Consider the following 51,893-nt stretch of genomic DNA (forward strand, 5'->3'; position numbering starts at 1 on the left):
GATTCAGCCTATAGTCATTTAAGACTAGTGTCAAAGTTAGTTCACTGCAACTCTACTTTTCAAATATACACTTATATTTTGTTGTGATATTTAATACTGCAAATGTAAATGTGTCAAAAGTCAATAGTAACGAAACTGGGGCTGACAAAAAAGTCGGCAGTATCTTAAATCTCCTCCTTCGGGAAGGAGGAGTACCCGCAGGGGGAGGTGGTAGGTGAATACACAAGCTATTGCTACTGACTTTTGCCCCCCCATTAATGAGTAATATTATTACCGAAGTGTTACACTCAATTTATTCCCCGAAGGTATATCCGAACTATTGCCATACATGATTTCATATTTTCCGGGCATAATACGCATAGTATTTGTAGTCGGATCAAAGAACTCAAATGTAGTTGGCAAAAGATCAATAGATACAACACAAGTCTCTCCCGCCTTCAGCGGTACCCGACGGAAAGCGCGCAAACTCTTTATCGGCCCTTCCGCATCATCTACTTTGCGGACATACACCTGAATAACTTCAGCTCCATCATACTTCCCTGTATTCTTCACATTGACTTTAAAATTCAAATCCTGTCCGGCAGATATAGTTTTCTTATTCAAACGTCCTTTGGAAATATTGAAAGTAGTATAACTCAATCCGTATCCAAAAGGAAACAAAGGAACTTCCGTCATATATCTATAGGTACGGTTCTTCATACTGTAATCTTCAAAATCCGGCAACTGGTCCGTATTTTTATAAAAAGTAACGGGCAGCTTTCCACTCGGATTAAAATCTCCGAACAGAACGTCCGCCACAGCCAGTCCGCCAGCCTGCCCGGGATACCATGCCTGCAAGATAGCATCACAAGACTCCATCTCAGGAACCAATGCGACCGCCGAACCAGAGCAGTTTACAAAAACCACCTTCTTACCCGCTTTCTTCAATGCTTTCAGGATATCACGCTGCACTTGCGGTAGTTCAATTGAAGTACGGTCGCCGCCAGCAAAACCGGGACTGTTAACGGAGTACATTTCTTCGCCTTCCAAACTCGGCGAAATGCCACCTGCGAAAATAACAATATCCGCTTCTTTGACTCTATCGACAACCATCTCAGGTGAAATATGACGATAAACACCCAAATCAAACCTAAGCAACGCTTCCGCACCTGCCTGCATATATTCTATTCTGATCTTATAATCTGTCCCCGCAATTGCTTTCAACGTATATTCCCTTTTAGCACTGGCATGTTCTCCCCAATAATCAATCACCTTTTCCCCGTTCACATATACCCGATAGCCATCATCTCCTTCAATCAGCAACTCATAAGCTCCACTCTCTTTCGGACGAAAACTTCCTTCATAAACAGCAGTAAAATTATATAAGCCCACACCTGTGGCAAAGGCCGTATTCCCACCATTACTCAGATTAATCGGAGAAGTAATCTGACTTGTAGCCGCTACATCACCACTCAAATTCATATTATTCCAGTAGGTAGCCGTCAGACCGGGACGCCCATTGTTGGAGATCTCATTAAAATAAGATTCAAAAATCCGATTATCCAGCAACTCACATCCTTTCTCAAAAGGCACATCGCCTATCTTGCAGCGAATCCCTTCCAAAATAGTATATGTATGCGAGGGTACACCTTCGTAGTTTCCCCATTGCATCACCGAATCAACCGCATTCGGTCCCATCACTGCGATACGTGCCCCTGTTTTTGCCAACGGAAGCACACCATTATTGTGAAGCAATACCATAGATTTACGTGCCAGATCCAACGCCATCTGTTTGTGCAAATCACAATCCACAGTATCTATACTAATTTTGCTCCAGGGGACGATAGAGTCCGGATCCATCTCGCCCAAAGCAAAACGGGCTTTCAACAAACGGCGCAAACTTGTGTCTATACGTTCTTCTGTAATTAATCCCTGCTTCACAGCTTCCTCCAAATGCGAATATATCGAACCACATTCAAGGTCAGTTCCATTGATCACAGCAGAAGCACTGGCATCCGCAGCATCTTTATGTGTCTCATGGCGCCCTTTCACAAAAAAATCATCAATAGCACCGCAATCACTTACGACCAAATGTTTATAGCCCCATTCATCCCTCAATATTTGCGTTAACAACCGGTTGCTACCACAACAGGGCTCTCCTTCCAGGCGTTGATAAGCGCACATCACTTCCTTCACGTCTGCCTCCTGCACCAAAGCCTTGAAGGCCGGAAGGTACGTCTCCCATAAATCACGGGGAGAGAGATCTTCTACATCAAAAGAGTGACGTTTCGCCTCAGGACCACTATGCACTGCATAATGCTTGACACATGCATGAGCCTTGTCATATTCGGCATCTGCCGGTCCCTGCATTCCCTTTACTACAGCTACTCCCATACGGGTGGTCAGATAAGGGTCTTCACCGAAAGTCTCCTGTCCCCTTCCCCAACGCGGATCACGGAAAATATTCACATTCGGATTCCAAAAAGTAAGCCCTTCGTTTCCATATCCATAGCGGTTACGGCGATGTGCATCGTGGAATTTAGCACGTCCTTCATCACTGACGGCAACATACACTCTTTCAATTGCTTCATCATCAAAGGTAGATGCCATACCCATAGTTATCGGAAACACTGTAGCCAGTCCATTGCGGGCAACACCATGCAAAGACTCGCTCCACCAATTATAGGGAGCAACCCCTAGCCGTTCTACCGCAAAAGAAGAGTTTTTCATCAATCCTACTTTTTCTTTCAAGGTTAATCTCCCTATTAAGTCTTCCGCACGCTCTTCCGGAGCAAGTTTCGGATTCTTATAGGGTTCATTCTGCGCGAAACTGCCCATCGACGCAACGATACTCAAACTTAAAGTTAACAGTACTTTTTTCATTTTGTCCAAATTAATTAAAGCTTTATTTATTATGTTACCTTGCAATTCCACATCGAAAAACTACATTCTAATCATTGTTTTCAAATACAATAACTATGATCGGGGAATGCTGTCGGATTTATCTGTTCAAATGGAAACGCCTAACTTGAAACAGCGATGAATGATAAATGTAGTGCAAAAAAAGCTGCCATACCAAACTTTTTTCCAACTATTTTTATTACTAAATAATTTTTGCGAATCAAAGCTTATTACTATCAGCCTCAAAACTTGATTATAGCCAAAAGTACATGAGTTTCTATTACATCATTAATAATCTGACTACTTCAGAAAGTCTATCTGAAAAGAAAAGAGGCTATTGAAAATACAGATAAAGTAACAGCCTGCTAAGAACAGCAAGAAAAAAGATAAGTCTATTCCGACACTATTAAATAATGAGAAAGAAGGAATGTCTTATTTTTATAACTAAAATGAAAGAAGCGACAATAGAATCTCCCAGCCTCGTTTCACCTTATCTTTCAAGAATTTCAAGGCCTTACCCATATGTATTTCTACAGTCTTCTGACTAATACCAAGTCTCTCGGCTATCTCCTTGTAACTCAGATTTTCTTCACGACTCAACAGGAAACATTTTCTTTGTTGCTCAGGAAGTGAATTGATTAACCGATCAATGAAATTTTTTAGTTGGGAAGCACAATAATCCTCCTCCACAGTAGTGGAGTTATAATAACCTTCGTTTCCATAGGCTACCAAAACAGAGGTTTTGAAAAGATTCTCATTTACTCTCTTCTTATTTTTATTAAATACGATGTTTCGGGTAACAATAAAGAGAAAACCTTTGATATTTTCATCTTCCTTCAGTAAATGCCTTGATTCCCACAACTTCACAAACACATCCTGAACAATTTCCTCTGCATCAGCAATTGTAGCGATGTACAATCGGCTAAAGTCATAAACCTGACTCCAATACTCGTTATACAAATCAATAAACGCCTGATGATCACCGCCCTTAATAGCCAATACTCTTTCTCTTTCGTTCATATTTGTGCAAATATTAGTGACAACAAAGCTATACATTATTTAAAAGATACAAAAATAAAACACATTTTTTTTTATATCCGATAGGGGTAAATGTAATATGGGGAGTATTTAGTATGTAACCGAAGTCAATAACAATCATTATCACTAATATATAAGGGCGTGAATTCAATAGAACTCATTAATATTATAAAAAAGATGTTAGCCGACAGACTGACAACTTCCGAAAGGGAACAGCTTCTCAATGAGAAGCCTATGGTTAACTTTCAGTCTCAACAATGGGATAAAGCTCCTAAAGCTCATATACAAGATCATGTTCCCCCGCACACCATACTCAATAAGATTATGGTCAGATGCCGGAACGAAAAACAGCCTTTAGAGAGAAACAAGAAATACTATCGTATCGGATATTCCATCGCTGCCACTGTTGCCATCTTCATTATCGGCTTTTGGATTGCCAACAATATTTCATCATCCGACATTAATATCAGTGCTCCAATGAATGATAAGCTGGCAGTCATGCTGCCGGACAGTTCGGAAGTATGGCTCAACGCAGCTTCTCAAATTCGCTATCACAAGTCATTTCTGAACAACAGAGAAATCTTCCTGGAAAAAGGAGAAGCTTTCTTTAAAGTGAAAAAAGCTCAGGGAGCACCCTTCAGGGTTTATTTCCGGGAATCGCGTATTGAAGTGACCGGAACGGAATTCAACATCAAAGCCGGGCACATGGAATCGGAAATTACCTTATTCACCGGCTCCATCAAATTCCAGGCAGAGGAAGGACAGCGAGAACTGCCGATGCAACCGTCTGAACGAATCGTATACAATACCCAGGCCAAATCAGTTGTACGTACGAATATAGATATCAACGAGTATGACTGGCGCTCAAGTAAATATCGCTTTACCAACAAGCCATTACAGGAATTCATCGATTTTATCAACCGTTCATACCATGTAAACATCATAATTAAAGAAGAAAAGCTCAAAGAGCTGAAGTTTAACGGAACTATACGTAAAGACGAGCCGCTTACCAATATCATCGAAAAGATATGTATCAGCCTCGATTTAAAAGAAAAACAAGAAAATAACAACATCATATTATATTAATACATAAAAAAACAATTTATCTATATATTCACTATTAACCTTTTAGAAACATGAAAAACATGCATTTTAGTAACAGCATACTCAGATATGCCGTTCTATTGATTTGCTTCCTTCCAATGGCTCTCTACGCTCATGGCGCACAAGGAAAGAGAATCATTCTCAAGGGTCAGTCTATCACCATGCAACAGGCTATTCAGCTGATTGAAGAAAATAGCCAGTACACTTTCTTCTTCAAGTCCGGTGTTATCGCCAATGACGAGAAAAAGGATTACGATTGCGAAGGAGACATTAATGAAGTTTTAAGAAAAGTATTCAGTAACAGCGGAATTGACTATGTCATCAAGAATAATGAAATTATCTTGAAAAGCGCGAAAGCAGAGACTGTTCAGCAAAAAAGTCAGGGACCGAAAAAGTCGGAAATCGTAGGTGTGGTAGTCGACGCCAATACAGGTGAATCCATTATCGGTGCTTCCGTACAAATCAAAGGGGCTGCTACAGGAGTAATCACCAACATTGACGGAAAGTTCACGATCATGGCTGCTCCTTCGGATGTTATTCTCATTTCTTATGTAGGATACACACCCAAAGAAATCAAGATCGGTTCACGCAAAGTGTTATCCATCGATTTGAATGAAGATGCCAAGCAGTTGGAAGAAGTAGTCATCACAGCTTATGGTACAGGACAAAAGAAAGCCAGTATGGTAGGCTCTGTTGAATCTATTAAACCAACTGAATTAAAGGTACCTTCTACCAATCTGTCTACTGCATTTGCCGGACGTCTGGCTGGTGTTATTGCCGTCCAGAAAAGTGGTCAGCCGGGAGCTGATGGCGCCAACTTTTGGATTCGCGGTGTTTCGACCATGAACGGAGTCACCGATCCACTAATCATTCTGGATGGTGTGCAGGTAAGTTCAAGTGACCTGAATAATCTTGATCCCGAGATTATCGATAGTTTCTCTATCCTGAAAGATGCTACCGCAACAGCGATGTACGGTACCCGTGGTGCCAACGGTGTGATGATTGTAACCACCAAATCGGGTATGAATCTGGATAAGCCGATTATCAACTTCCGTATGGAAGCACAAATGTCTCAACCGACCAGTACCCCTAAATTCGTAGACGGTGCCACTTACATGGAACTTTTCAACGAGGCCGTAAACAATGACAATAGCGGTGACGTGCTTTACAGCCAAGATAGAATTGACGGAACACGTGCTGGATTGAATCCTTATATCTATCCGAACGTAAATTGGTATGACGAATTGTTCAAAGACGCTTCTTATAGCGAAAAGTTCAACTTTAACATCCGTGGCGGTGGTAAACGTGTAGACTACTTCTCCAGCATCTCTGTCAACCACGAATCCGGTATGTTGAAGAATCGTTCAAAGGATTTCTTCTCCTATAATAACAATATTGAAATCATGCGCTATAACTTCCAGAATAACATCAACGCCAAATTGAGCAATTCTTCTAAGTTGTCCTTGCGCCTGAACGTACAGTTGTGTGACATGACTACTCCTAACCAAGGAGTAGGAGCCATCTTTACCAATGCCATGAATACATCACCTGTTGAATTCCCGGTATATTTTCCGGATGACGGTGAAACACCTTATATTAAATGGGGAGCTACAGAACGTGTCAACGCCGACTATCAGACCAACCCGGTGGCTCAGGCTGCTACAGGCTACAACAAAGGATTCCAAAGCACAGTCATTGCAGCACTGGAATTTAACCAGAAGTTGGATTTCATCACCGAAGGTCTGAGTTTCAAAGCACTGGCTTCATTCAAGAACTGGTCGAGTTCCGAAAACAAACGTGAAGGGAAGTGGAACAAATTCGCACTGACCGGATACGAAGACGATGGCAATGGTGGCTACACCTACACAACAAGCCGTATTGGAGACGAATATACGACAAACCTGACCGCAAAGAATACAAATTCCGGTGACCGCCGTTTCTATTTGGAAGGAATGGTCAATTACAGCCGTACATTCGGTGAACATGACGTCAATGCGATGCTAATCTATAGCCAGGACGAACTTGTTAACAACACACCGGGCGATGGGAACTTTATCGGTTCATTGCCTCAACGCAAACAAGGTCTTGCAGCACGTGTCTCCTACGCTTATGCCGGGAAGTATATGGCTGAAGTGAACGTAGGATACAATGGATCGGAGAACTTTGCCAAAGGACACCGTTTCGGTCTGTTCCCCTCCATTGCCGCAGGTTATAACATCAGTGAAGAATCTTTCTTCAAACCTTTGAAAAACGTTGTTTCTAAATTGAAGCTACGCGGTTCGTGGGGTCTGGTAGGTAACGACCAGATTAATGGCAGCCGTTTTATCTACATGTCTCAAATTGACCTGGGCGGCAAAGGATTTACAACAGGTGTCAATCAGAATGTAACCTACAATGGTCCCGTTTATCAACGCTATGCCAATGAAGATATTACATGGGAGGTAGGAGAAAAGATTAATTTTGGAGTCGATTTACAATTGTTCCACTCTTTAGACCTTACTTTTGATATCTTTCGCGAAAATCGTCGCGACATCTTCCAGGAGAAAGGGACCACTCCGACATATATGGGTACAGCTACCACTAAAGTATACGGCAACCTGGCAGCTATGCGCAATCAGGGATTTGAATTAGCAGCCAGCTATAACAAGCAGTTCAACAAAAACTGGTTCGTCAGCTTCAAAGGAACTTTCACATATGCGCATAATGAAATCACCCAATATGATGAATCACCGAAATATCCATGGCAGTCAAAAATCGGAGTCAGTGCCAATAAGAATGCCATTTATATTTCTGACGGACTCTTCATTGATGCAGCAGATATTGCCAACCACCAACAACAATTGGGAGCGGCAGTGATTCCGGGAGATATCAAATATATCAATATTTCAAGAGACTGGTACGGATATGATGATAACCTGACAGATACAGACGACTGGGTATGGGCAAAGCACCCTGGAGTCCCGGAGATTGTATATGGCTTCGGTCCCTCTATTAAATGGAAGAATCTGGATTTCTCCTTCTTCTTCCAGGGAGTAGCCAAAACCTCCTTCATGGTAAAAGATTTCCATCCCTTCGGTGACAGTATGCTACGCAACGTACTTTCATGGGTGGCAGACGAACGCTGGAGTCCCGACAATCAAAACACCAATGCGACTTACCCGCGCTTGTCACGCAAAACCAATAACAATAACAACAAGTTGTCCAGCTATTGGGAGCGTAACGGTGCCTTCCTGAAATTAAAGAATGCTGAGATCGGATATACCTATAAGAATATGCGTTTATACATCAGCGGTTCTAATCTGATGACCTTTGCTCCGTTCGATCTGTGGGATCCTGAACAGGGTGGTGGCAGTGGTCTTTCATATCCGACCCAGCGCGTATTCAACATTGGATTCCAAATGACTATTAACAACAAATAATACCTTAAAGATATGAAAAAGAATACACTATATCTATTTATCCTCTTATTGATTACAGGGCTGAATACTTCCTGTAACTATCTGGATATCGTTCCCGACGAAACAGCCACGGAAAAGGATGCCTTTGCCAATCCCCGTGCTGCACTGCGATATTTATATTCCTGCTACGGATATCTGCCTCAGTCAAACATGGTTCAGTCATGTATGGACTTTACCGGTGACGAAACGATCAGCCCGTTTGCCGAAAGTTACGTAAAATTCGCTGAAGGTTCTTATGACTCAAGCAATACAATTATCAGTTATTGGAATACACTGTTTCAGGGAATACGTCAATGCTATTTGTTGAAAGAAAATATCCACTCCGTTCCTAAGATCAGCCAGGAGGAAGTCGATCTTTACACGGCAGAAGCCGACTTCCTGATCGCCTATTTCCACCTCCTTCTGATCAAATGTTACGGGCCGACCATTTTGGTAAAAGAACTTCCGGCACTCGACACTCCCGCAGAGAATATGCTTGGACGTCGTCCGTACGATGAATGTATCGACTGGGTTGCCGACTTACTTGACGATGCAGCCACCAGACTTCCTGCCACACGCAATAGTTCGGATTATGGGCGTGCCACGAGCGTCATTGCCAAAAGCTTAAAAGCACGTATGTTGCTTTATGCCGCTTCACCATTATTCAATGGGAACCCTGATTACACAGACTTTAAGAACCCGGACGGCGAACAGCTCATGTCGACCACTTATTCGGAAGAAAAATACAAACGTGCAGCAGATGCAACATGGGAAGCTATTCAGGCGGCATCAGGAGCCGGTCACGAGCTCTATATAGCCAGTACAACAAGTAATGCTTATCCGGAACCGACCAACCTGACAGAACGCACACTTCGTATGACTTTCATGGATAGCGAAAACTACAAAGAAGTCATCTTCCCCGAAACCCGTAAAGCAGGTGCTTATGGTATTCAACGTAAATCCATACCTTTCTTCCCACGTGGCTCGTGGAATGGTATAGCCCCCACTATTACCATGCTCGACCGCTTCTACACAGTCAATGGATTACCGATTGACGAAGACCCCGAATTCAATACAAACAACAAACTGGATATCGTAACCATCCCTGAAGGCACTACCTATGCCGAACCGGGAAAAAGAACATTATACATGAACATGAACCGCGAACCCCGATTCTATGCGTGGGTTGCATTTGAGAACGGTTATTATGAATGTCGTACAGACGATAAAAGATATGCTTATCACAAATTCTGGGGTGCTGAGCGTTCTGAAGGAGACAAGTGGTTGACCGGATTTCTGGCAACAGAAAACTGCGGTGTCAGAGCCGATGACGGAAAGATAGTCACTGCGGCACGCTCTCAGAACTACTCCAAAACAGGATACCTGAACAAAAAAGGTGTACACCCAGGGATACAAGCTACCGTTGGTACCCCCGGACCAACGGTAGAATATCCATGGCCTGTGATACGTCTCGCTGAACTTTACCTGAACTATGCCGAAGCCTGCGTAGGATATGGTAAAGAAGGATATCCCGAAAAAGGAATGGCTTATCTGGACAAAGTACGCGAACGCGCCGGACTAAAACCGGTACTGGAAAGCTGGGCAAATGCCAAAGTTCCTTTGACAAGCTATGACGGCCAATGCGGTCCCGACGGCAGAGTGATGAAAATCGTCAGACAGGAACGTATGATCGAGCTTTATCAGGAGAATCATAATTTCTGGGACATCCGCCGCTGGAAAATGGGAGAAACTTATTTCAATGTCAAGGCACGTGGTCTGAACATTCTTGCCGAGACAATGGAAGACTTCGCCAAGATTGTGGAGATACAGGACAAGCGTACATTCGATGCACCCCGTCAGTATCTGATGCCTATTCCGGCAGGTGAAGTAAGCAAGAACCCGAACATGGTGCAGAATCCGGGCTACTAATCAATGATGAATAACAATTATTAAAAATAATCTGATCATGAAAAAGATACTTATAACGATATGTCTTATCGGAGGATTAGCCATGCTCTGGTCTTGCAGCGATGACAAAGATTCCTATCCGGTACCCAGCGACATCGAAAATCTAAAAGCGACTCCCGCTCCGGGACAGATTACCCTGAGCTGGACCAACCCTGCCGATGAAAACTTATATTATGTACAGATAGAATATACAATCGGAGCCACAGGAAAGTCATACAGAAAACAAGTCAGCCAATACGCCAGCGAATTGGTAATAGACAATCTGCTCCAAAAGTACGGTGAAATAGACTTTACTGTACAAGCCTTCAATCGTGGCAATACGGCAGGGCCCAGCCACCAAATAACGGCTCAGGCAGAAAAAGCCAACCCTACTTTCGGCACTCCCGTAAAGATAGATCTGGACTATAAGAAAATATGGACGAATGCTCCATTTCCTACCCGTCCGATAAAAGACCTGGTAGACGGAAATATAGCAACCTTCTTCCACTCGTGGTGGAGCTCACTAGTGGAAATGCCACATTATCTGGTAGTAGATTTAGGCGAAGAAGTCAGCGCTATTAAATTCCGTTCGACTAATACCAACCGTGCGAACGATAGTTCATGGAAAACGATCAACTTATATACAAGTGATAGTTATAATCCAGCAGAATGGTTTGATGGCGTCGAGAAAATTGATGGCAATACAGTGGATATCTCACAGGCAGGCACCCACAAGGAAACTACCTTAACAGGGCTTCCTAACGGAGTGAGCGAAGTGTATAACTCGGAGATAATTCCGCTGTCAAAACCTTCCCGCTATCTTTGGTTCGAAGTGACAGAGACCACGAAGGGAACCCCTTATTTTGCTTTAGGAGAACTAGAAATCTATCAATGTTCAATGGTCGTACTCGAATAAAAAAAGAATGAAGAAATATATACTGCTTTTCTTTCTATTATCGCTTCTGCCATGCCTGTCTACGGCATGCTCTGACGATGACGGCTCTTCAACCCCCAATTTAACCGTTGGAAAAGAGACAGTTGATTTCAATAGTGAGTCCGGTAGCCAGAATGTAGCTGTTACTACCAATGTGGATATCTGGACCGTCAAATCAGATAAAAATTGGTGCCACCCGTCTGCAGACGGGAAGGCACTGAAAATATCTGTAGACGAAAGTGACGAACGATACGTGCGCAAAGCAACCGTTACCGTTATAGCTGCCGACCAGACAAAGACAATCACAGTACGCCAGTTGGGATACGAAGCAGCCATTCTGGTTGACCAGTCCAGCTTTGAGGTAGGTGTTATCGGTGGAGAAATCCAGTTTGACGTGACGACAAATGTAGAAGTAGCCATCACTTTGCCGGAATGGATTACCGCAAAACCTGCCAGCCGTGCACCGGCCACAGTCACCACCCCCCATACATATATGGTGAAAGCAACCGGACTTGACAGTCAGCGTCATGGCAACATTGAAATAACAGAAGTATTACCGACTATCGATCCCGATACGGAACAGGCAGAACCTGTAAGCGCATCCGTATTTGTTACCCAGAAAGGACTCAACGAATTTGCCGAAGGCAACGGAGAAGACGTAAAAGGTGACATCAAGATCAAAATAGTAAGCGGAACGGCTTCTTCTTTTCAATCCGGCAGCAACATCGAAAAATCTTTTGACGGAGATTATTCGACACTTTATCATTCCAATTGGAGTAATGGTGCAGGCAACTATTTCCCCATCACATTAACCTATAATTTTGAAACAGTCACAGATGTCGATTATTTGATATATCATCCGCGCAACAACGGAAATAATGGTAGATTCATAGAAACAGAAATACAATATTCAGCAGACGGTCACACATTCACAAAACTTATTGATAAGGATTTTCAAGGTTCAGCTACGGCAGGCAAAGTAACATTTGACCAAACGATACAGGCAAAGTCTTTCCGTTTCATCGTAAAAAGCGGTTCCGGTGACGGACAAGGATTTGCTTCATGCGCCGAGATGGAATTCTTTGCAAAGAATCCCGTGAACTTTGATTATTCGACTCTCTTCACAGATGCAAGTTGCAGTGAACTGAAAACCGGTATTACGGAAGATGACATAGCGCAGTGCGAATACCCGTTCTTTAAGAATATAGCCTACTATATGATTAAAGGCAAGTATCCCGCAGAATTCCGTATCAGCGAGTTCAAGGCATATCCCAATCCGGATATCCAGTCGGAAACCCACAAGACCAACCCTTACAGCCAGTTGGACAATCCGACCGGAATATCGGTCAAGGCAGGTGAAAACCTAATTGTGTTGGTGGGAGACACACACGGATATGACATCGGACTGCGGGTACAGAATCTGGATGCACCTGAGAATGACGGTTTTGGCGGAGTGACCTACTTACTGAATCAGGGAATCAACAAGCTTACTATCAGCGAACAAGGACTGGTGTACGTGATGTATGTCACAAAAACGCTGGATGATCCGGCAGCGGCCCCTGTCAAAATCCATTTTGCATCGGGAAAAGTGAACGGCTACTTCGACTCACAAAACCCGGAGCATAACGGACGCTGGTCGGAACTGCTCAACAAAGCAACCAACCGGTATTTTGACGTACTGGGGAAATATGCCCACCTCACTTTCGAGACGAGTGACCTCCGGACGTACACAGGTTCCAAGGGAGATGAACTGATAGACCTTTATGACAAGATCGTGTACAGCGAGCAGCAGCTGCTGGGCTTGGAGAAATATGACAAGATGTTCAGAAACCGGATGTATCTGAATGTCATGTATAAGTCCTATATGTACGCCACAGCCTATCACACAGCCTACAACCGAACAACAATGAATGAAATCTGTAGTCCGGAAAAGCTGAAGACAAGTGCTTGCTGGGGACCGGCACACGAGATAGGACATTGCAATCAGACCCGTCCGGGAGTATTGTGGGGCGGTAACACGGAAGTGACGAACAACATCATGTCCGAGTACATACAGACCACCATTTTCGGCCAGCCCTCCCGCATACAGGTCGAAGACATGGGAATCACCTACCGAAACAGATACTCCAAAGCATGGAGTGGGATTATTGCCACCGGAAACCCGCACGCCGACTTCCAGAATCTGGGAAAGAATAATGCCAACGATGTATTCTGCAAGCTCGTTCCCTTCTGGCAACTGGAACTCTATTTCGGAAAGGTGCTGGGCAGGACTCCGTTGCAACAGGCGGACAAAGGAGGTTTTTATCCGGAAGTATATGAATACGCCCGCAATAAAGACTACACCGGAATGACTCACGGAGAGATTCAGCTTGACTTTGTATATGCCTGCTCCAAGATTTCCGGTATGAACTTACTCGACTTCTTCACTAAATGGGGATTCCTGACTCCGGTTGACAAGGAACTGGACGACTACGGGAAAAAGCAGCTGACCGTGACACAAGACATGATAGACGCTCTCAAACAGAAAGTGAACGCACTGGGAGGCACCCGTCTGGATGTCGCTTTAGAATACATTTCGGATAACACGTACGAACTGTATAAAACGAAACCCGCCATCATCAAAGGAGAGAATGCCACTCATGCTCCCAAGACATTTACGGTAGGTTCCGGCGACAATGCGGTGACTTACAACGGTGAGACCATCACGATCAAGAACTGGACCAATGTAGTGACGTACGAAGTGAAAGATGAAACCGGCAAATTCATCCTCATCTGCAGCGGCGAAAATGCCCCTTCGTCTGTAGATACATTCACCATTCCGGTTCGCTGGAAAGATGGTTTCCGGTTAAGCGCCGTTTCCGTTACGGGCGAACGTATCGACATTCCAATGAATTGATCGTATCTCAGATACATTCAAGATAACTTTTTATCGGGTTAGGTATCGAAGGGTGTCCGCAGGCGGGCGCCCTTCTTGCGTAACACAATCGTAGCATATTTGTTACGCGTTCTTCAATCAACTGTAAAAAGCAAGAAACGTCAAACCTCTACTTTTGCAGCAAATAATTAACGCACGCTAACATTTATGAAACGATTTCTCAGATTAGTCTCTTTGACTCTTTTAATCATGAGTACAAGCGGAAATACTTTTGCAGAGGAAAAAGTAAACGTAGCCCGACAGGGTACGATCCGTGGACGCATAGTAGACACTTCCAAGCAAATTCTTCCGGGAGCCTCCATCTACATCGAAAAACTACATACCGGAGTGACAAGCGACGTCAACGGTTATTATACATTCGCCAATCTCACACCGGGCACATACACCGTGAAAGTCAGCTACGTAGGCTACTCTCCCGTCGAAATGAAAATCACTATTCCGGCAGGAAAGACACTCGAAAAGGACGTCGTACTCAATGAAGGGCTCGAACTGCAGGAAGTAGTGGTAGGCAGCGCCTTCCAGGGACAACGCCGCGCCATCAACTCACAAAAGAACAACCTCGGAATCACCAATGTCGTTTCAGCCGATCAGGTCGGAAAGTTCCCCGATTCCAATATCGGCGACGCCCTCAAACGTATCAACGGTATTAATGTACAATACGACCAGGGGGAAGCCCGCTTCGGACAAGTCCGCGGTACTTCCGCCGACCTCAGTTCCGTGACCATCAACGGCAACCGCCTCCCTTCTGCCGAAGGCGATACCCGTAATGTCCAGCTCGACCTCATCCCCGCCGACATGGTGCAGACAATCGAAGTGAACAAAGTCGTTACCTCGGATATGGACGGAGATGCCATCGGCGGCTCCATCAATCTGGTGACGAAAAGCACTCCTTACAAACGGATGTTCAGCGCCACAGCAGGAACCGGCTACAACTGGATCAGCCAGAAAGCACAGCTGAACTTAGGATTTACCTACGGCGACCGTTTCTTCAATGACAAACTGGGAATGATGGCCGCCATCTCTTATCAGAACGCTCCGTCAGGATCGGACGATGTGGAGTTTGAATATGACGTCAACAAAAAAGGCGAGGTAGTCATGGTGGAAGCACAGAAACGCCAGTACTACGTGACCCGCGAACGCCAAAGCTACTCCCTGGCTTTCGACTACGACATCAACCCGAACCACCGGCTGACGCTGCAAGGTATCTACAACCGTCGCCACGACTGGGAAAACCGCTACCGCGTCACCTATAAGGATTTGGATAAGACAGGACTAGACGACGAAGGAGATATGCAGCAATCCGCCCAGATCGAGACAAAAGGAGGAACACCCGACAACAGAAATGCCCGTCTGGAATTACAACAGACAATGGACCTCAGTCTGAGCGGTGAACATCAGTTCGGCAAACTATCCGTCAACTGGGGAGCTTCCTACGCCCGTGCCAGCGAAGACCGTCCGAACGAAAGATACTTCAGCCTGAAACAGGACTTCCTCGGCTTTACCGTCGTAGATGCCGGCGACCGTTTCCCTTACGTGACTACGGACGTCAGCCTGCACAACGGAGAAGCGGACGGCGAAAGAGGCAAATGGAAAGTGAAGGAACTGACCGAAAGCAACCAGGAAATCTACGAAAAAGACCTGAAGTTCAAAGTCGACTTCGAACTTCCGCTGACAAACGGCATCTATGGCAACAGCCTGCGGTTCGGAGCAAAGTACGCCTCCAAGACCAAAGACCGCAACACCCTCTGCTATGATTACGCAGATACGTACAAAGACACCTTCGACAAGGATTACATGAACAACCTCACCAGCCAGATTCGTGACGGATATATGCCGGGAGACCAATATAAGCCGACCGATTTCGTATCCAAAGAATACCTGGGCTCACTCGACCTCAGCAGTATGGAAGGCGAACAGGTGCTCGAAGAATCATCCGGCAACTACCACGCCCGTGAGAACGTAACTTCCGCCTTCTTCCGCTTCGACCAGAACTTGGGAAAGAAGATAAAAATGATGGCAGGCTTACGCATGGAAGCCACCCACATCAAATACAACGGCTGGAACTGGAACGTAGCCGACGACAAAGACGAGACAGAAACCCTCGAACCTACCGGAAACCATAAGAACAGCTATGTCAACTGGCTCCCCAGCCTCTTGTTCAAATACGATGTGAACGACGACTTAAAGCTCCGCGCTTCGTTCACCGAGACACTGAGCCGCCCGAAATACTCCGCATTGATCCCCTGTGTCAACATCAACCGCAGCGACAACGAACTGGTGATGGGTAACTCCGACCTGACCCCGACCATCTCCTACAATCTCGACCTCAGCGCAGACTACTACTTCAAAAGTGTCGGTCTGATCAGCGCAGGTATCTTCTACAAGAAGATCAATGACTTTATCGTCGATCAGGTCATCGGTGACTACACCTATCAGAACAACGAATACAAGAAGTTCACCCAGCCCAAAAACGCCGGCGACGCCGACCTGCTGGGCGTAGAACTGGCCTATCAACGCGACTTCGGCTTCATTGCTCCCGCACTGAAATGTATCGGTTTCTATGGTACGTACACCTACACCCACACCCAAGTGAACAACTTCAACTTCGAAGGTCGTGAGAACGAGAAAGACCTGTCCCTGCCGGGATCACCCGAACATACAGCCAATGCTTCCCTTTACTTCGAAAAGAAAGGTTTCAACGTACGTTTCTCCTACAACTACGCTTCGAGCTTCATCGACGAAATGGGAGAAGTGGCAGCTCTCGACCGTTACTATGACGCAGTGAGCTACATGGACCTGAACGCCAGCTACACCTTCGGCAAGAAGATAAAGACCACGTTCTATGCAGACGCCACCAACCTGCTGAACCAGCCTCTTCGTTACTATCAGGGAACCAAAGACCGCACCATGCAGGCGGAGTACTACGGTGTAAAGATTAATGCCGGCGTAAAAGTTAACTTCTGACAGCACGCAAAGCGAAAACCTCCGTTCCTAAGAATGGAACGCCCCGTTGGTTTTAAAGGAACGGGGTCTTGGTTTTAAACCAACGCCTCGTTCCTTTAAAACCAAAAGAACAGAGAATTTCAGTCTTTCATTAACGACAATTATAAACAACTAATAATCAATATAATATGAAGATAAAAAGCTTATTCATTCTTCTTTTCCTTTCCGTCTTTACATTCGCCCACGCACAGCTCACGGATTATTCCATCTTTGACAAGAAGTTTAACTTCTATGTAGCCAATGATTTAGGTCGCAACGGCTACTATGACCAAAAGCCAATCGCCGAACTGATGGGCACAATGGGCGAAGAGATAGGTCCCGAATTTGTATTAGCCACCGGAGACGTTCACCACTTCGACGGAGTGCGTAGCGTGAACGACCCTTTGTGGATGACCAACTACGAGCTTATCTACTCCCACCCCGAACTGATGATCGACTGGTTCTCCATCTTAGGCAACCACGAATACCGTGGAAGCACTCAGGCAGTACTGGACTATACGAACATCAGCCGCCGCTGGTCGATGCCCGACCGTTACTACACCAAGGTATTCGAAGAAAAAGGAGCTACTATCCGCATCGTCTGGATAGACACCACTCCGCTGATTGATAAATACCGCAATGAAAGCGATAAATATCCGGATGCCTGCAAGCAGGACATCAGCAAACAGCTGTCATGGCTGGAATCTGTACTGGCAAGTGCCAAGGAGGACTGGATCATCGTAGCCGGCCATCACCCCATCTATGCCTACACCCCGAAAGAGGAAAGCGAGCGGCTTGATATGCAGAAACGCGTAGACAGCATCCTGCGCAAGCACAACGTAGATATGTACATCTGCGGTCATATCCACAACTTCCAGCATATCCGTGTACCGGGAAGCGACATTGACTATGTAGTCAACTCCGCCGCCTCTCTCGCACGCAAGGTAGAACCCATCGAAGGTACAAAATTCTGTAGCCCCGAACCGGGTTTCTCCGTTTGCTCTATCGACAAGAAGGAGCTTAACCTGCGTATGATAGATAAAAAAGGAAATGTACTTTATACAGTAACCCGAAAAAAATAAGTTCTCTATTAAAGAAAGAAATTCTACTCTCAGAAAAAACACACACGACAAAGGGCGTCTCCTTCGCGATGAAGGGGGCGCCCTGATTTATTATAGTACTCCTTTGCCCCGACAGATGCAAAGAAAATCACAAGTTCATTAAGTAACGAGCTTATATTATTCTGATTTGTTACTCTGACTAGCAGTATCCGCAGTGTTACTCTTGCTTAGATCATCCTTGGGAGTCGTCGTTGCGTTCCCATCACGGACAGCCATGTAATGCGGAGACATAATCTCAATTCCCGCTTCATTAAACTTATCCTGAATAGTCTGATGCAAATCAGAATAAATCTGAGACATCTTATGCGCCTCCTCGATATAAGCATTGATCTGATACACCGGATACCAGTCGCTCAACGAAGTTTCCAGCACGAACGGGCGCGGGTCATCCACTACTCCGGGCGTATTCAACGCAGCATCAATCAGTATCTGATTGACCTGGCGCCAGGGGACATCATAACCGATGGATACCTCCGAATGGATAATCAAGCCATACTCCCGTGCCGATGTACTATAATTCACGGTATGTGAAGACATGATAAAAGAGTTGGGCACCGTCACCACCTCATTTTTCGGAGTGCGGATACGGGTGACAAGCGGCGTCTTCTCTATGATATCGCCGGTAGTATCGTTCAGTTTAATCCGGTCGCCCATTTTGAACGGGCGCATATAGGTAATCACCAGTCCGGCAATAATATTTCCGATAACGGTACTTGATCCGAGCGAGACAATCAATCCGACAAAGACCGAAATTCCCTGGAACACACCGGAATCAGAACCCGGCAGATAAGGGTAAATCATCGCAATCATAAATGCGTAGAGCAGGAACCGGACGATGTGGAAGGTCGGCATGGCCCAATCCGGGTAAAAACCGTTGAATTTAAGACGCCCCGCTTCTATCTCACGAGCCAGATAAAGCACCATACGTACCAGATACTTCACCGCATACCAGATAACAACAATTGTAAACAGATTGGGGACATAGTCTATTATATCCACAAAGATTTTCCGAATCGGATTCCAGATATAACCCAGCAAGCGGTATGCCAGTCCTTCGGTCTGCGGGAAGATGATAAAAATCAAAGGGACAGTAATCAACAGTTGTATCCCCATAAGGATATAACGTCCGATGCCTGCCAAAAAGACTAACAGATTGGCTTGTTTTTGAGCATCCAGCAACTCATATCCCTGGATAGACACAGGCTTTATCTTCGTATCTTTCAGACGCAGGATACGTACTTTCAGTTTGCGAAATGCCCAGTTGGTCAGACGGAAAAGGAGATACTGACCGACAATCACCAACAGAAAATAAAGGATACGCTTCGCCATTCGCCAAATGCTGTGCTCCGCTTTCATCTCATGCAGTTTGGTGATTACATTCTGCCGCCTCTCTTTGGCAAGGGAGTCACGGGAGACTCCTTCCCACAAAGCATCCTGATCTGTAAGAGACAACAATACTTTATTGCCATACATCAGGTCGGAAACAATATCCGAATGGTCGATGGAAACGGAATCGGGACGGATATTAAAACGCTTTCCTATCTCTTCGATAGCAGCACCGGTCATCTGTGCCCGTTGCTGGGGAGTGTATCCGCCGCGTTTTGTAAAAAGATAAAACAGGGTATCCCCTTCGGCAACTACCGGTATTCCTTTCGTGAATTGACGCAGTGAGTCGATACGCTGCCGTTGCTGGGAGAATTTCACCGAATCGGCGGACAGCATCTGAAGCCTCATCTGCTCCATCTCCATACGCATATTGGCTTCATTGAGCCGCGCTTCTTCCAATGATTTCTGCAGATTTGCCACACGGGCAGAATCAGAATCCCTATGCAAAGAGACTGGATGCGTTGCTACTGTATCTCCGGCGAAAATCTTCTTGACTGCCTGCTCCAGTTGCGCCTGTACATTCACTGCAAGGGAAACCATCATCAGCAGCAATGCAAACCGTTTTATTTTTTTCATATCCATATAGAATGATTCCAAGTTAGGTGAATTAACTTTAATTTCACTTTTTAATAAACATGGCAAACATACGGATTGTTTTTGACATAACAATTCCCTAAATGATTATCTTTGCCCCAAAAGAGAAAAATTATGAATATACTATTACTTATCGGAGGATTAATTCTCATTTTACTAGGAGCTAACAGACTGACAGACGGTGCCGCTTCCGTAGCCAAACGTTTCCGCATACCTTCCATCGTTATCGGACTGACCATTGTCGCTTTCGGCACGTCCGCTCCGGAACTGACGGTGAGTGTCGCTTCAGCCCTGAAAGGAAGCGCGGACATTGCCATAGGTAATGTAGTAGGAAGTAACATATTCAATACGCTGATGATCGTGGGATGTACGGCACTGTTCGCTCCGATTATCATCACCCGGAACACTTTACGAAAAGAGATACCGCTCTGTATCCTTTCGTCTGTGGTATTGCTGATATGCGCCAATGACATATTCCTCGATAATGCCACAGAAAATATACTGAACAGAGTAGACGGTCTGCTTTTACTCTGCTTCTTCGCCATCTTCATGGGGTATACGTTTGCCATCGCTTTCCCAAAATCTTCCGCTGCACCGGAACCGGCAGCACCGGAACACACGGCACCGGAAGAAGAGATCAAGCTGCTTTCGTGGTGGAAATCCATTCTCTATATCATTGGCGGACTGGCGGCACTCATCTATGGAGGTCAGCTGTTCGTCAACGGAGCTACAGGGATTGCCCGCAGCATGGGAGTCAGCGAATCCATTATCGGATTAACGCTGGTAGCCGGAGGAACTTCCCTGCCTGAGCTTGCCACTTCCATCGTAGCTGCGCTAAAAAAGAATCCGGAAATGGCTATCGGAAATGTAATCGGCAGTAATCTCTTCAATATCTTCTTTGTATTGGGATGCAGCGCCAGTATCACGCCCCTCCATCTTAGCGGAATTACAAACTTCGACCTGTTCACACTAGTAGGTTCCAGCATTCTGCTTTGGCTGTTCGGGCTGTTCTTTGCCAAGCGGACCATTACACGGATAGAAGGAAGCATTATGATACTTTGCTATGTGGCATATACGGTGGTGCTGATTTATAATTCTTGATAAGGTAATCCATACCCAACAATAAAAGGCTTCCGGTAATCATACCCGAAGCCTTTCACTTTTATCATAGAAACAAATCATTTATTCCACTTCAACCGCAGTCAATACATTCACGCCATACTTTCCATCCTTAGAAATCCACCAGTCCGTATCTCCATTGGCACAATGGATGGCATAACGAGGATTATATCTGAGTCTCTCCGATCCGTCCGGTATCCACAGACCTAACTTATAAGTTCCGGCAGTCAGCGAGGCAGGAAGTTCAAGGGATACATCCACTGTATGCGTCAGCGAAGTATAGGTAGAATCCTTTGGTTCGAATGGTTGCCAGTTCTTTGGATTGGCATCGGCCGGAAATTCCGTAACCTCTCCTGCATCATCAATCAATACGAAATAAACAGGATGTTCACCAAATACGGTGGCAAAACCTCTGTTCTTCAAGCTCAGTTTCAAGACGTTCTCCTTTCCACTCACGAATTTGGAAGGAAGCTGAAGTGATTGCAGCTCAATCCGGTAACCCAGATGATCGCGTATATAATCGAACACATTGCGTTTTACCTTCGTTCCGTCTTTCTTCTGGAAGTAGCTGTCGGACACCGGCATATGATGTTGGAGGAGGGAGTCTTCCGTTATCATCGTTTTCTTCCAAACCACCATAGAGTATTCGGGCGGATTATTCTCGTCGAACCGCTTGTTGGGATGTTGCTCCTTATAGTTATGTATGATGCTTAACGAAGTATAATGCTGGAGGAATAAACGTCTTGCCACTTGCAGACCGTCAATAATCCATCCGGCAGAAGGACTGTCCGGATCAGCGCCCACACTCCAGAATCCCCAGGGCAGTTCACCGTCTACTACGAGGTAAGGAGATTCCGCCACTATCTGATCGAACTTCGGTGTCCCTTCGTGCATATCGGCATCCCATCTGTCGGGGCGTATGACAATGAAGTCATCATGGAAAGAAAGTCTCTTGTACAGTTCCGGTTTATCTTTCAGCAGATTCTTAAATTCCGGGAGTCTGACTTGTACATTTCTCTCGGCAGGAACCACAGAAAGCAGTTTTTCCAATACGGCAGCTTTTGTTTCTTTCGAGTTTTCCAGTCCCTGAACCGAACTGTGCCATTCGCCCCATGCGCCAATCATTCCGGCTTGTACGACCAGAATCAGATCTTTATTTTTCTCCAGGAAAGGTTTCAACTGATCCAAGTGCGCCAGTATCTGTTCGCCGGTAGGACCGACAGGCGACCGTCCCATAAAGTCGCGTTCGTAGGCAAAACGCAATACGGCCTTTTTTCCTTGCTTTTGCAGTTCATCAAAATATGCCTGCATGGTCCGGAAGTTTTCTTCAGACAGCTCTTTACCTATTAAATAAGTCAGATAAAAGTAGCTCTGTGAGAGTGAAACACTATCTGCTACATATTTAGCAGACAATTCATTCAGTTCTTTGGTAGGAGTGTCTTTTTCATGCAGCACATCCACCGCAGTTTCCAGCCGGAATCCCCTGCCCGGGTTATATAATCCATTTTCTCCCTGCGGATCATCTACACAGATTCCGCGAAACTCCAGCGTCCGTTGACTATGACCGCATCCGCTTGCCAATAAAGCAAAGAGTGCAACTATCATGCTACTACCTATCCAATTCCTTTTCATAGTAATAATTTTGTTTACCGGACAAATGTATAACAAATCCGGTGACAAGCATTATTTACCGGTCATTTTGTATAAGAAAGTATCAGTATCGGATAAATAACGCAAAAGTATTAGTTAATGCTAAGATTGTATTTGCCCTGCTGTCGGAATAATTCTACCTTTGCCATATACTTCAGCTATGTCTCCATAGCCGTAGATTTAATCTTAAAAATAAGGCAATACATGAAAAGACTTCATTGGATCTTACTATTAATGATTCTGCTGATCCCGACAGAAAGTATCAGTGCCAAAAAGAAAACAGAGAAAAGTGACAGAGAAATCTGGTGCGACGTAATGTACCGGATGGCTGCTCCTGTATTAAGCAACATGAGCGAAGGTCTGCTGAAACAGAATATGCTCGTAGAATTAAGTCCTACATGGGACGGGCGCAATCAGAACGTCACTTATATGGAATGCTTCGGTCGCCTAATGGCGGGACTGGCACCGTGGCTGTCATTGCCCGACGATGAAACTCCGGAAGGACTCCAACGCAAACAACTGCGGGAATGGGCATTGAAAAGCTATGCTAACGCGGTAGATCCCGCTTCCCCCGATTATCTGTTATGGCGTCAGGAGAATCAGACCTTGGTGGATGCCGCCTTCCTGGCAGAAAGTTTCCTGAGAAGTTATGATGCCTTATGGATGCCATTGGACAGTATCACCAAGCAGCGGTATATCGCCGAATTTACTGATCTCAGACGAGTTGATCCTTCTTATAGCAACTGGCTGTTGTTCAGCGCCACCGTAGAGTCCTTCCTTCGGAAAGCAGGTGCGCCCAGTGACACTTACCGCATCAGTTCCTCTCTGCGCAAGATAGAAGAATGGTACGTAGGTGACGGCTGGTATTCGGACGGACCTCGTTTCGCATTCGACTATTACAATAGCTTCGTCATACATCCTATGTATATAGAAGCACTGGAGGTAATCACCGAAGCCGGTAAACGTGAGAAAATAGGAAATATGCCCGGCTGCAACTTCCATGAAGCGATCAGACGTGCCCAACGATTCGGAGTAATCCTCGAACGCCTCATCTCTCCGGAAGGTACGCTACCTGTTTTCGGACGTTCTATCACTTACCGTACCGGCTCTTTGCAGACATTAGCGCTGCTTGCGTGGCGCAACTGGCTTCCCGAAGAATTATCAAACGGACAGGTACGCGCAGCCATGACGGCTGTCATCCAACGTATGTTCGGAGACGGTCGCAACTTCAATGCGGCAGGTTTTCTGACACTAGGATTCAACGGTTCCCAGCCCGGTATTTCGGATTATTACACTAATAACGGCAGCTTGTATATGGCATCGCTTGCTTTTCTCCCGCTAGGTCTGTCTGCCGATGATCCCTTCTGGACGGATGCTTCACAATCCTGGACTTCGAAAAAAGCATGGGAAGGAGAAGAGTTTCCGAAAGATCATTCTTATCATAAAGAATAAGTGAGAATCAGCGTCTTATAATAGTTTCCAGTCGTACTGGAAACTATTGTCCATTCACATCGGAAACTGTTTTATCACAGCCAGCTCTTGACTTTTCCTTTTTTATTTTGTATCTTTGAAGGTAGTAAAAAGAAGAAAAACAATATGAAACGTATAAAATATAAGACATAATAGCATCCAATAAGGCATCTGTTTCCATCTATAAAGGAATTGGAAGGGAGAAAATCAGCACTGATTTTCTCCCTTTTTGTTTATATAATTCCAAGGTTACTCAGAAATTTCCCAAAAATAGTTTTTAATAAACTTGGATACCGTTTATAATAAACCTCTCAACTATTTATTAAAAACGCTCAAACGGTTTATTATAAAACTGTAAGGATATTATTGCAGCCAAGCTGAAAGGATATTCATAGTTGAACAGAACAGTTATTAAAACGATCAATATTATATACAAAAAGACAAACGACATAATTTGACAATGAAGAAAACAATGCCAAGCAAAAGACAGAAATTCAAAAGAAATACCATAAAAGTATTAGTATCTGCTAATATTATATTTGTCTTCCCCTTAAAATAATCCTACCTTTGCTCATCATTAGTTATGGCCTTTGATTAGATAACGAATAAAACATTAACCCTATAAATAACAATATCATGAATAAACAAACCTTTTTAACACTACTTGCTACATTCGCACTCCTCTTCAGTTTCACTTTCTCCTGCCATGCCAAAGGAAAAGATAAAGCTAAACATGTTGTTTTCATCGGTTTGGACGGTTGGGGAGCCTACAGCCTTCCCAAAGCAGATATGCCGAACGTAAAGAAACTGATGGAGGACGGAGCTTACACACTGAAAAAGCGTTCTGCCCTCCCCTCTTCCAGCGCCATCAACTGGGCATCCATGTTTATGGGAGCCGGACCGGAACTTCACGGATACACCGAATGGGGATCTAAAACACCGGAACTTCCCTCACGTGTATTAAATAAGAATGGTATCTTCCCTACTGTTTTCCAATTACTGCGCGATGCCCGCCCGGAAGCGGAAATCGGCTGCCTGTATGAATGGGAAGGAATTAAATATTTAGTAGATACGCTGTCTTTAAGTTATCATTATCATGTTGCCGACTGCAACAAGACTCCGAAAGAACTGGGCAATATGGCTTCTTCTTATATAAAGGAGAAACACCCCGCTCTTGTTGCCATCTGCTATGACGGCCCCGACCACACCGGACACACTGCCGGACACGACACACCGGAATATTACGAGAAACTTAAAGAACTGGATGTGTATGTCGGCCAAATCGTTCAGGCGGTAAAAGACGCAGGAATGCTGGATGATACCATTTTCATATTAACTTCCGATCACGGAGGTATCGATAAAGGTCATGGCGGAAAAACCATGCAAGAAATGGAAACTGCTTTCATCATATCCGGCAAGAATATTAAGAAAGGACTCCGGTTTGACGATGTAAGCATGATGCAATACGATGTGGCGTCCACCATCGCCCGCATCTTTCATTTAGAACAACCACAAGTTTGGATAGGTAGACCCATGGAGATTGTTTTCAAATAATCATTTAGGATGATTAACAGGAAGGGAAAAGGAGAAGCTAAAATAACTGGCTTCTCCTTTTTTATTTATCTATCCACGCTCATAAGATAGGAGATTATAAATACTATTTCTTATAAGTAACAAAATGAGCAGTCATAATAGTTTTATTTCCTATAAGTAATAGAAATCACACCTCCACAGCTGTTAATTACCGAATAACACTTGCATCAACATACATATCCTTATACCTTTGTCCCCCGGCAACACAACATAATATAACTTCAATCATAAAATGTACTCTTTTGACATTCTTAATAAGCAATCCAACTGATTAAAGCAGCATTCAAACACTCTGATAGGACATCTTATCTTTTGTTTATTCAAATTAAAATACAATACGATAGAATTGTATTAGTAAATGATAAAATACTACTTGTCTGACGGAGCATTATCGCCTACTTTTGCATCATCAGTTATTGGTTGAAGTTTCCATGGATCAATCAACAATTGAATAGAGTTTATAATCTAATACAACAAATTATGAGAAGAAAAATTTATTTTCTACTATTCTTTTTTCTTTGCCTGACTAGCATTCCACTGGCAGCCCAGGATATTGAAATAAAAGGAATGGTAACAGAAGCTACAACAAATGAACCCTTACCAGGAGTCACAGTCAGAGTGAAAGGTAAAGACACCGGCACAGTAACAGACATGGATGGTAAATACTCCATCAAAGCGAATAAAGGGAATATACTGATATTCTCAACAATAGGTATGAAACAAATAGAAAAAGCTGTCACGTCCGGAACTCCAATCAATGTATCTATGGAAGAAGATAATATCGCTCTGGAACAAGTAGTAGTGATTGGTTATGGTACAGTGAAGAAGAGTCATCTTTCGGGGGCTGTAGGTTCGGTTAGTGCAAAAGAACTTAACGGTCAGGTTGCTTCTAACGCAGCCACAGCCCTACAAGGGAAAATACCCGGAGTATCAGTAGCCAGTTCCAGTGGTGATCCCAATGGAAGTATGACGATCAATGTTCGTGGTATCAGCTCTTTATCCAACAACAATCCACTTTATGTAGTAGACGGAGCATTTGGAGATATCAGTATGGTCGATCCTAACGATATTTCCTCTATCGAAGTTTTAAAAGATGCTGCTGCGGCAGCAATCTACGGTTCACGTGCAGCAGGTGGTGTTGTACTGATTACCACTAAAAGCGGTCGTAAAGACATGCCGACTAAATTAGATGTCAATTTCTTCACAGGAATCAGCCAGACTCCCAAAACACTGAAAGTTTTTAATGGAGAAGAATACAGCCGCTTCGCACGCTACTACAAATTAGCAGGCGACGGTTATGGTGCAGAAAACGGAGCTACCCCTTTCATTGGTGAAGGAACAGACTGGCAAGACGTGATGTTGCGCACAGCCATGACTTATAAAGCCAATGCTACCATCAGCGGCGGTTCCAAAAGCGGTTCTTACAGTTCATCTGTCAGCTACCTTAATAAAGAAGGTATACTGCGCAACACTGATCATGAATCTTACAATATCCGTTTGAAAAGCGATTATTCTTTCTTCGACAATCGCTTGACAACAGGTGAATCTATGATTGTAAATCTGACAAAAGGTAGTGGATACATTCATCAGGATACCATGTTCGATATCTTTCAGTTCCCGTCAGTAGTACCGGTATACGATCCTACAAACGCAGGGAGCTGGGGTACTTCCAATGACATCAATTTACCGAATCCATTGGCTGAAATGACAGTCAACGACGAACGGACAGAAACAACCAAGATTTTCCTCAATGCCTATTTACAGGCTGAAATCATCAAAGGACTAAAGTACAAACTCAATGTAGGTATCAGAAAAGAGCATACTAAGTGGCGTTATTACAAGGATGTATACGATTTAGGAACATTCGGTAAAAACGACAAGCCCGACCTTGAAGAAAAATCGTCAACATGGGAATCATGGGTATTAGAAAACACCCTGAATTATGACCGTACATTCGGCAAACACAATTTGTCACTCCTTGCCGGATACTCTGCCCAGAAAGACAAAAGTTACAGCCTTTATGGTAAAAATGGAGATATGCCCCAGTTCATTGAAACAATGCCGGGCAATGTAGATCCTTCCAACCTGAAAGCATCCAGTTCGCTGAATGAACTTGCATTGGTATCTCTGTTCGGACGTGTCATGTATTCCTTTGACGACCGTTATTTATTCTCGGCATCTATTCGCCGTGACGGTTCTTCACGTTTCAGAAGTGGACATCAATATGGTGCATTCCCTTCTGCTTCTATTGGATGGAACATCAACCGCGAAAAATTCTTTAAACCTTTAGAGAATGTATTCGATCAGTTGAAGCTGCGTTTTAGTTATGGTAAACTCGGTAATCAGGAGATGACCAGCTACTATCCGACACAAAGTGTAGTATCGGACGGCATGAACTATGTGATGAATAATTCGCCTTGGTTTGGTTCTATGCCATATGTGCAGGCAATCTCACCCGCCAATTTAACATGGGAAAATACGGAGACCTATAACATCGGTTTAGATGTCAGTCTGCTAAACGGACGATTGACGCTTACTGCTGATGCTTACGTTAAGAATACAAATGATGTGCTATTACCTATTCCTTCTACCGCATCTACCGGTATCAGCGGAAACTCTATTCAGAATGCGGGACAAGTACGGAACAAAGGATTCGAACTTGCGGTCAACTATCGCGGTGCCATCAAGGAAAAGTTCAACTATTACATCGGTGCCAATATCGCAGCCGACAAGAATGAAGTGACCAAAATAACATTAGGCGGACAAAACCTGATGATCTCCGGATACAGCGCACACGGTGCCGGTGGTCGCGGTATCAATATGTTTGCAGAAGGGCATCCGATGTCATATTTCAACCTGATCGAAACAGACGGATTATTCCGCTCGGCAGAAGAGATCGCTAATTATAAAAACAAAGACGGTGAACTCATCCAGCCCGCTGCACAAGTTGGTGATGTCCGCTACAAAGACTGGAACGGTGACGGCAAAATAAACACAGATGACCAGCATGACGTAGGAAGTCCGTTCCCCGATTTCACTTTTGGCATAAGACTCGGCGGCGAATGGAACAACTTCGACTTTAACCTTTTCTTTGACGGAATGGTAGGCAACAAGATATATAATTATCCCCGTTATCGCCTGGAATCAGGAAACTTCAACGGAAATATGAGTACCGTATTGGCCAATTCATGGAGACCGGACAATCAGAACACTGATATTCCTCGTTTCTCTAAGACTGACGGTGCAGACAACAAATGGGCATACACCGACAGATGGCTGGAAGACGGCTCGTACATACGTTTGAAAACATTGGACATTGGCTATACATTACCCAAAGTCCTGACAAAGAAAATCAAACTTGAAAACGTAAGAATATACACTTCAATGGAGAACCTGTTCACATTGACCAAATATTCCGGCTATACCCCCGACCTGGGTGAAAGTTCTGTCGCAGGTGTTGCTTACAATGTATTCTCAAGAGGTATCGACCAGGGACGCTATCCATTGCCCCGTACTATTTCTTTCGGAATACAAGTCAACCTGTAATACCTTAAATTAATATTAAACATTAAACAGTTTATGAACATGAAAAGAAATTGGTTATCATATATGTGCATGGCAGCTCTTTTTTCCGGAGCGCTGACATCGTGCAACGAATCCAGCTTTTTGAATCTGTCGGACCCCAATTACTTCACGGAAAGCAACTTCTGGAAAGATAAAGCAGATGCAGAAAGTGCTTTAGCAGCCGCCTATTCTCCGATAAAAGGAGCCATGTACGGATACTTCGGCGCATTTGACGGCTGGCTAAACTTAAACGGTCGTGGTGACGATATCTACACAATCAAAGGAGAAGAAGTTCCGATGTGGAATATTGCAAACTTCCTGAACTCGCCCTCTACCGGAAATGATCCTTACGGAGCGCTTTATTCAGGCATCCAGCGTGCCAACATCGTACTGCGGTATATTGATCAGATACCTGCATCAGGTATTACTGAAGAAGACCGCTCGATGATCAAAGGCGAAGCACTCTTTCTGCGTGGCTATCAATACTTCCTGTTAGTCAACAATTACAAAGAAGTGCCTTTGAGACTGATTCCATCCAACGAAGATGAAACCAATAAAGCCGCTGCTACAGAAGCTGCATTATGGGCACAAGTAGAAGAAGATCTGGATAACGCCATCAAATGCAACCTGCCAGTAGAACGCTCTACTGCCAAAGAACGCATAACTAAAGGTGCAGCTATTGCAATGCTGGGCAAAGTATATGCCACCCAACACAAATATCCGGAAGCCAAACAGCTATTAGGTACATTACTGAAAGCTCCTTATTCTTACGAATTGATGGACAACTTCGAAAAGAATTTCACAAATGAAGAAGAGTTCAATAAAGAATCCGTATTTGAACTGGCATACAGTCCGGACGGAGACTACTCCTGGAGCAATGAAAGCGGTATCTGTTTAGGTTGCTATATTCCTCAGTTTATCGGTCCGGTAAAATCCGGCGGATGGGCTAAATTAATGCCGAACTCCCTGATCGTAGGAGAGTTTACAAAAGAAACACGTCCGAGTGATGCAGATACCAAGTTTGACAAACGTATGTATGCCAGCCTCTTTTTTGATGCTGCCAACTATGGAGATAAAGTTCCCAACGAGAAATGGTATGGCAATAATTACTCCATGGATGATCTTTGGGAAGGCAATGAAGGAAAAATGGCAGGCGGAGCACCAAGTTTCAACGTCAATGGAACAGCAGGTAAATTCCTGATAAAGAAAAATACCGCATATTATGTGGATGACAAGGCACCGGACAACATGGGCAACAAAGAAGGAAGGTCCAGCAATTTGCGCGTAATGCGCTTTGCCGAGGTACTGTTGCTTTATGCTGAAGCATGCGCCAAAACCAATGATCCGGATGGTGCCAACTATGCTTTAAAGCAAATCCGCCAAAGAGCAGGACTTACGGAAAAGACTTTTGCACAAGCTGAATTAATGAATGAAATAGAACACCAATGCTTATTGGAGTTCTTTGCGGAAGGACATCGTTTTGACGATTTGAAACGTTGGTATTCGCCCAGCGAAATTCAGTTGATCTTCAAGGCGAATGGAAAACAAGGTGCGGAAAACTTCCAGGAAAAACACCTTTATTATCCTATACCGACAAGTGAACTAAACAATAATACTGCCATGGAACAAACCAGTTTATGGAAATAAAAAACCTAGCAAGATTAACTTAATAAAGAAACAACATGAAAAAGATATATTCATTATTATTCGTATCCCTCTTTCTATTCATTGGATACTCTTGTGACGATGGAAGTCTGAGTCACAGTGACGTCTACATCCCGGACCCGGTAGAAGAAACAGACGAGGATGACGGATTCTCAGCCGAACCCACTACAGAAGCTGTCATCAAAGTACAGTTCGGAGAAGGGCACGAACATCAGATAATCGATGGCTTCGGATGTGCCTTTGCAGAGTGGTCACATCGTATATGGAACAACATGATGCGCGAAGATGTAGTCAATGACCTTTTCGGAGAAAATGGCTTGAAGCTTAATATTTTCAGAGGTGAGGTATTTCCACACTATCAGAACCCTACCACAAACGTCATTGACTTCGGAATGAACCGTACCTTCAATCTTGCAGCCAACGACCCTTCTATGATCAATGATTACTGGAGAGACTTTAACGGTTCCGGATGTGGCGAACAAGTACAATTAGGTCAAATGTGGCTGGTAGATATCCTGCAGAAAAAATATAAAGATGTGAAATTTATATTCTCTACCTGGAGTCCTCCCGGAACTATGAAATCTAACGGAAAGCCCTCAGGCGGTAGTCTGGCATCCGGTTCGGAAGACGCATATGCTAACTATCTGATTGACTTCATCAAAGCATACACTGAAAAGTTCGGCATTGAGATATATGCAATATCACCATCTAATGAGCCTAACAGCAGTGGAACGGGATGGAACGGTTGTAGCTGGAGTTATACAAATCTGGCAAACTTCTGCCAGAAGAATCTTCGCCCGGCTTTAGATAAAGCAGGTTATCAAGACATGAAGATTATCTTTGGAGAGCACTCGTGGTGGAAAGCAGGAGTCACTTTTCTTGAAAATGGCTTGAAAGCCTGTCCCGATCTGGTTAACTCCAACATTATTGCAGCAGCTCACGGATACACATTAATTGGCAACACTGAGTTTGTACAATCACCACTCTGCGCTGAAAATAATATTCATTTATGGAATACGGAAACCAGTTCTACAGACACATACGATCCATCCTGGAAAAACGCGATGCAATGGGCTACTACTTTCCATAATTATCTGGCAGTTTCCAACCTAAACGCATTTATCTGGTGGGCAGGTGCACGTCCTTGTACGAATAATGAAGCGTTGATCAGACTGGAAGAAGCACTTCCCGGAACCAATTATGAAAGAGCGTCCCGCTACTACAGTTACGGACAATTTACTAAGTTTACCCCGGAAGGAAGCCGACGTGTGGATATCAAGACTGTTGCTCCCGAAGGTGACGAAGAAGCATTCCCGAAAGAACTGTTGATGACAGCTTACATCAAGGACGACAATTATACGATCGTACTGGTAAACAATTCTACAAGCAAGGCCTTCGAAACCAAACTGGAAATTGAAGGAAAAGAGTTTCAGACCATGATCTCGTATACATCAGATGAAGGAGTTAAGTGGCAACGCAAAAAAGTAAATCCATCTCTCAGCGGATTGCGCTCCATTACAGTCCCTAAGTTTAGTGTAGTAACCATCACTGGTAAAATGAAAGATATTGAAGCTGAATAAATAGTCTAAATAAACAATGAATATCATGAAAAGAAATCTATTATATTTGGCAGGATTCCTGCTTGCAGCCGCTACTGTTTTCTCCGGCTGTAATGACGATGATCCATCCTATCACGACTTAGTGCCGAATACGCAGGAGTTGATCATTAATCTGGATGAGACCCCGGAAGGAATCATTCAAATAGTTCAAGGCAACGGCAATTATAAAATTACAAGTTCCAATGAAGATGTAGCAACCGCCATTGCCGAAGGTAACAAAATTAAAGTAACAGCTCTGAAAGCCGGTAGTACCGACTTATCTATTACCGACTGGGCTAAAATGAGTACCAATGTCAAAGTCATCGTCGATCAGTTAAGTGAACTGGTTTTGTCCAATTCGGCTACAACAATGTATCCGGGTGAAAACAAGACAGTCAATGTTTATACAGGAAACAGAGGCTACAAAGTAACAGTTGACAAAGAATCTGTCGTGAAAGCTACAGTAGATGAAGAAGGACATATACAGATAGAATCTCTGGCACCAGGCAATGCAACAGTTACAGTGACCGACAGACTGAACAAGAGTGCAGAATTTTCAGTAAAAGTAATAAAGAAACTTGTAGTTGACAATAGTGAAGAAATTGCTTATTTGACAGTCGGTGAACCTTTGACAATCAAGATTCTGGACGGTAACGGAGGCTATACCTGCACAAATAATGGTTCTGCCACTTATCTGAAATGCACGATAGCGGAAAATGGAACAGATGTTATCATCGAAGGTCTTAAAAGATATCGTTTCAACAAGACGGTAACAATCAAAGACCAGGAAGGAGAGTCAATCAGCATCAATATAGTCTATATCGACGACCTATATCTGGAGAATCCATCATATCGTTACTTAATAGCAGGTTCATCTTCTTATCAGTCTGTCTCTACCTCGGCAGTGGGTTCCATTACTCATTCGGAAGAGTTCAATATGTCCGAAATTGTTATAAAAGGAACAGGAACTTATGCCAGCGGTTTTGCAGTTCAGTTTACAGGTGATTTGACGAAAGGCAACAAAGGTGATGCGGTACTGTATAAAGTAACAAGAAATGCAGTGGACAAAAAAGTGAAATATCCGATAGAAGATTGCCGGATCGATAAAGTGGAAGATGGTTGGTACTGGGTCAGCTTCTTAGAACCCAATTGTACCATCCGCTCTTATATGATTACCAAACAATAGTTTATAGACTTGACACATGTATTTTTTGAAAGTACCCCCATACTTTCAAAATGACAAAAGTACAAAGAGACTGTCCCTACAACACCGTATATCTCAGGTATGTCTGGCTTGTAAACAGTCTCTTTTGTCCTGTCAAGTAATACAAAAAGGATCGCAAGCCGATGCTTTACTCTAATTTTATGAATTGATATGAATAGATATGATAACAGACTACATATTCTCACTAAAGAATATGATGAGCTCATCTCACGTGAAAATGAAAAGATACTGCCCGGCAATGGTGTTTTTGAACGATACAAATACCCCATTCTGACAGCAGACCACCCCCCGCTGGAGTGGAGATACGACTTCAATCCGGAAACAAATCCCTATCTGATGGAACGTTTCGGCATTAACGCCGTATTCAATGCAGGCGCTATCAAATTCAACGGGAAATATCTTATTATGGCACGAGTAGAAGGGCATGACCGCAAATCATTCTTTGCCATCGCAGAAAGTCCCAATGGTATCGACAACTTCCGCTTCTGGGAATATCCGGTACAACTGCCGGACCTATATCCGGAAGAAACGAACGTCTACGATATGCGTCTGACAAAACACGAGGACGGATGGATATACGGTATCTTCTGCTCGGAAAGCAAAGATCCGGACGCACCCGCAGGAGACCTCACATCGGCCATTGCAGCAGCAGGAATCATACGCAGCAGGGACCTTAAAAACTGGGAACGCCTGCCCAACCTCGTCTCCCAAAGCCAGCAACGGAATGTGGTGCTGCACCCCGAATTCGTAGACGGCAAATATGCATTGTACACCCGTCCGCAGGACGGATTCATCGATGCAGGCAGCGGAGGCGGTATTTCATGGGCATTGATAGACGATATCACTCATGCAGTGGTCAAGAAGGAAATCGTTATAGAACAGCGCCATTATCACACGATCAAAGAAGTGAAAAACGGTGAAGGGCCTCATCCCATCAAGACTCCCGAAGGATGGCTACATCTGGCACACGGAGTCCGTGCCTGTGCTGCCGGACTCAGATATGTCCTATATCTGTATATGACGTCTTTAGATGACCCCAGTAAAGTGATAGCCCAGCCGGGAGGTTACTTCATGGCACCCGTGGGAGAAGAAAGAACCGGAGATGTATCCAACGTGTTATTCTCCAACGGATGGATCGCAGATGAAGACGGAACGGTATACATCTACTATGCTTCCTCCGACACACGGATGCACGTAGCGACTTCTACGATCGAACGGCTAATCGATTACTGCCGGCATACACCGGAAGACAGACTCCGTTCCACGACTTCCGTGAAAAGCATATACGATATCATAGAAGCCAATAAGCTCGTGATGTCGGAAAATGCCGTTATATTATAGTTCCGGAAGCAGTATTATCATCTGTCTTTCAGGATGTTCCATTCTGCATGATGGATATTAACAACTGAGTTGCAGGGTATTAACATCTGACACGTCAAGTCTTAACACCTGACGTGTCAGCTATTAAAGCCTGAGAAGTCAGATAAATAGTATCAGATAGTATCAGTATGAGTTAAAATAATATTTGTTTCTTCCCCACATTCGACCTACTTTTGTACCTGATAGATTATTAATGTACAAAACCTAATCAAAATAGCAACATGAAATTACACACATCCGATCTTCTGATCATCTGCGCCTACCTCATTGCCATGATTGTCATCGGACTCATACTGAAAAAACGGGCCGCACAAAATATGGACTCCTATTTCCTGGGAGGCAAATCACTGCCCTTCTATATGCTTGGCCTGTCCAATGCATCCGGGATGTTCGACATCACTGGTACGATGCTAATGGTTTACTGGGCATTTGCCTACGGATTCAAAAGTCTCTGGATTCCCTGGCTGTGGCCGGTATTCAATCAGATATTCCTCATGGTTTATCTGTCGGTGTGGTTGCGGCGTTCCAATGTGCTCACCGGAGCCGAATGGATCAAAACCCGCTTCGGTAAAGGCAAGGGAGCGACACTCTCTCATACCATCGTTGTCGTATTTGCGTTATTAAGCGTACTCGGATTTCTAAGTTACGGATTCATAGGAATAGGCAAGTTCATGGAAATCTTTATTCCCTGGGAAGTCATTTCACCCTACATTCCTTTCACTGTTTCACCGGAGTATGTTCCGCATGTATACGGTATCTTCTTCACAGCTATCGCTACCTTCTACGTCATGTTGGGAGGAATGCTGAGCATCGTATGGACGGATGTCGTACAGTTCCTTATCATGACGGTGGCAGGCATCGTTATCGTAGTGATCGGTATGCAGATGGTGGCGCCGGATATGATACACTCCTTTGTACCTACCGGATGGGATTCCCCTTTCTTCGGATGGACGCTCGATATTGACTGGAGCAGCCGGATGAGTTTGCTGACCGAACGAATGGCGAACGAACCTTACAGTCTGATAGGCATCTTTGTCATGATGGCGTTGCTCAAAGGCATCTTCATGAGTATGGCAGGGCCTGCGCCCAACTATGATATGCAGAAAATTCTGTCCTGCAAGTCTCCCAAAGAAGCGGCGATGATGAGTGGTTCCGTATCCGTAGTGCTGTTGATTCCACGCTATCTGATGATTATGGGATTTGCATTACTTGCCATCTATTTCTTCAAGGAAGACGGCGGACTGACACAGATGGAAGTGACCCGCACAGACTTTGAGACGATTCTTCCCCATCTGATCACACGATATGTTCCGGCAGGACTTGCAGGATTATTATTGGCAGGTCTACTGGCAGCTTTCATGTCGACCTTTGCCTCTACCGTCAATGCAGCCCCTGCATATATCGTAAATGATATTTATCTGAAATACATCAATCCGAAAGCAAGCGTGAAAACTCAGATACGCAGTAGTTATGTCATCTCTGTGGCAGTAGTGGTGGTGAGCACTGTCATCGGATTCTTCCTGAAAGATATCAATGAAATCTTCCAGTGGATTGTAGGTGCACTGTTCGGAGGATACATCGCAGCCAACGTACTGAAATGGCATTGGTGGCGTTTCAACGGTGAAGGTTACTTCTGGGGAATGACTGCCGGAGTAGTGGCAGCTATTGTAATGAAATTTACCGTTCCGGATGCATGGGTACTTTATTTCTTCCCCGTACTGTTCGGCGTCTCTCTGATCGGATGTATCATCGGGACTTACAGCGCTCCGGCTACAGATGAAGAGACTCTGATCAACTTCTATGTCAATGTACGCCCGTGGGGATGGTGGAAACCGATTCAGGAGAAAGCAATCGCCCGCTACCCGCATATTCAGGCGAATAAAAACTTCAAAAGGGATGCCTTCAATGTGGCGATAGGAATCATCTGGCAATGTACGCTTACCATCATCCCGATGTACCTCGTTGTCCGCGAACAATTAGGACTCTGGAGTTCTATCGCCTTGCTTCTGATTACCACGCTGATATTAAGAAAGACCTGGTACAAGCCTTTGTGTAAGGAGGAAGCGAGATACAACGAAGAGATGAAACAAATACGATAAGTATCAGCATAATTAATTTATATCATAAATTTAGGCACGGATGACACGGATTTCACGGATTTAAAAGATCGGTCAATTAAAAACCACGTTAACCCGTGTCATCCGTGCCTAATAAAACAGAGAACCGACCATGAAAAGACTATCCGTAATACTCTTGTCATTTTTACTATATCTTCCGCTGTGCGCACAATTTAAAGGAACCGTCTATGTCGACACCAATCAATCGGGCACATTCGACAAAGGAGACAAACCGCTGGCAGGAGTGATGGTAACAGACGGAATGAACGTAGTAAAAACAGATAAAAAAGGCCGGTTCTCACTATCGGGATTCAAGAAAACCCGATTTATCAGCATTACTACACCTGCCGGATTCGAGACACAACAATTCTACCTCCCTGTCAAGGAAGACAGAAAAAGCTATGATTTTATAGTGACCGAAAGCGAACGGACCAAGACCAGAGAACACTCCTTTATCCATATCACCGACACGGAAGTGACCGGAGGAGTGGGGCGTTGGGTCACCGACCTACAACAATACATAAAGAACGAACAACCGGCTTTTCTGATTCATACCGGAGACATCTGCTACGAACCGGGACTCACAGTGCACAATCAAGTAGTGAATGCACAAACAATGGGCTGCCCCGTCTATTACTGCATAGGCAACCACGACCTGGTGAAAGGCAACTACGGCGAAGAACTTTATGAATCGATTTATGGCCCGACATGGTATTCGTTCGATGTCGGCAACGTGCATTACGTCGTTACTCCCATCGACCACGGAGACAACCCGACCGATTACACGCAAAGGGATGTATACAACTGGCTGAAGAATGACCTCGCCCTGATGAAGAAAGATCAGGCGCTTGTTCTTTTTAACCACGACCTGTTTACTCCCAGCGATAACTTCGTATTCAAGGCAGACAAAAAGGATATCCTCGACCTCCGTATGTTCAACACGAAAGCACAAATCTACGGACATATGCACTACAACTACGTCCGCAATCAGAAAGGCATTTATACCATCTGCACCGGCACACTGGACAAAGGAGGCATCGATCACTCCCCTTCTTCTTTCAGAGACATAAAGATAGATGCCAACGATCACCTCACAACGCAACTGCGTTATACTTTCATCGAACCGCAAATCGCTATCGTTTCTCCGATGAAGAATCAAGCAGCCCCCATACATCCGGAAACCGGCAATCAGCTTCCGGTCTCCGTCAACACCTATAACTCACAGGCAAAAACATCGTCCGTATCTTATGTACTGAGCAATCCGGAAGACGACCGGGAAATAGCCAAAGGTAACCTGTCGCCCCTCACCGACTGGAACTGGAGCGGAAGTATTCAAATACCCGCTAACGAAAACGGAAAGAAACTGAACCTGACAGTGACTTCATCCTTCAACGACGGAAAGGAAGCGACTGCCACCAGCCAGTTCCTTTATCAGAAAGATTTCAAATCGACTGCTATCACAGGGAAGGACTGGAATACCCTACTTCAGAACGCAAGTCACTCCGGCGGAATAAATGATTCCCAAATCAAACTCCCCCTGCAACTACAATGGACAGCGAACACAGGAAGTAACATCTTCATGGCCTCCCCCCTCATCGTCGGACAAAAAGTATTCATTGCCACTACCGATGATAACACATCGCTCAACACCTATATTTGTGCATTCGACTTCCATTCCGGCAAACAGCTATGGAAGTTCCGCACGGAAAACTCGGTAAAGAATACGATTGCCTGCGAAAATGAAATCGTTGTAGCCCAGGATGCCTCCTGCAATCTGTACGCCCTCGACGCAGCATCCGGAAAACCACTGTGGCAACAATACATCAACTTAAAGAACTATCCCTATCTGAGCGAAGGACTGACAGTTGACAAAGGAATCGTTTATGCCGGAATCGGCGCCGGACTTTCAGCCTACGACCTGAAAACAGGAAAAGTGATATGGACCAACACGGACTGGAAACAACGGGAAGGCTCGACCACCACGTTAACCATCGCCGGAGACGTACTAATCAGTGGTACCCAATGGGGAGGACTGTATGGCAACGACATCCGCACTGGCAAACAACTCTGGAAGCTCTCCGACAACGGACTCGGCAACCGAGGTGCCTCTCCGGTCTACAAAGACGGAAAATTATGGATCATCTCCTCCAAAAGCTTTTTCCTGATAGAACCTCAAACCGGTAAAGTACTCCAGCAAAAGGAACTGTCCGCCAACCTGGACGTGACATCTACCCCGCTTGTCACCGAACATGAGATTATCTTCGGCAGCGCAGACCGTGGAGTCTTCGCTCTCGACAAACCGACTCTTTTCATCAAATGGAGAGCCGAGACTTTACCTTCTCTTGTATACACTGCTCCTTATTCTTCTACGCCACAGGCAGCAGTAGAAACAAGCCCTGTATCTTCACAAGGAATGGTCTATATCGGAGCTTCCGACGGGTATTTATACGCCATCGACCAGTCAACAGGGATTATCAAAGACAAGTTGTATTTCGGAGCACCTGTTTTCTCCACAGTAGCAGTATCGGGAAACAGGATGATTGTTTGCGACTTTGCGGGTAATGTTTATTGCCTGTCGTCAAAAGCGGCAGAAGAATAAAGTACATCCCGCCTCACACAGTTTTCTCCACCCGCAGCGTTGTAATTTAAAGATTATCACGTATCTTTGCCCCTCAATCATAAATACGAGATATGGCTATTACAATCAAGAAAGTCTCTACAAAGAGAGAACTTAAGAAGTTTATTCGCTTTAATTACAGGATGTATAAGGGCAATCCATATTCCGTGCCCGACCTTTACGATGACATGCTCAACACATTCAACAAAAAGAAGAATGCGGCATTCGAGTTCTGTGAAGCAGATTACTTCCTGGCATACCGGGACGACAAAATCGTAGGTCGTGTGGCCGCTATCATCAATAACCGTGCCAACGAAAAGTGGGAATGCAAGAACGTCCGTTTCGGATGGATAGATTTCATTGATGACCCCGAAGTATCATCCGCACTCATCAAGACCGTCGAAGACTGGGGAAAAGAGCGCGGCATGACTCACATCACAGGTCCTCTGGGATTCACCGATTTCGATGCGGAAGGAATGCTGATCGAAGGATTCGACCAGCTCAGCACAATGGCTACTATCTACAACCACCCGTATTACCCCGTACACATGGAGAGACTCGGTTTCGAGAAAGACGCCGACTGGGTGGAATACAAAATCTACATCCCCGATGCCATCCCCGACAAGCACAAGCGTATCTCCGAACTGATTCAACGAAAATACAACCTGAAGATAAAGAAATACACCTCCGGAAGAAAAATAGCCAAAGACTACGGACAGGAAATCTTCGAACTGATGAACGAAGCATACAGCCCGCTCTACGGCTACTCTCCGCTGACGCAACGGCAAATCAACCAGTACGTAAAGATGTATCTCCCGATTCTCGACTTACGGATGGTTACCCTCATTACCGATGCCGATGACAAGCTGGTATGCGTAGGCATCTCCATGCCGTCTCTTGCCGAGGCCCTGCAAAAGTCACACGGCCGTCTGCTCCCTCTCGGATGGTTCTATCTGCTGAAAGCACTGTTCATGAAACGCCGTGCCAAAATGCTTGACCTGCTGCTTGTAGCAGTCAAACCGGAGTACCAGAATAAAGGTGTTAACGCTTTGTTATTTTCCGATTTAATTCCAGTTTATCAAAAATTAGGTTTTATCTTTGCGGAAAGCAACCCCGAACTGGAACTGAACGGAAAAGTTCAGGCACAATGGGATTACTTTGAGACTAAGCAACATAAGCGCCGCCGTGCGTTCACCAAAGAGATTAAATAACAGCTATGGAAGAGAACGAATTGATATCTGTAGACAACAACAATGCAGTAGAGTACACTGACGACAACATCCGCCACCTGAGCGACATGGAACATGTGCGCACACGCCCCGGTATGTACATCGGTAGGCTGGGCGATGGCGCGCACGCCGAAGACGGAATCTATGTCCTCCTCAAAGAAGTCATTGACAACAGTATCGACGAGTTCAAGATGCAAGCCGGTAAGAAAATCGAAATTACCGTTGAAGAGAACCTCCGCGTCAGCGTACGTGACTACGGACGAGGCATCCCGCAGGGAAAGCTGGTAGAAGCCGTAAGCGTACTGAACACGGGTGGTAAATACGACAGCAAGGCATTTAAGAAAAGCGTCGGACTGAACGGTGTCGGTGTGAAAGCCGTCAACGCATTGAGCTCTCGTTTTGAAGTACGCAGTTACCGTGACGGTAAAGTGCGTATCGCCACATTCTCCAAAGGAAACCTGCAGACCGACGTGACGCAGGACACCGAAGAGGACAACGGAACCTTTATCTTCTTCGAACCGGACAATACGCTGTTCGTCAACTACTGCTTCAAGCCCGAATTTATCGAGACCATGTTGCGTAACTATACATATCTCAACACGGGACTCGCCATCATTTACAACGGTCACCGCATCCTGTCGCGCAACGGTCTGGTAGACCTGCTGAACGACAACATGACGGCAACCGGCCTCTATCCCATCGTCCACCTGAAAGGAGAAGACATCGAAATCGCCTTCACTCACACCGGACAGTACGGAGAAGAGTATTACTCCTTCGTCAACGGTCAGCACACCACACAGGGGGGTACCCATCAGAGTGCTTTCAAAGAACATATCGCCCGTACCATCAAAGAGTTCTTCAACAAGAACATGGACTATACCGACATCCGTAACGGACTGGTTGCCGCCATCGCCGTCAATGTGGAAGAGCCGATCTTCGAAAGCCAGACCAAAACGAAACTGGGATCTACCAACATGACTCCCGGCGGCGTGACAGTCAACAAATACGTAGGCGACTTCATCAAGTTGGAAGTAGACAACTTCCTGCACAAAAACGCGGACGTAGCGGAAGTAATGCAGCAAAAGATACAGGAATCGGAAAAGGAACGGAAAGCCATCGCAGGCGTCACGAAGCTGGCACGCGAACGTGCCAAGAAGGCCAACCTGCACAACCGCAAGTTGCGCGACTGCCGCATCCACCTCAACGACCCGAAAGGGAAAGGAATGGAAGAAGACTCCTGCATCTTCATCACCGAGGGAGACTCGGCGAGCGGTTCCATCACCAAAAGCCGTGACGTAAACACTCAGGCAGTATTCAGCCTTCGCGGTAAACCGCTGAACTCGTTCGGACTGACGAAAAAGGTAGTCTACGAAAACGAAGAATTCAACCTGCTGCAAGCTGCGTTAAATATAGAGGACGGCATAGAAGGACTCCGTTACAACAAAGTGATCGTTGCCACCGATGCCGATGTGGACGGTATGCACATCCGCCTGCTGCTCATCACGTTCTTCCTGCAATTCTTCCCCGACCTCATCAAGAAAGGTCACGTATATATTCTGCAAACGCCGTTATTCCGCGTGCGCAACAAGAAGAAAACGGTGTACTGCTACAGCGAGGACGAACGGGTGAACGCCATCAACGAACTAAGCCCCAACCCGGAAATCACCCGATTCAAGGGACTGGGAGAAATATCACCGGACGAATTCAAGCACTTTATCGGCAAGGATATGCGCCTGGAACAAGTGACATTGCGTAAGACAGATGCCGTAAAAGAACTCCTGGAGTTCTACATGGGCAAGAATACAATGGAACGACAGAACTTTATTATAGACAATCTGGTTATAGAAGAAGACTTGGCCAGTTAATACAAAGAGTAATTATGATATTTGTTGAAGAACTAAGAGTTGGCAATATTGTCAATACACCAATATGTCCTGGAAAGATTGTAGGAATCTATAAAGATAACTACTTTTCATCATACACAATCGCCATAAATAATTTGAATTGTCAAATTATATCCAATATTAATGATATCAATCCGATACTCATATCAGAAGAGATTTTACTCAAATCGGGATTTAAAAAAGTACAACAAACCCATACTGATGAAAATAATGGTGCTTTAGTTTATGAATATTTGTACTTTCATAATATCGATGATATCTATTGCATATTCTATGGGCATGGAGAATTTAAATTTGGTCAATATAATAATAGTTATGATATAGGAGAAAATGTCTTTATACTAACTCGTATAAGATATATCCATCAAATGCAAAATCTATATAAAGATTTAACAAATAAAGATATAGATATTATTATATGACAAATAATACAAGTAGGTTAATGAGAAGAGCTATATTTCCGGGTACATTCGACCCCTTCACCATCGGTCATTATTCGGTAGTGGAACGTGCACTCACCTTTATGGACGAGGTAATCATCGGGATCGGTATCAACGAAAACAAGAATACCTATTTCCCCATCGAGAAAAGAGAAGAAATGATCCGGAATCTCTACAAGGACAATCCCCGCATCAAAGTGATGTCTTACGACTGTCTGACGATAGACTTTGCCCAACAGGTAGAAGCACAATTCATCGTTCGCGGCATCCGCACGGTCAAGGATTTCGAGTATGAGGAAACGATTGCCGACATTAACCGCAAACTGGCGGGCATCGAAACCATCCTGCTCTTCACAGAACCGGAACTGACCTGCGTCAGCTCAACGATTGTACGTGAGCTGCTGACTTACAACAAAGATATCAGCCAGTTTATCCCCGAAGGAATGGAGATAAATTGAAAGTCGGTAGTATCTCTATTGAGGCTGACTTTAAAGTCAGCCTCAGGGGAATGAAGATAGTTTGGATAACGCAAAGGTAACTTGCGAAACTTGAAATAATAATTAATGATGATGAAGAAGATTAAAGTATATGCCCTCCTGGTTTGTCTGTTGGCAACGTCCGCTGCACAGGCCCAAAGTTTCGGCTCCGCCGCCATGCGCAAACTCCAAATGGCGGAATTCGCGATTTCCAACTTCTACGTAGACAAAGTAGATGAAGACAAACTGGTAGAAGAAGCTATCATCAAGATGCTGGCACAGCTCGACCCGCACTCCACTTACTCGGATGCCGAAGAAGTGAAGAAGATGAACGAACCGCTTCAAGGCAACTTCGAAGGCATCGGCGTACAGTTCCAGATGATCGAGGACACCCTGCTCGTCGTACAACCCGTCAGCAACGGCCCCTCCGAGAAAGTGGGCATCCTTGCCGGCGACCGCATCATTGCCGTCAACGACTCCGCCATCGCAGGAGTAAAAATGAGCACGGAAGATATCATGAAGCGTCTGCGTGGTCCGAAAGGTTCGAAAGTCAACCTGACCATCGTCCGCCGTGGAGTACAAGACCCGCTCGTGTTCACCGTGAAAAGAGATAAGATACCTATCCTGAGTCTCGACGCTTCCTACCTGATTCAGCCAAAGATCGGATACATCCGCGTCAACCGCTTTGGCGCAACCACCGCCGAAGAATTCAAGAAGGCAATGAAAGGCCTGCAACAGCAAGGCATGAAAGACCTCATCCTCGACCTGCAAGGCAACGGCGGAGGATATCTGAACGCCGCCATCGACCTTGCCAACGAATTCCTCGGACAGAAGGAACTGATTGTTTACACCGAAGGCCGGACCGCACAGCGCAGCGAGTTCTTCGCCAAAGGAAACGGAGAGTTCCGTGACGGCCGCCTCATCGTATTGGTAGACGAATACACCGCTTCCGCCAGCGAAATCGTGAGCGGCGCAGTGCAGGACTGGGACAGAGGTATCATCGTAGGCCGCCGTTCTTTCGGCAAAGGACTGGTGCAACGTCCTATCGACCTGCCGGACGGCTCCATGATCCGACTGACCATTGCACGGTACTACACCCCTGCCGGTCGTTGCATCCAAAAGCCGTATGACAGCTCGACCGATTACAATAAAGACCTGATAGACCGCTTCAACCACGGAGAACTGATGAATGCCGACAGCATCCACTTCCCCGACTCATTGAAAGTGCAGACCAAGAAACTGAAACGTACCGTTTACGGCGGAGGCGGCATCATGCCGGACTACTTCGTTCCGATTGACACGACACTCTACACGGACTATCACCGGAAACTGGTCGGCAAAGGGGTCATTATCAAATTCACGATGAAATTCATCGAAGATCACCGCAAGGAACTGGCCGATAAATATAAGAAGTTCGAAAGCTTCAACGAAAAGTTTGTTATTGACGACGATATGCTCGCCACCCTCCGCGAAATGGGTGAGAAAGAAGGGGTGAAGTTCAACGAAGAGCAGTATCAGAAGGCACTTCCGCTGATCAAGACACAGCTGAAAGCACTGATAGCCCGCGACCTCTGGGATATGAACGAGTATTTCCGCGTCATGAATACAACGAACGAAAGCGTGCAGAAAGCATTGGAAATCCTCCGTTCGGGCGAGTATCAGAAGAAGTTGAAATAAACATCGAAAAATAAAACGGATCAACCGTACCCGATCAGACACCTTGGTTGTAGTATAAGTAAAATCATTAAAACAGAAGTATGATACGACAGTTTGGTTTTACTTGGACAGCAATCAGCTGGTTACTGATGGGATACGGTTTATTTTTTGCCCTTTCCCCTTTGCAGGCGCAGACCGCCATCAAGAAATTCTCACTAGAGCTAAAGAACGAAAGCCTGCCCGAAGCACTGAAGCAGCTGGAAAAGGCAGGAGGAAAAAACATCCTCTTCACCTACAACGGAACAGAAAGTTATCGGGTGACCGTCAGCATCCGCGAAAAGACGGAACGCGAAGCCATCGACCTTGTACTGGCCGGCAAACCCTTCCTTTGCATCGAACGGGAGGAGTATTTCGTCGTGCAGCGGAAGAAATCGGACAAAGCCATCGCCATAGCAGGCAAAGTATATGACGAAAAAGGAGCCCCCCTGCCCTTTGTCAACATCCTCGCCCTTGCCGCCGATTCCAGTTTCCTTGCCGGAAGCGTGACCGAAGAAGACGGCTCCTTCCATCTCCCCCCGGTAGCGGGAGAAGACTGTCTGCTGAAAGCGACCTACATAGGATACCGCCCGCAAATCATCCCCTGCCGGCAACAAAACACCATCCGCCTGCAACCCGACACAGAGTTACTGAAAGAAGTAGTCGTCACCGCCTCCCGCCCGCTGATAGAACGGAAAGACGGAACGTTGAAGGCCAATATAGCCGGAACACCCCTTTCACTGATGGGATCGGCCAAAGAAATGATCTCCCACCTCCCTTTTGTCACCGGCTCGGACGGAGAATTTACCGTACTGGGCAGAGGAACTCCTGAAATCTATATCAACGGCCGCAAAGTCAGAGACAAGACCGAACTGGACCGTCTGCAAGCCAATGAAATACTATCGGCAGAAATCATCACCACACCGGGCGTACAATATGGCTCTTCGGTAGGCGCCGTCATCCGTCTGCGCACCATCCGCAAACGCGGACAGGGAATGAGCGGCAGTTTCTACACCGACTACTCGCAAGGACGCGAACCGATCGGCAACGAAGGCATATCCCTGAACTACCGTACCGGCGGACTGGATATTTTCGTAAAAGGCGACTTTGCGGAAATCAACAATTACAGAACGGGCAGTTCCAGTCAGGACATTTATGCTTCATCCAACTGGAACCAATCGACAGAGGACAAAAGCAAACAAACCTACCGCACCTTCAACGGCGAACTGGGATTCAACTACGAAATAGACGAAGACCAGTCATTCGGCATGCGCTACATGCCCGGCACGAACATAGGCAATGCACATACTACCAATGAAGGGACAACCCTCATCCTACAAGACGGCAAAGAAGTAGACCACCTGCACGCTCTCCGCCAAACAGATGCCCACACCGGCTGGTGGCAGGCAGCCAACGGATACTACAACGGCACTTTCGGCAAATGGAACATCGACTTCAACGCCGACTACCTGTACGGCCGGGACCGCATCCGTCAATATGCCGAAAACAACGGAACCGAAGACGCCACTTCGAGCAACCGCGTACGCAACCACCTCTATGCCGCCAAACTCCTGCTCACCGCCCCACTCTGGAAAGGCAAACTCAGTTTCGGCACAGAAGAGACATTCACCAACCGCCATGACGTATTTCTCCAAAGCGGCTTCTCCGCTGATGCCGACGACCGCATCAAACAAACGATGCTCTCCGGCTTCTTCGACTACAGCCTGTCGCTGGGAAAATTCAACATTCTGGCCGGACTCCGCTATGAATACCAGCAAACAGACTACTATGAGAAAGGAATCCACCAGGACGGACAAAGCCCCATCTACCGCGACTGGATACCGGTAATCAGTATCAGATACACCTCCGGCAACTGGTTCTTCGCCCTTTCTCACCGGACGCTGAAATACAGTCCCAGCTATGACATGCTCACCAGCGCCATCACCTATCAGAACAAATACTCCTACCAGAGCGGGGAACCGTTTCTCGTTCCTCAGATACGCCGTTCAACCGCTTTCGATGTCGGATGGAAATGGATCAACTTCAGCCTCAACTACGACCATTGCTGGAATATGTACACCAACTATACCCGACCGTATGACGACGTCAACCATCCCGGCGTACTGCTGTTCGGTATGGCAAGCATTCCGCATACCAACATATACGGAGCCAACATCACCCTCTCACCGAAAATCGGCATCTGGCAGCCTCAGTTCACCACCAGTGTCAACTGGTATGACTCGCACGCTGCCTGCATAGGCATCACCCAAAGCTGGAATGAACCGCGATTCCATTTCAGTTTAGACAACAGTTTGAGTTTCCCCAAAGGTTGGTTCTTCAACATCAAAGGAATACTGTCGCCCGGCGCCAAACAAAGTTACGCCATCTGGAAAACCGAAGGAAGAGTAGATGCCCAACTGACCAAATCGTTCCTGAAAGACCAGGCGCTGAAAGTATCGGTAACCGCGAAAGACCTCTTTCACACCGCCCACAGATACTTCACCATCTATGGAGACCGGACTTTCAGTTCCAACCGTGATTACTTAGACCAGCAGCGTTTCGGCATCCGGCTGAGCTATCAGTTCAACGCCACGAAGAGCAAATATAAAGGAACCGGAGCCGGAGCAAGCGAAAAGTCACGTTTGTAATTCCCGGTTTCACAAAGATGACCAACAAGTCGGTTCCATCACAAGAGAGGCTGACTAAAAAGTCAATAGTATTCCCAATCTCCTCCTTCGGGAAGGAGGAGTACCCGTAGGGGGAGGTGGTAGGTGAATACATTAAAGTTACTACCGACTTTTTAGTCGAACTCGGGGAAAAGTACTATTTTTGCAGCTTCAGAATCCAGATAAAGAATGTTCCTGTTCCATAAAAACCAGACAAAACGAGAGGCCTTCGGGCAAATGTTTACGGAAATGTACCCGCGAATGGTCCGTTATGCCTCACAACTGATGGGCGACGGAGAGGAAGCACGGGACATCGTAAGCGAAGTGATGGAGCAGGCTTGGAAACACTTCGAACAATTGGACGAGGCCGACCGCGGAGGCTGGATTTATACAGCAGTCCGCAACGCCTGCCTCAACCGGATGAAGCATCTGCAAGTGGAACGGGACAATGCGAAAGCACTCTACGAAGCAACGCTGGCCGATGTAAAAAGCAACTATCGGGAACACGAAGCACTGTTGCAGAAAGCGGAAACGATAGCCCGAAGCCTGCCGGAACCGACTTGCACCATCCTGCGGCTATGCTATTACGAACATCTCACCTATCGGGAAGTCGCCCAACAACTCGGCATAAGTCCCGACACAGTAAAAAAACATATATCCAAAGCATTGCGTACACTACGCGAAGCCATGAAAGAATAAAGAAGGAGGACACGCTATGGAAGAAAAAGAAAAACGTACCAGCAAAGAAGAAGATTCCGGTTACGGACTGACAGCAGACAGCGACAGTTGCGAACTGGCAACAGACGACCGTACCCCATTCTCCGAAAACGCAGAAACACGCCGTCTGCAAAATGCCTTTGGCGAAGCGTTGGGTGATCTGCCTCTGCCGGACGAAGTCCGGGAAGAATGGACCACATTCCTGCAACGGCAGGCACAGCAGAAGCGCAAACTTTATCTCCGCATCTGTTTATCCGGTGGTGTGGCAGCAGCCATTGCCCTGTTATTGTTACTTTGGTCCCCTTGGCACATCACAGACAAGGACGGCATCCTGCAGAACATCGAAATCTTCACCGCCCTCCATGCACCGGAACAAATTACCACTATCGAAGAGAACGGCAGAATCATCGTATCTACCCCACCCGCCACGACCACCCGCCTCACATTGGAGGACGGAAGCCACGTCCTTTTAAGTGCAAACAGCCGTCTGGAATACCCCAAAGAGTTTTCCTCTCAGGGAAACCGCACCGTAAACCTCACCGGAGAAGCACGCTTCGAAGTGACCAAAGACGCCCACCGCCCCTTCATCGTCTCCGCCGATAAAATGCAGACACAAGTGCTGGGCACCGTATTCGACGTAAATGCCTATCCCGGCAATGCCCCCGCCGTCACCCTGTATCAAGGACGAGTAAAGGTCGGCAAAGCAGCCTCTCCCCTTGAGAAAGAAATAGTACCCGGACAATGTGCCACATTGACCACAAGCGGCGACATCCGTCTGGCGAAAGCCACACGGACAGAAAAAGAAGGATGGACCAAAGACGAGTTTTATTATGACAACACCGAAATGATAACCGTACTGCAAAATATAGGGACCTGGTATAATATCAGTGTCATCTGCCATTCTGCAGACCTTTTACACAAACGAGTCCATTTCCGCTTCAGCCGGAATGTTCCGATAAAGACTTTACTGAATGTACTGAATGATTTAGGCATTGCACACTTCCAGTATAAGGATAAGCAGATAGTAGTAGAATAAACACAATCACCTCCTGACGAAAAAACAAACTTTCATCTGTCATCTTTCACCATTGGTCGCCAAACTCCTTATTCATCGGGGCTTCCGATGATGAAAGATGATATTTCAATCTATCACCCGATCTTTCATCTTTCACCTCAAGAATCTTTCACTTCAAGCACCTTTTATCTTCGGGCAAATCCCGTCTATTCTTGTTTCCCGTTTACTTTCGATAGCATGCGCAGTATGGCACCATAAAAGAAAGAAATCCCTCTTCTCCGGATTTCGTTCTTCCTGCTCAATCCGTTCTTCTTTTCCCATGTACAAAAGCCCTTCATCAACTTCGAACGTATTTCTTCTGTCTCGCATAGCTCACACCTATTCTGCACATAGGTACGTGTCAATACCAAACGAATGATTTCCCGATTCGGACAGAAGCATTCATCTTTAGCCAAAGCAGCCAGCACCACATCCAGCAGGCAAAGGGTACATCGTAACTCTGTTTCCGATAATTGGTCGATACTTTCAATCTGTCCAAAGCTGGGCCAGTTGTCTTTCATAAAGGCAAGTTTATTGGTGGAGCTTTGTAAATCAAGCTTCATCAGGCAGGGACGGGGACAAGTAGAATCATTCATCACTACTATTTTTTATTTGTTTGTGTATTCGCATACCTTCATGAAGAAGGCGCGGAAACTATTACTATATTACCCCATGAGAGGCTCTGGTAAGCCCGCGTCTGAATAATAAGCAATAGCTCCACGCCCATTAGAAGTATATAACAAATTTATATACGAAATGAACGTGGAGACTGACCGCCTATTATCTGCAGACGCAAAATTTACCAGATTTCTCAAAGCAGATAATAAAAACGTTATCTCCAAATCAATAAAACATATCTTTGTTCAGAAGATACGCCACAAATATAGGCATATTTTCCTAATAAGAATACCATTAAGGAAGTAAAATGAGTAAATAGAAGGGAGATGAACAAAACCATCTACAGCCAACAGACTATGTTCCTTCATCGCACGAGATACAAGAATGATTTCCCCTTCTTATTGCCTCTGCACAAAGAACAAGCTGCACGAATACCCAAAAGAAGCAGGAATACTTTGTTTATCTCCCTATTATAGTTTATCTTTGCTACTGATATAGCTAGTTGTTCACGACCGTGAACAGCTCTTACCACGGCCGTGATCAACGCTCTTCACGGACGTGAGCAACGCTTACCACGGCCGTGAACAACTAATGATGCAAGCACCTTCATCCAACAATGTGTACTTCCCTAATAATGGTTGACTTGTTTATCTCTAATAGCTGCTATGTGTTGACTAGAAATATTACTAACCCTGGCAGCTGTTTACTTTATTATTTATTATTCCTGCCTCCGGTTTACTT

The 51,893-nt window shown here is 45.3% G+C and carries 30 protein-coding genes; 25 read left to right on the top strand and 5 right to left on the bottom strand.

Annotation, left to right across the window (positions count from 1 at the left end; genetic code table 11):
• Positions 1-270 precede the first annotated feature (270 nt).
• Positions 271-2,862: a xylan 1,4-beta-xylosidase gene (gene xyl3A, locus NBH01_RS21975; RefSeq protein ID WP_225679563.1), complete on the bottom strand. Its 2,592-nt coding sequence runs from the start codon at positions 2,860-2,862 to the stop codon at positions 271-273.
• A 462-nt stretch (positions 2,863-3,324) separates the two neighbouring features.
• Positions 3,325-3,900, bottom strand: coding sequence for an RNA polymerase sigma-70 factor (locus NBH01_RS21980; RefSeq protein ID WP_195439660.1), 576 nt, complete (start codon positions 3,898-3,900; stop codon positions 3,325-3,327).
• A 195-nt stretch (positions 3,901-4,095) separates the two neighbouring features.
• Between NBH01_RS21980 and NBH01_RS21985 the strand changes: the two genes are divergently transcribed.
• The 7 genes from NBH01_RS21985 (at position 4,096) to NBH01_RS22015 (ending at position 18,339) form a co-directional block, all read left to right on the top strand.
• Positions 4,096-5,004: a FecR family protein gene (locus NBH01_RS21985; protein ID WP_234141595.1), complete on the top strand. Its 909-nt coding sequence runs from the start codon at positions 4,096-4,098 to the stop codon at positions 5,002-5,004.
• A 59-nt stretch (positions 5,005-5,063) separates the two neighbouring features.
• Complete coding sequence (locus tag NBH01_RS21990) at positions 5,064-8,441, top strand: SusC/RagA family TonB-linked outer membrane protein (RefSeq protein ID WP_250700308.1); 3,378 nt, start codon at positions 5,064-5,066, stop codon at positions 8,439-8,441.
• A gap of 12 nt (positions 8,442-8,453) precedes the next feature.
• Complete coding sequence (locus NBH01_RS21995; RefSeq protein ID WP_072067062.1) at positions 8,454-10,388, top strand: RagB/SusD family nutrient uptake outer membrane protein; 1,935 nt, start codon at positions 8,454-8,456, stop codon at positions 10,386-10,388.
• A 37-nt stretch (positions 10,389-10,425) separates the two neighbouring features.
• Complete coding sequence (locus tag NBH01_RS22000; protein ID WP_008761774.1) at positions 10,426-11,322, top strand: DUF4959 domain-containing protein; 897 nt, start codon at positions 10,426-10,428, stop codon at positions 11,320-11,322.
• Positions 11,323-11,329: 7 nt separating this feature from the next.
• A complete protein-coding gene (locus tag NBH01_RS22005) occupies positions 11,330-14,236 on the top strand; it encodes a M60 family metallopeptidase (RefSeq protein ID WP_250700299.1) in 2,907 nt (968 codons plus the stop codon).
• A gap of 186 nt (positions 14,237-14,422) precedes the next feature.
• The gene (locus tag NBH01_RS22010; protein ID WP_250700300.1) at positions 14,423-17,239 is read left to right on the top strand and encodes a TonB-dependent receptor; all 2,817 of its coding nucleotides are present in this window, start codon (positions 14,423-14,425) and stop codon (positions 17,237-17,239) included.
• A 167-nt stretch (positions 17,240-17,406) separates the two neighbouring features.
• Positions 17,407-18,339: a metallophosphoesterase gene (locus tag NBH01_RS22015; protein WP_008767295.1), complete on the top strand. Its 933-nt coding sequence runs from the start codon at positions 17,407-17,409 to the stop codon at positions 18,337-18,339.
• Positions 18,340-18,495: 156 nt separating this feature from the next.
• On the opposite strand, the gene NBH01_RS22020 is transcribed toward NBH01_RS22015, so the two are convergent.
• The gene (locus tag NBH01_RS22020) at positions 18,496-20,346 is read right to left on the bottom strand and encodes a mechanosensitive ion channel family protein (RefSeq protein WP_250700301.1); all 1,851 of its coding nucleotides are present in this window, start codon (positions 20,344-20,346) and stop codon (positions 18,496-18,498) included.
• 126 nt (positions 20,347-20,472) lie between these two features.
• Here NBH01_RS22020 and NBH01_RS22025 point away from each other — a divergent pair, with 126 nt between their 5' ends.
• A complete protein-coding gene (locus NBH01_RS22025) occupies positions 20,473-21,459 on the top strand; it encodes a calcium/sodium antiporter (protein WP_195380668.1) in 987 nt (328 codons plus the stop codon).
• A gap of 81 nt (positions 21,460-21,540) precedes the next feature.
• Here the strand turns inward: NBH01_RS22025 and NBH01_RS22030 are convergent, their stop codons facing one another.
• On the bottom strand, positions 21,541-23,109 hold the full coding sequence (locus NBH01_RS22030; RefSeq protein ID WP_195380669.1) for a DUF4832 domain-containing protein: 1,569 nt from the start codon (positions 23,107-23,109) through the stop codon (positions 21,541-21,543).
• Between the two features lie 222 nt (positions 23,110-23,331).
• Here NBH01_RS22030 and NBH01_RS22035 point away from each other — a divergent pair, with 222 nt between their 5' ends.
• The 17 genes from NBH01_RS22035 to NBH01_RS22115 all read left to right on the top strand — a co-directional run bounded on the left by NBH01_RS22035 (position 23,332) and on the right by NBH01_RS22115 (position 50,516).
• Positions 23,332-24,579 carry a DUF2264 domain-containing protein gene (locus tag NBH01_RS22035; protein ID WP_195380670.1) on the top strand — a complete coding sequence of 416 codons (1,248 nt, stop codon included), beginning with the start codon at positions 23,332-23,334 and terminating at the stop codon, positions 24,577-24,579.
• Between the two features lie 654 nt (positions 24,580-25,233).
• Entirely contained in the window at positions 25,234-26,151 is a 918-nt protein-coding gene (locus NBH01_RS22040) for an alkaline phosphatase family protein (RefSeq protein WP_011108591.1), read from the top strand.
• Positions 26,152-26,670: 519 nt separating this feature from the next.
• Complete coding sequence (locus tag NBH01_RS22045) at positions 26,671-29,736, top strand: SusC/RagA family TonB-linked outer membrane protein (RefSeq protein ID WP_151209895.1); 3,066 nt, start codon at positions 26,671-26,673, stop codon at positions 29,734-29,736.
• A 39-nt stretch (positions 29,737-29,775) separates the two neighbouring features.
• The gene (locus NBH01_RS22050; RefSeq protein WP_008767302.1) at positions 29,776-31,401 is read left to right on the top strand and encodes a RagB/SusD family nutrient uptake outer membrane protein; all 1,626 of its coding nucleotides are present in this window, start codon (positions 29,776-29,778) and stop codon (positions 31,399-31,401) included.
• Between the two features lie 35 nt (positions 31,402-31,436).
• Entirely contained in the window at positions 31,437-32,999 is a 1,563-nt protein-coding gene (locus tag NBH01_RS22055) for a glycoside hydrolase family 30 protein (protein ID WP_250700302.1), read from the top strand.
• A gap of 25 nt (positions 33,000-33,024) precedes the next feature.
• On the top strand, positions 33,025-34,203 hold the full coding sequence (locus NBH01_RS22060) for a hypothetical protein (RefSeq protein WP_016269078.1): 1,179 nt from the start codon (positions 33,025-33,027) through the stop codon (positions 34,201-34,203).
• 189 nt (positions 34,204-34,392) lie between these two features.
• Positions 34,393-35,583 carry a glycoside hydrolase family 130 protein gene (locus tag NBH01_RS22065; protein ID WP_016269079.1) on the top strand — a complete coding sequence of 397 codons (1,191 nt, stop codon included), beginning with the start codon at positions 34,393-34,395 and terminating at the stop codon, positions 35,581-35,583.
• 260 nt (positions 35,584-35,843) lie between these two features.
• Entirely contained in the window at positions 35,844-37,721 is a 1,878-nt protein-coding gene (locus tag NBH01_RS22070; RefSeq protein WP_118337075.1) for a sodium:solute symporter family protein, read from the top strand.
• 130 nt (positions 37,722-37,851) lie between these two features.
• Complete coding sequence (locus NBH01_RS22075) at positions 37,852-40,338, top strand: outer membrane protein assembly factor BamB family protein (protein ID WP_195380672.1); 2,487 nt, start codon at positions 37,852-37,854, stop codon at positions 40,336-40,338.
• Between the two features lie 92 nt (positions 40,339-40,430).
• Positions 40,431-41,567 carry a GNAT family N-acetyltransferase gene (locus NBH01_RS22080; RefSeq protein WP_008761753.1) on the top strand — a complete coding sequence of 379 codons (1,137 nt, stop codon included), beginning with the start codon at positions 40,431-40,433 and terminating at the stop codon, positions 41,565-41,567.
• A 5-nt stretch (positions 41,568-41,572) separates the two neighbouring features.
• Positions 41,573-43,450, top strand: a complete 1,878-nt coding sequence (locus tag NBH01_RS22085) for a DNA topoisomerase IV subunit B (RefSeq protein WP_008761752.1) — start codon at positions 41,573-41,575, stop codon at positions 43,448-43,450.
• 14 nt (positions 43,451-43,464) lie between these two features.
• Entirely contained in the window at positions 43,465-43,911 is a 447-nt protein-coding gene (locus NBH01_RS22090; protein ID WP_250700303.1) for a hypothetical protein, read from the top strand.
• A gap of 20 nt (positions 43,912-43,931) precedes the next feature.
• Positions 43,932-44,387 carry a pantetheine-phosphate adenylyltransferase gene (gene coaD / locus NBH01_RS22095; protein WP_250700304.1) on the top strand — a complete coding sequence of 152 codons (456 nt, stop codon included), beginning with the start codon at positions 43,932-43,934 and terminating at the stop codon, positions 44,385-44,387.
• A gap of 111 nt (positions 44,388-44,498) precedes the next feature.
• Complete coding sequence (locus NBH01_RS22100; protein ID WP_250700309.1) at positions 44,499-46,082, top strand: S41 family peptidase; 1,584 nt, start codon at positions 44,499-44,501, stop codon at positions 46,080-46,082.
• Positions 46,083-46,162: 80 nt separating this feature from the next.
• The gene (locus tag NBH01_RS22105) at positions 46,163-48,745 is read left to right on the top strand and encodes an outer membrane beta-barrel family protein (RefSeq protein WP_250700305.1); all 2,583 of its coding nucleotides are present in this window, start codon (positions 46,163-46,165) and stop codon (positions 48,743-48,745) included.
• A gap of 207 nt (positions 48,746-48,952) precedes the next feature.
• Positions 48,953-49,462 (top strand): RNA polymerase sigma-70 factor, encoded by a 510-nt coding sequence (locus NBH01_RS22110; RefSeq protein WP_250700306.1) that lies wholly within the window; start codon positions 48,953-48,955, stop codon positions 49,460-49,462.
• 16 nt (positions 49,463-49,478) lie between these two features.
• A complete protein-coding gene (locus NBH01_RS22115; protein WP_250700307.1) occupies positions 49,479-50,516 on the top strand; it encodes a FecR family protein in 1,038 nt (345 codons plus the stop codon).
• A 185-nt stretch (positions 50,517-50,701) separates the two neighbouring features.
• On the opposite strand, the gene NBH01_RS22120 is transcribed toward NBH01_RS22115, so the two are convergent.
• The gene (locus NBH01_RS22120; protein ID WP_055218933.1) at positions 50,702-51,130 is read right to left on the bottom strand and encodes a hypothetical protein; all 429 of its coding nucleotides are present in this window, start codon (positions 51,128-51,130) and stop codon (positions 50,702-50,704) included.
• Positions 51,131-51,893 lie beyond the last annotated feature (763 nt).

Origin of the sequence: Bacteroides sp. B1-V-101, from assembly GCF_023656585.1 — a bacterium.
Taxonomy (GTDB): Bacteria; Bacteroidota; Bacteroidia; order Bacteroidales; family Bacteroidaceae; genus Bacteroides; species Bacteroides thetaiotaomicron.

Excerpts from the sequence above, each read along its gene's own strand:
- NBH01_RS22040 (WP_011108591.1), top strand. The coding sequence starts at position 25,234 with ATGAATAAACAAACCTTTTTAACACTACTTGCTACATTCGCACTCCTC.
- NBH01_RS21985 (WP_234141595.1), top strand. The coding sequence starts at position 4,096 with ATGTTAGCCGACAGACTGACAACTTCCGAAAGGGAACAGCTTCTCAAT.
- NBH01_RS22070 (WP_118337075.1), top strand. The coding sequence starts at position 35,844 with ATGAAATTACACACATCCGATCTTCTGATCATCTGCGCCTACCTCATT.
- NBH01_RS22015 (WP_008767295.1), top strand. The coding sequence starts at position 17,407 with ATGAAGATAAAAAGCTTATTCATTCTTCTTTTCCTTTCCGTCTTTACA.
- NBH01_RS22115 (WP_250700307.1), top strand. The coding sequence starts at position 49,479 with ATGGAAGAAAAAGAAAAACGTACCAGCAAAGAAGAAGATTCCGGTTAC.
- NBH01_RS22080 (WP_008761753.1), top strand. The coding sequence starts at position 40,431 with ATGGCTATTACAATCAAGAAAGTCTCTACAAAGAGAGAACTTAAGAAG.
- NBH01_RS22045 (WP_151209895.1), top strand. The coding sequence starts at position 26,671 with ATGAGAAGAAAAATTTATTTTCTACTATTCTTTTTTCTTTGCCTGACT.
- NBH01_RS22090 (WP_250700303.1), top strand. The coding sequence starts at position 43,465 with ATGATATTTGTTGAAGAACTAAGAGTTGGCAATATTGTCAATACACCA.
- NBH01_RS22120 (WP_055218933.1), bottom strand. The coding sequence starts at position 51,130 with ATGAATGATTCTACTTGTCCCCGTCCCTGCCTGATGAAGCTTGATTTA.
- NBH01_RS22020 (WP_250700301.1), bottom strand. The coding sequence starts at position 20,346 with ATGGATATGAAAAAAATAAAACGGTTTGCATTGCTGCTGATGATGGTT.
- NBH01_RS22075 (WP_195380672.1), top strand. The coding sequence starts at position 37,852 with ATGAAAAGACTATCCGTAATACTCTTGTCATTTTTACTATATCTTCCG.
- NBH01_RS22055 (WP_250700302.1), top strand. The coding sequence starts at position 31,437 with ATGAAAAAGATATATTCATTATTATTCGTATCCCTCTTTCTATTCATT.
- NBH01_RS21980 (WP_195439660.1), bottom strand. The coding sequence starts at position 3,900 with ATGAACGAAAGAGAAAGAGTATTGGCTATTAAGGGCGGTGATCATCAG.
- coaD (WP_250700304.1), top strand. The coding sequence starts at position 43,932 with ATGAGAAGAGCTATATTTCCGGGTACATTCGACCCCTTCACCATCGGT.
- NBH01_RS21990 (WP_250700308.1), top strand. The coding sequence starts at position 5,064 with ATGCATTTTAGTAACAGCATACTCAGATATGCCGTTCTATTGATTTGC.
- xyl3A (WP_225679563.1), bottom strand. The coding sequence starts at position 2,862 with ATGAAAAAAGTACTGTTAACTTTAAGTTTGAGTATCGTTGCGTCGATG.
- NBH01_RS22030 (WP_195380669.1), bottom strand. The coding sequence starts at position 23,109 with ATGAAAAGGAATTGGATAGGTAGTAGCATGATAGTTGCACTCTTTGCT.
- NBH01_RS22005 (WP_250700299.1), top strand. The coding sequence starts at position 11,330 with ATGAAGAAATATATACTGCTTTTCTTTCTATTATCGCTTCTGCCATGC.
- NBH01_RS22010 (WP_250700300.1), top strand. The coding sequence starts at position 14,423 with ATGAAACGATTTCTCAGATTAGTCTCTTTGACTCTTTTAATCATGAGT.
- NBH01_RS22065 (WP_016269079.1), top strand. The coding sequence starts at position 34,393 with ATGAATAGATATGATAACAGACTACATATTCTCACTAAAGAATATGAT.
- NBH01_RS22000 (WP_008761774.1), top strand. The coding sequence starts at position 10,426 with ATGAAAAAGATACTTATAACGATATGTCTTATCGGAGGATTAGCCATG.
- NBH01_RS22100 (WP_250700309.1), top strand. The coding sequence starts at position 44,499 with ATGAAGAAGATTAAAGTATATGCCCTCCTGGTTTGTCTGTTGGCAACG.
- NBH01_RS22085 (WP_008761752.1), top strand. The coding sequence starts at position 41,573 with ATGGAAGAGAACGAATTGATATCTGTAGACAACAACAATGCAGTAGAG.
- NBH01_RS22025 (WP_195380668.1), top strand. The coding sequence starts at position 20,473 with ATGAATATACTATTACTTATCGGAGGATTAATTCTCATTTTACTAGGA.
- NBH01_RS22110 (WP_250700306.1), top strand. The coding sequence starts at position 48,953 with ATGTTCCTGTTCCATAAAAACCAGACAAAACGAGAGGCCTTCGGGCAA.
- NBH01_RS22105 (WP_250700305.1), top strand. The coding sequence starts at position 46,163 with ATGATACGACAGTTTGGTTTTACTTGGACAGCAATCAGCTGGTTACTG.
- NBH01_RS22050 (WP_008767302.1), top strand. The coding sequence starts at position 29,776 with ATGAAAAGAAATTGGTTATCATATATGTGCATGGCAGCTCTTTTTTCC.
- NBH01_RS22035 (WP_195380670.1), top strand. The coding sequence starts at position 23,332 with ATGAAAAGACTTCATTGGATCTTACTATTAATGATTCTGCTGATCCCG.
- NBH01_RS22060 (WP_016269078.1), top strand. The coding sequence starts at position 33,025 with ATGAAAAGAAATCTATTATATTTGGCAGGATTCCTGCTTGCAGCCGCT.
- NBH01_RS21995 (WP_072067062.1), top strand. The coding sequence starts at position 8,454 with ATGAAAAAGAATACACTATATCTATTTATCCTCTTATTGATTACAGGG.